Consider the following 57,671-nt stretch of genomic DNA (forward strand, 5'->3'; position numbering starts at 1 on the left):
CTCCATCACTTATCATAGAATGTCTATTTACAGACTTTATTTCACAGACTCATTATTTCTTACTACCATGGTATGAAGAAATTAAAAATAGCGGAGGCTTAGATGCACTTTCTAAACAGACAGGTGATTATTGTATTTTGTACCAGACACTAATTGCCTTATTTACATATTTACCGCTTAAACCATTAGTGACATATAAGGTGATATCGTGCATTTTTGATTATTTATTGGCATTAGCATGTGTTATGGTCATTAGAGAATTAACTGAAAATCGTTTGTATATGATTTGGACTTTCGTACTTGTTGTATGTTCACCTATAGTTATATTTAATTCATCGGCATGGGCACAATGCGATTCGATATATGCAACCTTTTGTGTGTGGACAATATATTTTTGTATAAAAGAAAAGTATTCTTTTATGTTTATCGCATATGGGGTTGCTCTTTCATTAAAATTGCAGGCTATATTTTTGCTCCCATTTATTTTTATAATTTATCTGATAAAGAAACAATTTTCTATTATAAAAATTTTTTATGTACCATTTATGATGATTGTTTTAAGTGGTGTTGGAATTATTTATGGTAGAAAAATTTGGGATGTGTTTTTAATTTTTAAAAATCAGACACAGGCTTATAATTCAAGTCTCACATCTAATTATCCGGGATTATGGGCCATATTCTCTACAGAGATGGCAGATTTAAATATAAAATATTCAACTGCTGCTACAATGATATCAATATGCATAATAGGAATGATTTTTTATTATTTAATGAAAAAAATGTCAAACATTAATAAAGAACAAATTTTACAGTTGGCATTTATTTTTGTATACATAGCAGTACTTACTATGCCGCACATGCATGAGAGATATGGATATTTATATGAGATATTTGCAATTATGCTTGCATTGCTTTATAAGCGTACGATTATTCCATGTATTATATTACAATTAATTACATTTTTTACTTATTCATCATATTTATTCAAGCAGGAACATATGCTTACGGTTTTGGCGGTAATAAATATAGGAATATTCATATATTATTTTTGGATATTTTTTGTTCAAAAAGAAAATGAAAAAACTGAAAACCTATGCAATAACAATTAATAAAAGAGGAACAGGGTATGTAACAGTTAAAAGAAGCATTTACATAATTTGGAAATGCTTCTTTTTAAGTGATATTATGAAATTTTTTTGCGATGCACTATTTTAGTACAGCTGTCTGCCGGAAGTTAAGTTATTTCTTAACAGGCACAAGGTCCATAAGTTCTTCGTCCCATTCATATTCAATTTCTTTAATCATATCTAGGTGCCTCCTTTTTATATATTTATGAAAGATTTAGTTTCTATAAGTATAATACATAAAAATATGCAAAAATAATATAAATATCAAATTTAAATATTATAACAATAGTATACAAAAATAGAAAATATGCTATAATTATATAAAAATAATACAACAATCGGATAAAATAAATATAACAATAGTACACAAAAATTATAACAATCGTACATATATATGTTATATACACTATTTGAAATTTTAGAATATAAAAATAGACTATAGAATTAGTATCTATAAACTATTTAATCTCAAATAAATTGTTTAGAGGTAGGAATTTATGGAAAGAATAAAAAACATTAAACTTAGAACGGACAATTCTGAAATTGTACCATATACCATTGAAAGTATTCCGATATATGCTATGAGAGAAAAACAGTCAAGTTATCCTAATATGTGTGGGATAATGCATTGGCATGATGATATAGAATTTATAAGAGTTGTTTCAGGAAGAATAAATTATTTAGTAAATGATAATGTAATAGAATTGAACGAAGGAGATATTATATTTGTTAACAGCCAGCAAATTCATGGACATAGACATATTAATTATGAGGAATGTGTATTTGATGGAATATTAGTTCCTACAAACGTTTTAGTGTATCCGAAGCAATTGGCAGAAAAATACGTAAATCCATTTTTTTACGACTCTAAGTTTTCGAGTTTTGTATTTAGAAAAGGAGACAGAGGTCATGATGAATTGACAAATACATTTAATACAATGATGTCACGATTGGAAAAAAAGGTGGATGCTTATGAATTTGATATGGTTGCAGGAGCTTACAAATTAATGTCAGCAATAATAAAGAGATTAAATTGTAAAGGTGTAGAGAGAATTGGAGTGTCACCGTGGACAGATACCTTACATAGAATGATTGGCTTTATTCAGTCGAATTATAAAAATACAATTAGTCTGGAAGAAATTGCAGCAGCGGGAAATGTAAGTAGAAGCCAGTGTTGCAAGATATTTAAAGGAATAATGAACAAAAGTCCTAATGATTATCTCACGGAATACAGAATAAATAAAAGTATCGATTTGATTTTAGGAACAGATATGAAAATGACGGAAATTGCTTATGAATGTGGATTTAACGGTTCAAGCTATTTTGCAGAAATTTTTAAAAAAATGATGGGAGAAAGTCCAAGAGAATATAGAAAAAAGAAAAGAAATAAAAATATTTAAAACATAAAAAAGAAATCCAATGTAGCATGGTATCAGATTCTAATTACTGACAAAGAGTGCAATTTTAGAGCGGTACCTGTTAATATATGGATTTCTTTTTTTAGTTAATCTTTTATTTGATATGATGTCGGGGAAAAAGCCATCAACTTTGATACCTTTGGATTGTCCCATGCTACGTATTTCCACAATCAGAGAGAAATATTTAATCAGCCAAGAATGTGTATGATTGTCCCATGCTACGCATTCCTACAATATTACCCAATTATAATATTTTACATTAATTAATGAACATTATTTCTTCTTTTACCTGTCATATCAGAAACAACAAGTTTAAAGACAGTAGTAACTTTCATCATATCTGTATTAAATTTGAAATCTTCTTCGTGATACTGAGCCATAAGAATTTTTAATGCATCAAATTTATCTTCATCCGGTACAAATTCAATGGTTCCGTGTCCAATGACGCTTTCATACCCCATGGTACATGACATTCTTTCTTCATACATTATAAATCTGTGACCACAATCCATTTCAAATGTGGCTCTGTTATCTTGTCTGATTAAATCTAATTTAGTTCCTTCCTTAGCACAATGGAAATATAGTTCGACTTTATCGCCATCAACATGTAATCCAAAATTAAGAGGTACAATATAAGGAAAATCCTTATCATTAAAGGCAAGTCTGCAACAGTCACACTTGCGGATTATTTCGATTATTTCATTAAAATCTGTTATTTCACGGTCTTTTCTTCTCATAAAAATCACTTAAGTCCTTTCATTTGTATAATTAGAAAAAATAAATTGTATATATATTTTATAACATGGTGTGAAAATATAAAACATATATTTAAGTTGCTTTATGCATTTATGATAAATAATAAATCATTAATTTTATATTAAAATATTACGTAAAAGATATAAAAATTGTACAGACAATACTGTATAATAAATATATAAGATGTTGGGGCAAAAGCTACCAACTTTGATGCCTATGGATTGGTTCGTGCTACGAATAGGTATCGTATATAAAAAGTTATTATTAAATTAAACTTGTTTTATTTTATAAAAATTCGTAAGAATGATAATCATAAAAAGAGATTAATAATAAATTTGGAGAAAAACAATGGAAAATCAAAGCATAGATGTTACAAATGAAAATACAGAATATGAACAGGAAGAACTTGAGACTTTATATAATTTAGAAAGACTGCTAGAATCGGGGCAGTTTGAACTTGTATCAGATAAACCTGAGAATGGAAAAATCAGACTGATATACATAATGAATGATGCAGTGGAAAGCTTCATTGTATTTGACAATGCAAGACTAACAGGCACATATGATAGTAAATTTGAAGGTAGTGTTACAGCTTCACTAACCGGAAATGAAAAAGAATATGTTATGGTAGTACATCAGAATGAATCAGTATTTTCAATATTTTTTCAAAAAATGTACATGGAAAATCATTTATACAACTACGGAAAAATCGGACATTTTTGGGTGAAAGGATACGAATATTTAAGAAATATTGAATATAAGATTGCAATAGTGCGGGACAAAAGGGAATATTTAGGAGAAGAGTATTGTAATAATCAAGAATTAAAATTAGCACATTTGTCGGATTTTCCACCTTTAAATTATTGCTGCTATCCGTCAGTGCCACAAAAATATATTGTTCCAAAAGACGATCCATGGACTCCGTCAAATGAAGCAATTCAGGTAATGTATGATATGGCAGAATTGACTAGAGACAGAAAAATGCAAAGGATGCTGAAATTTTATAAAAATCATCCTGAAAAATGTGTCGCAAAAATTATAGCTTCTATGTTACATAGAAATTCTCACAAAGAATTGGTTGATTATTTGGTAAATATATTTGTGAAAGCGTCGGAAAATTATCCTGTGAGAAATTTTGGAAAAGAAAATGAAAAATTAGAAAAATATATAAAGAAAGCAGAACAGTTAAAGGAAGAGTTAAGTAAAGATGGAATTGAGGCATCAGTCATTACTGAAGAACCTTTTGTTGAGGTAAAAGACTCAATAGAATTTAAAGTATATTTGATGATTTGGAAAAAAGGAGTGTTAAATCGAAAGGTCGAATTAAGAAGAATTGTGTAAATAGGTTATTTATTCAAATTTAACAATCAAATAACATTTTTCAGATAAAATTAAGAAAATTTTAACAACAAAATTGCATTCTTTTATTGAAATAAAAACGTTTTCGATATATGATTAGAGTAACAAATTGAAAAGGAGAAGAAAAATGAGAAAGTTATTTAAACAGATTACTGCAGTAGCTATGTCAGCAACAATGATTATTGGTGCAGCAGGAGTTACATCAGCAGCAGTTGCACAGGGAACTAACGTATCACAGAATGAATGGACATCATATTCTCTTCATACAAGAGAAGACAATGGTGAATGGGAAGACAAGTTAATTAAAGATGGTCAGAGTTACATGAACACAGCTAATGCTTACAAGAGTTATGGTGAAAATGCATCTTTAACAGCTAAGACAGCTTCATCATTTACAATGAATGTTGTAAGTACAGGATGGAGTGCTAACTGGAATCCATTCACAGGAAAAGTTACACAGTCTAATCCATGGGGAGTTACAGCAACTCAGATTATGAACGTTGAAAGAGGAAGATATTACAATCTTTCATTCAAGATTAAGAGTACATTATCAAATGAACTTACAAAGACAGTAGAAAGAGCTGATGGTACAGCTTATAATGAAGGAACAGGAAAATATAACTATGTTAAACATGTTCACTTCAAAGTATTTGATAATAATGATAAAGATGGTGCTGCATTAGATTTAACAAATTTAACAGCAACAATTGGTGGCGCAAGTGTTCTTACAACAGGCGATGCTAACATCAACAAAGATTTCTCATCATTTATCGCACTTGATAGCAAGAATACAGCAGATGACGGATGGGTTACAGTAACAGCATCATTTATGATTCCATCACTTAAGTCAGAATACCAGAGTGGAGTTAAAAATCCTACAGTAGGTGTTAAATTTGCATTCGGTGCATTATTAAGAGAATATGAAGATGAAAACAACATGAGTGGTACAATCGAAGTAAAAGATTTCTCTGTTGTAGCTGATATTATGTCACCTTCACAGGTTAAAGTTACAAAAGTAACACCTAAGAAGAAAGCTATGGTTGTAAAGTTTAAGAAATCAAGCGGAGCAAAAAAATATGAAGTTCAGTATTCATTAAAGAAGAACATGAAAGCTGCAAAGGTTAAGACAACAAAGAAGACATCAATCAAAATTAAGAAATTAAAAGCAAAGAAAACATATTATGTAAGAGTAAGAAGTTACTTTGAAAACAATGGCAAGAAGATTTACAGTCCATACTCAGCAAAGAAGAAAGTTACAATTAAATAATTTTACTTAATAAAAAAGAAACGTTGAGCTAAAAAGATTAGTTCAACGTTTTTTTGTATTCATTGCCCAATATGGTGTAATTCGGGGATTAGTATGAATGGGAACCAATATCACCATTTTTGTTATGTACAGTAAATCTCATTTCAACACTTTTATCTTAATTAAACATATAATAAATATTATCAGAAGTATAATATGAGGTTTATGGTGGATAGTAATGTAAATGGACTTATGTTTCAATTAGGAAATATAATGAGAATAGATAATGGGTTTGTTGAAGAATCGGTATGTTTTAATACTGCGGGAGGCTACATTGTAGTTTCATATAATGATACATCAATGGGAAGAAACAATAGGCAGCAGGTCAGATTAAATATAAATAGAAATACAAAAATTATTAACTTTAGAGGACAAAATTTATGTACTTGTTGCATACAGGAAGGTATGTGGATTAATGCAATTTTTTCAGGTGCTATGACAAGAAGTATTCCACCACAGGCAAATGCATTTTTAATTATTGTACAGGGAAGAAGTCAGCAATCGGTTAGCTCAGTAACAATAGACAGAATTGCATCTATAGATTTGGAGAACAGCTCTTTTTATACGGGAAATAGAAATGATATTAATTCACAAACGAGATTTATCGTAAATAATAATACAGTTATAACAGACAGAGAAGGAAACAGAATCAGATTACGAAACTTAAGACCGGGACAATTAGTTAGAATAAATCATGCAAATTTCCAGACGGCAAGCATTCCACCACAGACAATAGCGTTTTCGGTTCAGGTGTTGCAATAGGGAGAAAAATACTGGAACTGAGCAATAAAGTATGATAAAATCGATATAGGTTTTACAAATTGGGATGAGCATAAAAATAATAATTAATGATGGCAGAATCACCCTACATATTGGCAGATATGTAGGGGTTTTTTATGAATGGAAGAATTGAATGATGAAAAAAAATTTTAGGCTTATACATTCTGCATCCAAATAATGTAGGAAGATGCGGACATATCTGTAACGCAAGTTACACAGTATCATCAAAAAGCAGAGGATTGCATATTGGAGAAAAACTAGTAAAAGACTGCATTTTAAAAGCTTACGATAATGGCTATAAAGTGCTTCAGTTTAATGCTGTAGTGGCAACAAATGTACATGCAAGACATTTATACGAACGTGTTGGATTTAAACAATTGGGTATAATACCTAATGGATTCAGATTGAAAAATGGGAAATATGAAGACATATGTCCATATTATATTGAAGTGTAATAATTTTTGAACCATTACTGGCTCCAAGCAGTGGAACATCCTAAAATTAAACTTACCTATTTTACAAATTAAATATTATAAGTAGAAAATGGAGGAAATTATATGTGTACAGCAGCAACATATAAGACAAAAGATTTTTATTTTGGCAGAACACTTGATTACGAATTTTCTTATAATGAGGAAGTTACGATTACACCAAGAAACTATAAATTGAAATTCAGACATGGAATTGAGGCAAAAAATAATTATGCAATTATTGGAATGGCATTTGTTGTAAATGATTATCCTTTATATTATGATGCGATAAATGAAAAAGGATTAGGAATGGCAGGACTCAATTTCGTAGGAAATGCTGTGTACAGTGAAGTAAAATCTGACACTAAAAATGTAGCACAATACGAATTTATACCATGGATACTTAGACAATGTGAATCAGTAAAAGAGGCACGAAAAGTATTAAGTGAAATGAATTTAGTAGGAACTCAGTTTAGCGAGCAATTGCCGGCGGCAAGTCTTCACTGGATTATAGCAGATGCAAATGAAGCAATAACAGTTGAATCAACTGAATCGGGATTACATGTATATGACAATCCGGTAGGGGTATTGACTAATAATCCACCATTTGAACAGCAGATGTTTCAACTTAACAATTACATGCATTTATCATCAAAACAACCGACTAACAGTTTCTCAGATAATTTGCAACTTAATTCATATAGCAGAGGAATGGGTGCAATTGGAATGCCGGGAGATTTGTCTTCAGGGTCAAGATTTGTAAGAGTAGCGTTTACAAAAATGAATTCCAAATCAGGGGAAACGGAAAATGAGAGTGTTAGTCAGTTCTTTCATATTTTAGGTTCAGTTGAACAACAAAGAGGATGTTGTGAAGTAGATGAGGGTAAATACGAAATAACTATTTATACTTCATGCTGCAATGCGACAAAGGGAATTTACTATTACACTACTTATGAAAATAATCAGATTACTGCAGTTGATATGCATAAGGAAAATCTTGAAGGGGAAAGCCTTGTGAGATATCCTTTAATACAGGGACAGCAGATAAAAATGCAGAATTAACAGATGAAGTGTATGTGCCCACGGCCATAGGTTCAGTATAAATTAAAGTAAAAATAAAATTACGGATAATATTTCAAATTGAAAAATTATCCGTAATTTGGTTTACATAATTTAATTGTAGAATTCAAAATAATTAAATTACTAAAATATATTACGGACGAAAATTGATTTAATATTATCCGTAAATCAAGTCCGACTTACACAATCACAAGTCGTCAGACGCATCCACGAGCCTTTATTTCTTCTTATCATACATAAGTGTTTTAATGCCACGCTTAAGTCCATCAACAGTTAAAGGAAACATATCGATGTTTTCGCGAATTACTCTTTCAGATTCCATCCAGTACATATTGTTCAAATCTCCATAGTGATATGAAGGATTTAACCAAATGCTGTGTGGATATTTCTTCTTAAAAAGTTCAATCCATTCCTTACCTGAAAGTCCACCGTTTGGACCACTGTAATTACCGTTTTTATCTTTGAATTCTTCAGGTGCCATACCTGCATCGCCAACAATAATTACTTTATAATCCTTATCATAATTTCTAAATGCCCATGTAGTATCTATCCAGTCACCACTTGCGCATTCAGGTGTTTTATATAATTTAGCATAAATACAATTGTGGAAGTAAAAAGTTTTTACATCCTTAAAATGATTAGCTTTATGCACAGCCTGAAAAAGCTCGTTACACAAAGAACTATAAGGATACATCGAACCACCACTGTCAAATAAAAGCATAAGCTTTACAGTATTTTTTCTTGGCTGTTGAAATTCTAATTTTAAATAACCACCCTGATTACAGGTTGAATTAATTGTTCCGTCGATATCAAGTTCAGTTTTTGGCAAATCAAGTTTTCTTGAATATTGGCGAAGTTCACGGAAAGCAACCTGAAACTGTCGCATTGTAAGTTTTGTATCACGTCTGAAATCTTTATAACGTCTTTCGCCCATAACAGTGAAAGCAGTTTTCATTCCGGCTTCATTTCCTAACTGAATACCACCGGCTACGTGACCTCTTTTACCAAATTCAGAGCCACCGCCCATACCAATCCAGTAAGTTCCACCGTGATGCTCAGTTTTCTGTTCACCAAGTCGTTCCTCAAATTTACGATGAACTTCCTTGGCTTCACGCTCGGTACGCTTGTCTATATATTTGCTTGGGTAAGTTTTCTTGCCCGTTTCAACATCATTGTGCAGCCATGCATCAATTTTACTCATATCAAAAGAATTATCTTTTATATCGTTAAAATATTCCTGAAAGGCAATATCAAATTTGTCATAATCACCTTCGCTTTTAACTAAAATTGTACGGCAAAGATAATAAAAATCAGTAAAATTTGAATGGGCCAAATCTTTATCAAGTGCGTCCATAAGCATAAGCCATTCGGTGGTAGAAATGTTTAATCCGTGATTTTTCAATACATAGAAAAAGTCAGTAAACATAAATTCCCTCCTATAAGCTCATCTGTTTTATTGTTTCTAAATCTTCATCCTTCTTAATTAAAACACCAAGATATGGAAGTGTTTTCTCAATAGAATCAGGGTCAACGCCACCAATCATAAGAGCTCTAATCCAATCTATAAATTCAGATGTGCTAGGTTTCTTTCTAACATCTCTAATACTTCTAATCCAGTAAAATGTTTTCATTGCCTGCTCAAGCAAATGTTCTTCTAAATTTTCAAAATGAGCATTAACAATCTGTCTCATTAAATCTGCATTTGGAAATGAAATATAGTGGAAAATACAACGACGTAAAAATGCGTCAGGAAGTTCCTTTTCAGCATTTGAAGTAATGATAACTATAGGACGGATTTTTGCCTTAACAGTTTCTTTAGTTTCATTAATATAAAATTCCATTTTATCAAGTTCCCAAAGAAGATCGTTAGGAAATTCCAAATCAGCCTTATCTATTTCATCAATTAATAAAATAACCTGCTCCTCTTTTTTGAAGGCTTCTCCAAGTTTTCCAAGTTTGATATATCTGCTGATATCATCCACACCATCTACACCAAACTGGCTGTCATATAATCTTTGAATTGTATCGTAAATATATAAACCGTCCTGAGCTTTAGTTGTAGATTTTATGTTCCAAATTAATAATTCTTTGTCGAGAGCTTTAGCAACTGCCTCAGCAAGCATAGTTTTACCTGTTCCCGGTTCTCCCTTAACTAGCAAAGGCTTTTGAAGCTTTGTTGCAACCTCAACTGCTGCTAATAAATCGTCAGATGCTACATAAGTATCAGTCCCGGTAAATTTTGTTTCTGCTGCCATATTAAAATATCCTTTCCGTAAATAAGTATAATTTCATTTATATTTCAATCTGACAAAATTAACAGAATTACGCTTGTGCAACTTGTCACTCGCAACAGTTCTAAATCTTCAACATGTAGTTTGAATTTCAAACGATGGTTTCATTCAAACTACATATATGTCGATTTGAACCAGCGACGACAAATGCAATTTTGCTAAATTTTGTCAGATTAAAAATGTAATGATATTGACCTTAAATTTTAATTAATTCTTAATAATAAATTTATCGTTTTCAAAAGTTATAGTACCATAATGAAAATATGAATGTCTACAACAATTGAAAAAACTATTTAGGTCGGTTACAATGGTGTGGAAAGAATAAATTTTAGGAGGCATGAAATGGTAAAGCATATTATTTTATGGAAGCTAAAGGAAACATTAACAGAAGAAGAAAAGGTACAGGCTAAGAAAGATATAAAGGAAAATTTAGAAGCATTGGAAGGAAAGATTGACGGATTGTTAAAAATGAATATCCGAATAGAATATTTGCCATCTTCATCTGCTGATATAATGATGGATAGTGAATTTGAAAATGAGGATGCATTGAAGGCATATCAGACAAATCCAAAGCATCAGCATGTCGCAAACACATATGTAAGACCTAATGTTGAAACAAGACTTAGTATGGATTTTTAGACATTGCTATTTTATCAGAAAGGTGGATTATAATTATGAAAAAATTTATTACTTTTACATGGGCGTGTGCAATAGCACTTATTTTGGCAGGAATGTGTGAAATGAGTTCATTTGACAATGGGATTCAGAAGTATTCATATGTAAAAAATGTTAAGGCAGAAACTGTAAAAAATCACGAAAAAAATCAGAGCATAATTTTAAATGCTCCGACAGTTAAAGTAAAGAATAAAACTGAAAAACAAGTTAAGATTAAATGGAATCGTGTAAAAAAAGCGAATAGTTACAAAGTATACAGAGCTACAACAAAGGGTGGAACTTATAGTCTTCTTACATCAACAACTACCAGAAATTACGTGGATACAAATACAGTAGGCGGTCAAAAATACTACTATAAAGTGCAGGCTATAAGAACAGTTGCCGGAAGCATGGGAGAAAGCAGTCTTTCAAAGGCTAAATATGTAAAGGCTGCAACTAAAGATTTAAGTATTGTAGTTGCAGGAGAATGCTATGTTGAAGGAATTGAACTTTGGGCAAAGAATCAGTATCCAAAGGGAACACATTTTATAAGTAGTGTAGGTGTAAGTAGTTCAGGATTTATAAATTCAAAGAAATTTAAAGTTAATGGAAAAAGTGCTACAGGTATAGAAAAAGTTGCATCATATAATCCTGACAGAGTATATTTTTTAATAGGAATGAATGAATCAGGTACTGACAATACAACTCCTACAATCAACAATTTTAAAACAATGATAAATAAACTTAAAAAGAAAAATAAAAATGTACAGATAGTCCTTCTTCCAATAGCACCAACGGGCAAAAGAAGTACTGCAAATGTGCCAAAGAAATCACAGCGTTTGAAATTTAATAAAGCGTACTCAGATTTGGCAGCAGCAACAGATAATGTATATTATTATGATTACACAGGTTTGTTTGATGATGGAAAAGGATATTTGAAATCATCATGTGATGGCGGTGACGGATGCCATTGGACATCAACAGCAACAATTAATTTTTCAAAGAGCCTGATGGATTGGTCAAAGAATAATTTATAGAAAATATAAAATTTATTATGCCGGGAAATATTTGAAATCATTACATATTGGATAGGTTTTAGATTAATGTTCCCGGCATAAATAATATTAAGTTAATCAAAGGAGTCACAATAATGGGTGGAAGTCATATAGCAATACCTACAATTTTGAAAGTCGGAAAAGGAACATTAGAAAATCTTGGTACTTATATTAAATCGAGTGGAATGTCTAATGCCGTAATATATTTTGGAAATGATTTAATAGACATGTTTGGTGAAACAGTAATGAAGTCACTTAAAGATGCAGGAGTCAATGTGCTTGGCTACAGAGAAATGGATTCAATTAAAATAGAAGAATTGATAGGGATTGCATTTGACATTGATTCTAAAGCACAGGTTGTAGTAGGTATTGGTGGTGGTAAAGTTATTGACGGTGCAAAATATGCCGCATATCTTAGAAAATTACCATTTATAAGCGTGCCTACTTCAGCATCCAGTGATGGCTTTTCAAGTGCTAGTGCATCACTTCTTGTTAATGGAAGACGTACATCGGTTCCGGCAAGAATGGCATATGGAATTGTTGCCGACACACAGATAATAAAAAGTGCTCCTGAAAAATTTATTTATTCAGGAATTGGAGATATGGTATCAAAAATTACGGCACTTTATGACTGGGTGTATGAAGACCAAAAAGGTTATACAGAGTTAAATGATTTTGCAATGATGATTGCAAAAAAGGCTGTAAATAGTTTTGTAAGAACACCGTTTGAAAGTATTAAAGATGATTTGTTCTTAAAAGAGTTGTTAGACTCGCTTGCAATGAGTGGAATCGCAAATGAAATTGCAGGAGGAAGTGCACCTACAAGTGGAAGTGAACATTTGATTTCACATGCTCTTGATAAAATGCTTCCTGTACCACAATTACACGGAGTCCAGGTTGGCATTGCAACTTATCTAATGAGCGTTGTTCAGAATCACAGATATAAGAGAGTAAATACAATATTTACCGATACGGGATTTTGGAATTTTGTTAAGAAATTAGACTTGGATATCAAAGACTATGAAAAGGCAATAGATATGGCACCTTCAATAAAGCCTCACAGACATACTTATTTACATGAAAAAGAATATAGAGATTTGGCAAAGAAGGTATTATATGAAGATGAAAGATTGAAAAAGGTATTTCATATTTAAAGAAATTTTTATAGTAAACGTGAATTTGTATAGACAAATTCACGAAAACTGTAAACAAATTGTAAATCGCATTGTATATATCAAAAAAAGCGATATACTATAAATATAGTAAATATATTTAGCAAAGCAGGTGAAAACCTGTGACGCAAAGCTATAGGGCCTTTAAAATGGCAGCCAGTTGCACTTTATTAGTCTTGGTGTGCTGTGCCCAAGACTTTTTTTGTACAACAGTCTAGCTTTATTCGTAAAAAGCAAAGTATATTGAACATCTTATTCTAAAGGAGGAAAAATGAATAAAGAGTTGTTAACACAAGCGGGAATTGATGTTAACGATGGAATAAGAAGATTTAATGACAAGGAGGATTTGTATGAAAGATTTTTGTTTACATTCCCAAAGGATGTAAACTACGACATAATGTGTGAAGCAATTAGCAAAGGAGACGCAGAACAGGCTTTTCAGGCAGCGAATGCATTGAAGGGGATTACAGGTAACTTAAGTTTAAACCAGTTGTATAATCATATTATTCCATTAGTCGATTCTCTAAAGAAAAGAAGAATGGAGAAGGTAAATGAACTTCTTGAGGTGGTTTCAGTGGATTATGACAAAGTTATTAAAGCGTTATCTACTAATGATAAAAAATAAAAAGTGGACAGGTCATCTTATCTTTATATTTTTTATTGAACAAAGAAATCCGGCAGACGGTTAAGTGCTGCCGGATTTCTTTGCTTTTATATATTTATTTAGTTGAAATGATTTATTCAAATTACAAAATTTTATAATTAAATAATAGTAATCTGTCATTAAATTTCATTACAGAAATAATATTTTAGTGATGGAATAAACGGATTCCTGTAAAGCTCATTACCATATTATGTCTGTTACAAGCATCGATAACATCTTGATCACGAATTGAACCACCAGGCTGTGCAACATATTTAACACCGCTCTTAGCAGCTCTTTCGATATTGTCATCGAATGGGAAGAATGCATCAGAACCAAGTGTAATATCTGAAGCCTGAGCTAACCATGCCTGTTTTTCTTCTTTTGTAAATACAGGTGGTTTTTCTGTGAAGATACTTTCCCATTTACCATCTGCAAGAACATCCATATAATCTTCACCAATGTAAAGGTCGATTGCATTATCTCTGTTAGCACGTTTCATACCTTCAATAAATGGAAGGTTAAGTACCTGTGGTGCCTGACGAAGTAACCAGTTATCAGCCTTCTGTCCGGCTAATCTTACACAGTGAATTCTTGACTGCTGTCCTGCACCTACACCGATTGCCTGACCGTTTTTAACAAAACATACTGAGTTAGACTGAGTATATTTTAATGTAATCATAGCAATTGCCATGTCAATTTTAGCGTTTTCAGGAAGGTCTTTGTTTTCAGTAACAATATTGTCAAAGAAATGTTCATCAATATTTAAATCGTTACGTCCCTGTTCAAATGTAACACCAAATACTTCTTTATGTTCGATTGGAGCAGGTTCATAATTAGGGTCAATCTGAATAATTGCGTAACTTCCTTTTTTCTTTCCTTTTAACATTTCTAAAGCTTCAGGTTCATAACCCGGAGCGATAATTCCATCTGAGAATTCTCTCTTAATGATTGCTGCTGTAGAAACATCACAAACATCAGAAAGAGCAATGAAGTCACCATATGAAGACATTCTGTCAGCACCTCTGGCTCTTGCATAAGCGCTGGCAAGTGGTGATAATTCTCCTAAATCATCAACCCAGTAAATCTTTGATTCGATTTCACTTAAAGGAAGACCAACAGCAGCTCCGGCAGGTGATACATGCTTAAAAGAAGTAGCAGCAGGAAGTCCTGTAGCTTTCTTTAATTCTCTAACTAACTGCCAACCATTGAAAGCATCAAGGAAATTGATGTATCCCGGTTTTCCGTTAAGAACTTCGATAGGAAGTTCACCTTCATTCATAAATATTCTTGATGGCTTCTGATTTGGATTACAACCATATTTTAATTCTAATTCTTTCATTATAAATCTCCAATCTTTAAATTATTTATTCTTGTTAATAATCTTAGTTTCGTATTTCCCTGTTTCAATATCGATATATCTTACAAATAAAGAAACTTTGTTATCTTTATTTAAACTGTTCCAAAGCATATCTGTGAATTCGTTCATATCATCTTTAATTGAAACAAGCTTTGGTTCACCTTCAAAACTTGGAAGCGGATTTCCATCATGCATATATGTATGAATAAAGTGACCTTCTCCATTTACAGGATTTTCATATGTAAATGTGTATCTGTTACATGCATCCGGGTTACCGTTATTGCTCTTTAAAATAGACATTGCATAATTATAAGAACCATTTTCAACCTGCATAACTCCTGAAATTCTAGGTGTATAGTTAGGACCGTCCGGTTCAAATTCTCTTGTTCTTAATGACTGCTCAAATGTCTGACCTTTATCCATTAATTCGTAAACAGTATCTGTCTGGTCACCATTTGTAACGATAGTTTTGTTACCAAGAACACGAACAGGAGCATAGATAATAAGACTTGGGTCTACTAATTTAGAAGGGTCAAATGCCTGAGTACGGATTCCTTCGCCATCTTCGACAAAAACTCTGTTTCTGCTGTTTTCGCTTCTTCCCATGATGAAATAAGCTGTTACTGCGTATTTGCCATTAGGAGTTTTACCGATTACGATTCCTCTTCCAGGGTACGCATTTTCTTTTAATTCATTTTCAAGTGATAACATCTGCATAGTGTTTCTCCTTTATAAAAAATTTTTTCTTTGGTTTCCAAATATAGAAAGGTAAGCAAGGTGCCTTATAAGACATAGCCTACGCAAATCCTGCCAAATGGGTATAAAAAAACCACCTGGGAAACCTAAATGGTTGCCCAGGCGGTCGGCTTCGATACATCACCATACTCCCTGTGAGTGCTCTCACTTATCCGCCAGTCGTATGGAATCTAAAACTAGAATAAACCATTTGAAAAATAATTTCAACACCTTTAGAAAGAAAATTGAAACAAAATCGATTAGAATATGTGATATAATGAGCGGGGAGAGCGAAAAGCTACTTGTAGCTTTACAGCGAACGGCAAATGGCGATAATGATAGACACGGAAGCAGCAAAGCTACGAATCATGATATAATGAAAAATACAAATAAAGATAAAGATTAACGGAGAAGGTAAATATAATGAATATTAATATTGCAATATGCGATGACAATAAAATATTTATTGATAATATGAAGACAAAAATCATAAAAATATCAAAGAATATGAAATACAATACTGAGATATTTATTTATACGGATGGTAATATTTTGCTAAATGAAATCTGTGAAGAAAAAGAAAGCATAGATGTTCTAATGTTAGACATCGATATGCCTCATATATCAGGGTTACAGATTGCGAATGAAATTAGAAAAAGAAAATTAAACATTACTCTAATATTTGTATCGGCACATGATGAGATGGTGTTTGATGCCATACAATATCAACCATTTAGATATATGAGAAAGACACGGTTAGATGAGGAACTGCCTCAGGTATTAGAAGATGTTTTTGAACTTTTAAAGGATAAAGATGATAAATATACAATAATTAAAACAGATGAAGGAAATAAAAAAATAAAAAATTCTGAAATAATGCATATAGAAGTGGATAAAAGAAAATTAAAAATATGCATGTATGATGGAAGAGTAATGTATATTGGAAAAAGTTTAAAAAATTTTTTAGAGGAACTGGATGATAATAACTTCATTCAAATCTATAGTGGATGTGCAGTAAATATTAAATATGTAAGTGAGTTTTCTAAAGTTGAAATCACACTGGATAATAACGAAAAACTGCCGGTTAGCAGAACGAGGATGAGTGATGTTAAAAAGACATTATTAAAGTATTGGAGAGAGAAAGTATGATAGCTTTTTATTGGGTAGTAGAGTATTTGGGGAGTTTTATTGACACATTAATGTGTTGTATATTTTGTGGAATATTTATAGGCGAAAAAAATGATGAATACAGAAAGAAAATATTTTTGTATTCTTTGATATGGGCAGCGATAATAACAGGTTTAAATACCATAAAGACGGTTTCATTTATTTTATCATTTTCTTTTATGATTATGTATATTATCATTCAATGGGTTATATACAGACAAAAACAGAAGTTCGCCATATTATTGGTATTTTTATATGGTGTAATCATAACAGCAGTAGAGTTTGTAGTTGTATATGTAACCTTATTCCTGACAAATCAATCTTCTATTGAAGATAAAAGTCCTACAAGATATGTATGTATGGTAATTAGCAAAGTACTTTTAGTTCTGGTAATAATGATTATTGATAAAATTGTTAGCAAAAGAAGGATTATTTCAGGAAAATATGCAGCAATTATAGGATGTGTTGCATTCTTTATTTTCGCGTCAAATTTTTCAATTATATATTTAGGATTAAAACAGCAGGATTCAAATGTTGCATTAATAAGCACTATATTTTTTGTGGCAGATATGATATTGGGAGTACTTCTTTTGTATTTCATACTTAAACTGGCCGACAGTTATGAAAAACAGAAAAACATAGAATTAGTTGAAATGCAAAATAGAATGCTTAGCAAATCACTTGAAGACACAGAGAGAGCATTTGATTTGTGGAGAGAAAGTATTCATAATTATAAAAATAATATTATTACATTGGCACAGCTTGTTGAAGAGGAAAGTACAGCGGAGATAAAAAAATATTTAAATAATGAAATACAACAACTAGGAATAAAGACACATTACGCAATGACAGGAAATAAAGTTATTGATGCTGTTTTAGCAACAAAGAAAAACTCGGCAGAGCATAAGGAAATTAATTTTTATGCAAATGGAAATATACCTGATAAGTGTGTTATTGATGATATTGATTTTACAAATATAATTGGAAATCTCCTAGATAATGCAATTGAAGCTGCTGAAAAAGTCGAAAATGGAAACGTAAGTATTGTAATAAAACCACAGAAGAAATTTATAATAATAAAAGTAAAAAATTCTTATGATGGAAATAAAAATAATGAATTACAAACAACTAAGAAAGATAAAGAATACCACGGAATTGGTTTGAAAAGTATAAAGCGTATAGTAGAAAAATATCAGGGCGAATTTGAACTTGAGTTTAAAGAAAAAGAGGTTGAAGCTACAGCGTTATTACTAAATGTATAGCCAAAACTATTTTTATATTCGACAAAATTCGACATCACATAATATATAAAACTACAAAAAATTGCCTTCCCCCTGGCAAAAAATGACAAGTTACGCAAAAAATGATACAAGTTACGCAAAAAAATGTTTTGAAGCATTTTTTTTGGTAAAATGATTTTGATATCTTATTGACAAAAGTCACTTTATAGCAGGAGTTTATATGGAGAAGAAATTTTTAGATAATAACTGCAAAGATGTAGAGCTCATTAATACCATTGATAAAATTAAAAAGATTTTAGATCAAAATGGGATTGATGTTGATGAAAAAACGGTGGAAAATGTAAGAGGGGTTTTCTCTACTAGATTGAATTTGAGTGAAATAGGGTTAGGAACAAACGGTAAAGGAACATCTATCGAAATGTCTAGAGCAAGTGCGTATGGTGAGCTTATGGAAAGATTACAAAATTTTGCTCTTTATAAATTTATGTATCCTATTAGAGAAAGCGATGATTATAACGAGTTTATATATTATTGCGATGAAGAAAAAGTAAGTTTGGATGAATTTGAACATCAATTCAAAGAAATTTATAACGATTTAACGCTAGATATAGAAAATATTATCCCACTTATGAGTACAAGGGAGAGGAAAGAGAATTGTTTTTATTCTACAAAGTATATTGAAATAAAAACAAATAAAGAAAAATATATACCAGGTGTAGTGGCAGAATATATGTATGCAACAAATGGAATGGCTGCTGGAAATACGCTTGAAGAGGGAGTGGTGCAAGGACTAGCGGAGATATTTGAAAGATATGCTAATAGAAGTGTATTGGATAATCATATAGTTGCCCCATTAATTCCTGATGACAAGATAGTTATGACACCTAGAACAAAGGCTGTAATTGATGCTATAAAAGAGAAAAATAAAGAGATTAAAATTGAATTTAGAGATTGTTCTTTAGGAATTGGCCTGCCAGTAGTTCAAATGAATTGGATTGATGAGAGATATGGTAAATATTTTGTGAAGTTTGGATGTCATCCTACTCTTGAAATAGCAATAGAGAGAACACTTACAGAATTGTTTCAAGGAAGAAGTTTTTTGATGTCACCGATTTGGCTACAAGATTTTAAATTTGAAGAGGTTTCAGATGGAGGATATGACCATAATTTTGAAAAAATACTGAGATCGGGAGATGGAGTATATCCATATAGTATTTTTGGTGAAAATTTTAGTTACCAATATAGTAATTGTTTTATTGAAACAAAATTTGATTCGAATAAAGAATTGTTAGCATTTATGATGAAAATAGTAGAAAAAAATAAGTGGAATGTTTTATATAAAAATTTATCGTTTATGGGATTTCCAGCAGTACATATAATTGTTCCAAATGTTTCAGAAGTGGAAGAGTTAAGTAAAGAATATTCGGATAGACTTGTTTGGTACAGGGAGTGTAGAAGTAAGATAAAAAGAGTGAATGAATGTAGCGAAGATGAAATAAGAGATATTATTAAATTCTTTTCAGAAATGCACTATTCGATTAAGGATAATATAAGCTATCTATACTCTTTGCCGGTTGAGCATGATGCTGAGATAAACCAAGTTAATGTTGAGTATTTTAAATATATTCTTTTAGCAAAAATAAATGAAAATGAATTAGCGCTAAAGGCATTAGACAATTATATATTAGCAAATAGACAACAAAATACGAAAAAAACAACAGTTGCAAAATGTGAGAAAGAGTTATTTTATGCTACTAAAATAAAAAAAATTCCGATTGATACTGTAGAGATTATATTGAAAAAAATATACGGAGAGGAAACTTTTTTAGAATGTAGAGAGAGAGTTAATGGTAAGAAGCTATTATTAGACAGGATATCTTATCCATGTGAAAAAAAAGATTGTCAATCATGTAGTATTGTTGAAAAGTGTAGAATGAGTAAAATAAATAATTTTCATAAAAAAATGGTTAGACTTTGTATGGAAGGATGGAGTAAAACAAGTGGAAAAATTACTGAATAAAATAATAATTGGAAATGAATATGTTGAATTTGAGCATAAAGGGAAATATGTAATTATTGCAGTAGAATCAGGAAATAGTGTTGTTTTAGAAAAAGAAGAGTTCGAGCTTTTTAAGCAAATATGTACGCTAGCCAATAATAGAGAAAAATTAACAGATGTTGCATCTGAAGATGGTAAATATAAAAAGACAATATTAAAGTTGATTGAACGTGGAATTATATGGATAAAGGAATTAAATAGTGCAAAGGAATATGAGATAAGAAGATTTTCAGCTTATTGGGGAATAACACAAAAATGCAATTTCCATTGTTTGTATTGCTACGCAAATGCGGGAGAAATCGATGTGAATTCTCAAAAAGAAGAAGGTTTAAGTTTGGAAGAGTGTTTCCGTGTCGTTGATGAAGTTAAAAAAATAGGATTTTTTGAGCTGGTGTTGACGGGAGGAGAACCTCTATTAAATAAAAATGTATTTGAAATAGCGAAATACGCAAAAAGTAAGGGGTTAATGGTTGGATTGCTTACAAATGGTTCGCTTGTAAAAAATGAAAATATTGAAGAGTTCAAAATATTTGATTATGTTAAGATAAGTTTGGATAGTTATGATTCAGAAGCAAACGATAAACTTAGAGGAAAAGGCAGTTTTGATAGAATAACAGAAGGAATTAGATTGTTGCGTGATAACGGAATAAATGTGACTATAGGCTCTGTACTTACAAAGTATAACTGTGATAGTGTTGATAGGACTATAGAGTATGTAAATAAAGAATTCGGTGTGACGGATCATCAAATAATTAATCATATACCTCTGGGTAGAGGGGCAGAAGATGGCTTGGGGTGTGATTTTGATGAATTGAAAGAATATGACCGTAAAATTTTGGATGCAAAAATGAGATTGTATGAAAATAAGTTCTTTTCAATGATTCAGGATGGTTTCTTGATTGATGGAAGAAAAGTTAGTTGTGGAATGGGAAAGTCTGAAATCTTTATAGATGCAAAGGGGAATGTATATCCTTGTAGAATGACATATTCGGATGAGTATTATTTAGGAAATGTTATTTCGGAAGATTTGGAAGTCGTATTATCTCGAGTTGATGATAAAGTTGCTGATTTACATGTCGATAGCCTTGAGGACTGCAAAGATTGTTCATTCAGGTATTTGTGTGGAGGTGGTTGCAGAATGTATCATGCGGGATATTCTAATTCAATTTATAAGAATAGTCAGGAAGTATGTGAGACATTGAAGGCACAGTGTAAAAATTTAGTATTGCTTAAAAACAATATTAATCCCATTGAATAGATATTTGTTTTTTGGTATTAATGCATCAAACTATCAATATTTGATAAGGAGGTGATAGTCAGTGAATTACGTAGCACCAATGATGGAAGAAGTAGAATTTACAGCTAGTGCAGATTGTGCATGTATGTGTTCAACAACATCAGGCTCGGGTTCAGGCTCTTGCTAATAATGTAATTATAAAATATATGTAAGGACAAATATGTAATTTTGATGCTGATACCAATTATTAACATATATTTAGAAGAAGTTATTTTTATATTTAATAAAAACAACTTCTTCTGTTAATAAAAGTAATGATTTTAATGAGAAATTCATGTTAGAAATAGAAAAGATTATGATTATAGGAGTTATTAAAATATGGAAAATCAAGTGAAGTTAAGTTCAAGTATAATAATTGATTGTGATGAAGAAACTAATAAAAAATATTTGATGAATATAGAGAATGGAAGCATATATAATTTGAATGATGTTGCATTTTTTATTGTTGATTCAATAAAGAATGAAAAGACTGTAGATGAATGTATTGAGGAATTAATTACATTGACAAATAACCAGGTGCCAAGAGAACAAATTATTGAAGATACCAATAAATACATAGATGAGTTGTTACTTGCAGGGATAGTTTATGAGTAAAAATGATATTAATAGTGTTCCAGTTGCTGTATTAAAGAAGTATGTTCAAATGCATAGTGTCAAATTTTGTATAAGTGGAAAATCTATGGAGCCTACCTTTCTTGAAGGCGATGAAGTATACGTCGAACACACAGAAACAATCAATGTGGGAGATATTATTTGTTTTCATAATCAAAAAAAATATGTGATTCATAGAGTGGTTTGTAATCAAAATGGTTTGATTTTGACAAAGGGAGATAATAACAACTATATAGATGCGTATAATCCTAATATTGAAATTGTAGGCTGCGTGAAAAAAAAAGAAAAAAAGATTGATAAGCCTCATATCATTTTTGTGTTTTGGGACAAAGAGGAATTTATTTCATGTAAGCACATTGGCGATAAATTAGGTGTAGAAATGATATATGGGGAAGAAATTTGTTCAGAAGGCTGTAATATAGCTATTTCTCCGTATTCAACAACAATCCTTAATAGAGAAATGATTAATAAATCAAAAGTTTATATTCACATTGGAATGCGAATAGCAGATTTTTGTCAAGAAGGATTTGTTTTAGATTCAAATTTTGATGAAGTAGCAAGAGGCGGAAGTTATCAATCGATGATAACATTAAGTAATGAAGAAAAGTTCGTTATTTTGACAAATCAAGTCAATTTATTAATAGAGGAGAGTTAACAAATGAGAGCAGATGAGGCAAGAAAAATAATATTATTATGTATAGAAATAATAACGGGTTTTGATTATTTATGGGAAGAGATAGATGGAAAGTCTTTTACGGAGATAGGTATGAGTTCTTTAGAAAGTGTTATGACATTAGTAGAGATAGAAAATAGAGTTGATTATGAGTTTGAAGATAGTTTATATTCAATCAACGAAATTGAAAAAATACTAACTGAAAAAGGGTGGAAATATGAAGGAATTAAATAATTGTTATATGTCCATTGTTGGAGTTGGCGATTCATATTATGCATTTGATGAGAATACTTATGAAATTCAAAAATTGAATGATAAATCTAAGGAAATATTTGAATATCTGATAGAAAACAGAGAATGGCCAAAAGATAATATGTCAGGTAGAGAACTCATTCAAATAGCAATGAGCATAAAAAAAGGAAATTTTTTTTCAGAAAATAAGAAAAAATATATTAATGGTCAGAATATAGAATCCTTTGTTGTGTCATTTCCGATTCAACATAAATGCAATTTAAGATGTAAATATTGTTTTGCACATGGTGGAGATGTATACGAAGGAACAAATAGGGAAATGCAAATACAAGTTATTGACAAATTTGTTGAGCGAATCAAAGAGAAAAACACAGTAAAAAAAATACGATTAGAATTTGTTAGCGGCGGGGAAAATTTTATAGATAAGAAAAAATATATAGAAATAGTTGATCATTTTAAAATGAGTATGGAAAAGAATGACATTGAGTTGAATATATTTACAGAAAGTAATGGAACATTATTAGATAGTGAAATTATTGATTATTTAGATAAGAATAATATTAGTTTAGGAATAAGTATTGATGGACCTAAGGGCATACATGATGAGATGAGATGTTATGTTGATGGTAGGGGGAGTTATAATACAATTATAGATAATTTAAATAAGTGCTATAGTAAAAGTAAAAAAAATATTTGGGTATTATCAGTGGTGACAAGCAATACAAAATCGTTGGCAGAGATTATTGAACATAACATGCTTTTAGGTGTAGATAGTATGGAATTGAGAATAGTTAGAGGCAGTGAAGAAAATGATTTTTGCCTATCTGAAAAAAATCTGCAACATTTTGTAGGACTTTATGAGGAACTTGTTAATTATTTTAAAGAAAAACCCGAAAGGATAAAAAATATATATAATAATTATGATTCTTTTGGTAAGATTCTTATGAGGTTAATAACTAAAAATAAGATAGTATATAGATGTCAGGCTGGAAAAAATAAATTTAGTATAACTGCGGATGGGGATATTTACCCTTGTGATAGCTTTGTTGGCATGAAAGGGATGAAAATAGGAAATGTTTATTACGATGAAGTAAATGAAGAGGTACTTCAGTATTTTAAAAAGAATACTGTATGGGATCATAAAAAATGTAATGCATGTAAATATAAGTACTTATGTGGGGGTGAATGTTATTATAATCGAATAATAACAAATTGTTCACATGGGCAGAATGAACTATATTGTAAATTGCAAAAGAAGTTGATTGAATTTGCTATTGATTTAACATATTACTTAAAAAATCAATGCAAAGAAGAATATTTATTGCTAGAAAAAATCGGAAAGATTCGAAATAGCCAAGAAATAAGGTGAGATTGTAAATTTCAAATTATTTCTGTGATACAATTTGGGCTACTGTTGAAATAGTGATTCTAGAAAGAAGAATAAAGGATAATGTCAAATGATCTATGAAAAAATGAGTCAAAGAAAAAGGCTCAAAATTGAACTTTAAAAATGTAAAAATATAAGTTATAGCGTGAGAACGCCACACTTGACAATATAAAAAGAAATGCTGCAGAGGTCGGTTACCGAAGGCGAAGATGACAAGAACAGTTAGAGCCTTCGGCTTGTTGCATATTTAGTATTGTTTGCTAAACAAGATAGATTACCAGTTGCCACTTGCCTGGCAAGTTGTCGGCATTTTTCAATTCGTAAACTTAGTTTAAAACGTTATAGTTATTATGTTGATGAGGTCTAAGGAAGTTGTAGTAGGCAACCCAAAGAGCAAGAGCGTACTTAAACCGTCGATGTTATCTAAACCTTTCTATACGTATGTTTGTGTTTAGCGATTCAATTATACCTTTTTTTGGGGGGATCACTTGGAAATATAGAAAAATATAAAGAAAATAAGGGGTGTCATTTGACACTACCTAATAAAGTAGGAGAGTGAATAGATGAAAAGATGCGAAATAGATAAAGAACGATTAGTGTATTATGATGAAATGCATTATTTTTGCTTGAAAAACTGTTTTAATAATTGTCTTATTTTGAATGGTGTTGAAGATAGTCTTTTAAGAATAAGGACTGGATTGGAATTTAAAATTAGGATAAATTATGATAAAACAAATTTTAATGTATTAAAACATACATTACTACTTCCTTTTTTTGACATGAATCAAGTTACATGCGGAATGGGTGATGATTCAGAAGAGATTTTTAATGATAATATAAGCAAAATACCAATAATAGTATTGGTAGATGTATATTATCTTCCGTATAGAAAAGAATATCATAAATATCATGCAAGTCACGCAGTTTTACTTGTCGGGTATGATGAAAGTATGGATTTTGTCGAAATCATTGACTGGTACGGACCATATTTTTACATAGGTGAAATACCATATGATGAATATTTAAACGCAAGGAATTCAGATAATCCTAATGATGTTAATCCGTTCAGTGGATTTAAGATAAACAATTATTGGTATAAAATAGGTGTGGAATGTAAAATTGATATCAAAAAAAATTTGATTGAAAATTTAAATGGATTACGAGGAGATAGAAAGTTAATAACAAATAATTCAGTAGTGGGAAAAGAAGCTGTTAATACAATAACTACAATTATGCAAAAAAAAATAGAGGTAGAAGATATTGAAATTAAGAGATTCTGTGGTACTTTGCATAATGAACTGTATATATTGTCAAGAGCTACAGAACTAAGTATTTTATATTATACAGAGATAAAAAAGAAGAATTCAAATATGATAGATGATAGGATTATACTTTTTGTTAAAAATATAAATGAATCATTCAAAAAGATGAATTATTGGTTGTTGAAAGGAAGTATCAAAAATAGTAGAGATTATCTGAAAAAGGTACTTACAAAATGGATTGAGTTTGAAAAAGAATATAATGCTATAGAGCAAGTGATTAATGATAATATCATTAATCTAGAGACTTGTTACTAAATATTTAAACGATTTATAGATAGAGTGTTAATAGGATAACTATTGGGAATAAAGAGAGATATTATTATGTTTGATGAATATAAAAAAGAGATGACAAGAAATTCGGCTAAACTCATTATAATTACGACAATTACATCGTTATTGATAGCTGTAACAAGTTTTATTGGTCCTTTATTAATTAAAGATTTTGTTGAATCATATCCAAAAGACAGGCAAATATTAAAACCGTTGCTTGTAATACTGTTGACGTATGTTGTATGTTATTTGTTTAAATTATTGTTAAGTTCCTTAAAAGGGAAAATGTCAATTAATTTTAAAACTAGAGAAACATGCCAGTTAATCTTGATGATGTTTAAAATGAGGTATGAAAAACTAATACAATTGGAGCCAACATATCTAGTTGAGAAAATTAATACTAGTGTGAATACTTTTTATCAATTATATTCTGATTCAATAGCTTCGTATATAGTTTCAATATTTACTATTATTGGATGCTTATGTTTTATGTTATGCATAAATGTTTGGATTGCAGTTATATTAATTGTCATCATTCCGCTAAATATCGCAGGATATAAACTTTTAAATAAAAGACTTCAAAAAATGTGCATTAGACTCCAAAATGTATGTGCAAAAAATTTTGCGGATATTCTTTCAATTACGTCAGCGGTTGATTATATAAAGCAGAGTCCAAATTACGAATTAATAATTAATTTTATTAAGAAAAAAACAAAAATAATACATAGTGAGAATGCTAATGTTGGTGTATATGCAGGGCTAATTAGTCTAACTTTGGGAGATATCATTAATATGATAAATAATTTATTGTACATATATGTTACAGTGTTAATGGTAAATGCCAAAATCAATTTAGCTGATTACATATTTATTACTATGGTTATTTCTATGTTTTTCCCAGCATTAAATAATATTGTTGGTGCAGGTATTAATTTGAGAGATATTAAAGGAGTTTATGAATTTGTTGAAAATGAGTTAATAAATAATATTGAAGAATCGGGTGAAGAAAGATGCGAAATGATTGAAAATGTATCCTTTGACATTCATGACATAGGGTATAACGATAAATTGTTGATTAAAAATGGACATTTTGATGTTAAACGTGGTGATATAGTTATGATCCAAGGAGAGTCAGGGAGTGGCAAAACAACGATAATGAAGGGGTTGGTTAAGCTGTTACATATAGATGGCATTTCCTTGAATGGAAAGGAATTGTCTGAGTATGACAATAATTCTGTAAGGGCTAAAATAGCCTTTTTTTCTCAAAATGTACCAATTATTACAGGAACAATAAAAGAGAATATTCTGTTGGGACAAAATGAAAAAAAATTAGATATAAACAAGTTAAAAAATAAACTGTTTATGAAGAAATTTTTTGATGAAAAAGAAGGATTAGATCACATAATATTAGAAAATGGAAGTAATTTATCTGGGGGAGACAAGCAGAAAATTGCGTTGGCTAGGTTGTATTTAGAACAACCAGATGTGATTATACTTGACGAAATAACGAGTTCAATTGATAAAGAATCTTCAGATGTTATTTTTGAAGATATTATCAATTCATTTAAGGAAAGTATTATTTTTGTTATAGCACATGATGATACAGTAAAAAAATATTGCAATCGTTTTATAAAAATTTTAAACAAAGAATGTATAGAGGTAGAATAATAAGGATATATGTTTATGGTAGTACATGAAAAATCAAAACTGATATATAAAAATAATATATTTGAAGCTAAAGATATACAGGATTATATCGATAATATAAAAAGCATTTTACTGACTAAAGATAATATTTTTGATAATGTGATAGCAATTGAAAGTGAAAAAAATCCAGAACTGATTTTTGCAATTTTTGCTCTGATGGATTTGAAAATTCCGTTTACTATAATTAATAGAAGTGTCCCAAAACAACGAAGAGAGTATATGAGAAAGAAAGCTGGGGTAAGTTATACGATAGTTACTGATCCGTATTATGGAACTAGTGATTCAAAAATTATAAAGCTAGATATAAATAGCATTAATAACAGTACAGGTTCAACAGGAAGAAATACAGTTAATTGTAATTATTGGAGTACAATAGCATATATTCTATTCACATCTGGAACGACGGGTTTTCCAAAAGGTGTGGAAGTAACTAGGGAAGGACTAGCAAATTTCATAGATTCAATTCCAAAGATAATTGAAGGATTAAATAATGGGAAAATAGCTTCGTTTACCAATAATATGTTTGACATTTTTTTTCTTGAATCAATTATGGCATTGTCTATTGGCATGGAAGTATATCTTCCGGACGAAACAATAAACAGAAATCCTGCGAAGTATGTGGAATTCTTGATTGCCAATGAGATAGATACACTACAGATTACTCCTTCTATGGTAAATATGTTAGAGATGTATGACTCAAGAATGGATTGGCTGAAAAATATTAAAATATTAATGATTGGAGGAGAGCCATTTCCAGAAAAAATTTTGACGAAATTGAGTAGTTTAAAAAATATTAGAATATACAATATGTATGGCCCTACGGAAACAACTATATGGTCTACAGTAGCAGAATTGACGGGTAAAGAAAAGGTGAATATTGGAAAACCAATAGCGAATACAGAAGTGAGTATACGTCATGATGATGGTAGCTTATCAAAAGCAGGCGAGATAGGGGAAATATGTATATCCGGGGTAGGTTTGGCTCGAGGATATGTTAATGATATTCCACTTACTCAAAGATTCTTTAAGAACAAAAACGGAAGTAGATATTATTGTACAGGTGATTTAGGTAAGTTAAATGATGATGGGTATCTAGAATATATTGGTCGTATTGATAACCAAGTTAAAATAAACGGATTTAGAATAGAACTTGAAGAAATTGAAAGTGTTATACTAAAGTATGATGGAATAAATGATGTTTGTGTATCGGTGAAAAAGACAGAAAGAAGTGAAAGTCTAGTCGCCTTTGTTGTAAAGTATGGAGTAGTAGATTTAGATAAATTAAAAGAATTTATGCGAAGATACTTACCTGAATATATGATACCATCTCAAATTGTGATTATAAGGGAAATGAAGTACACGCCTAATGGGAAAAAAGATAGGAAGTCCTTAATTGAAGGAATGGAGGACTTATTTGACACCCAAAATAATAGGGAGATGAAATGTGATAATAGATTGGAAAACTATATTGTTAATAAATTAGAATTTTATTTACAAGGAAAGTTTAATATGGCAGATACTTTTGAAAATATTGGTATAGATTCATTGGAATATGTTTCTTTAATTACAGAAATAGAAGATGAATTTGAGTGTGAAATACCAGATGATATGTTAGAGATAACTTTCTTTATTTCAGTTCAGGAAATGATTAATCAATTTCAGAAAATGTTTGGTCAATAATAGTTACTGAAATTGAAATTTTATAAAATTTTTTTGTTTTGAAACTTTTTTGTGGATAATATAGATAATTAGTTTTGGGAAAATGAGGATTTAGTATATGATAAATAATGATACAAATTTGTATGAGTATATTATAAAAAGATATGATGATGTTGATATAAAATCATTAGAAATAGGAATACCAATAATAAAGACATATCATAATTTAGCATTTCCGATGTCAATAATATGTTTCCAAGATGTTGTTAAAGGATGGTTTTTTTCAAATTTTATAAACGTATACGCATATTATAATGAGGAAGTTCATGATTTCAAAATTAACTATGATGTGCAGTACTATGAAGATGAAGTTTATTATTTACATAGAGAGAATATACAAATTAATACTATGGACAAATTGTCAAACAACATAATTGAAAAAATCATATTATTGATTGATTCAGAAAAGTATATTTGTCTATTTATAGATGAATATTATATAAATAATACTTTATCCACTGAAATATGTCATAACGAACATGAGTTATTAATATATGGTTATGATAAATGTAATAAAATACTTAAGTGTTTATTTTATGGAAACGACTTACATCTTAAAACTAGAGAGGTGACATTTGAAGAATTTGAGAAAGCATATTATTCAAAGTTTTTGAACAGAAAATTACCGATATTGTGCTATTCTTATTATGAACGAAATGCGTGGTTTCGCCCAGATTATTCAATCGATCCAAAATATATAAAACATTTACTAGTAAGTTACATTAATTCTATTAATTTTTTATATGATAGAAGGCATGTTAATCCTCTGAACTGTAGTCAGTTCAATAGTTATGGTATAAATGTATATGATAGTTTATGTAAATATTGTCGCAGAAAATGGGAGTTAAATGAAGAAATTGATTTGAGACAATTATATTTTATATATGAGAATAAAGTGATAATGAAAAAAAGATTATTATATATGTATAAAAACAGCTTACTACGTAGTGAAGAATGCATTCATCAATTTGAAAATGTGGTGAAAAATGCTAAGAAAATATTAAATATTGTTATAAAGTATAATTTGAATAGAAAAAAATATGAAAATGATTATGATAGAATAAATAATATAATTAACCAAATAAAAGAAATGAAAAAAAATGAAACTGATATAATAAACAATGTTATTAATAGTATTGTGTTGAATTGAATGTAATAGTGACGTAAGTAAGCGTCTCACACACTACTTAATCTTATATGATAAAATATCAAATAATTAAAAATCGCAGGGCTGCATATCTTTTCAATATGCAACTCTGCGATTTTTTGTTATATGCAGTCATTCCGTTATTATCCTCAAACTATCCTTTAGAATGGCTCACTCACGCTTAATTGCTAATGGAAAAGAACATAATATTACTGACGGATTACGAAATTTGTGGAGAAGGGAATACGAAAAATATAAAGATATTTTTCAAGAAGAAGTAATGAAATGACTATAAATAATTTTGTTTTGGATATAAAAAATCAAAGCGTAAGTTGGATATATGAAGGAAAAACAATAAAGGAAACTTTTGTAAATGCATATTTTGCATCTGTTGATAAGCAGAATAATTATGTGTATGTTGAATCTGGAAATAATTATTCTCAGGAACAAATTTATCATCTTTCATTTGATGGAAAACATATATTTGAAGTTGACAAATTGAAAAATACAATTAGCTGGTTGTATCAAAATAAATCAATCAAAATCAATTGTAAAAATATTGCAGATGCTCAAATTTATAAGGGGCAAATTGTGATAATAATAAGTGAGACATCAAATAATGTTGGAAAAAAACTACAAGGTTATGCTTTAGATGGAACACTTTTGTTTGAAAAAAAACCTCCTAAAGGATACAGTTTTGTGAATTTATCATCTTTTAGAAATCAGCCATCTGTAGTATGCGATGGAGGAAAAATAGATATTGATGTATATGGAAGAAATAAATGGCATTTTTCTATTGACATCAAAACGGGAGATATGATTAAAGAAAATTTTGCATATTAATTATTTTTCTGAATAATAAACAGTGAAGACAAGGTGGACAAACTCAAAGAATATGTAAAAAGATTCTGGTATAGAGAACATAGACAAGCCTTTTGGCATAATACGCACAACTTAAGCACTAACTGTTATTATGGATATTGGAGCTTTGAAGCAGGGGCTATAGCTAAAATACTTAAATTAGATGATTATGAATTAAAAGATATGAAATACTATCCATACGATTTGGTACATTACAAATAGGAAAAAGATTATTATTGGTGAGGAAAATGAGTAATTATAATGAAAGAATTAGAAAAATAATAGATAGTAGAGTTAATGAACTTCGAATTGTATCAGAAGAAATGGTTGAAAATTTTGCTAAAAAAAATGCAATCAAACTCTGTGATGATTATCGTTATTTTTTGCTGAATTATGGTAACAGTTATGTTAAGGAAGGTTATTATTTAAATATCAATAGTAATAATAAGTTATTAAAATATGAAATTGATTCTTTTTTTGGATTGAAAAAAGACGCTAATAATATAGAGGAACAAATCAGTTTTTATCAAACGATAATACCTGAAAACTTATTTCCGATAGCGGGAATTGCTGGTGGAGACTTAATTTGTCTGGATAAAGAAGTAGGCAATGTGTATATGTGGTTCCATGATAAAGAGAATCAAGTGTTATTATGTGCTAATGATTTTAAAGAATTGATAAGTAAATTTGAAGAAAATAATATTTGCGATGACAAAAAAGTTAAAAGAGTAACAATAAATGATAAGCTGGACTTAAAAATGAGGGAAATGGCAAAGAAATATAGGTAGGAAATGGTGCTATTGCATTAACGGAGGGAAATTGTACTATTCTTCCACTTAATCCTAAAGAAGAATATAAAGTTGATGGAAAAAAAGTTGATGAGTGGAAGATGGTATTAGTAAGCACAACGTTAGATAAAATAATAGGAGAAGTTGATTATTATGCTGCTATTAAAAAAATCAAGGCGGATGCATGCAAAAAGGGAAAGTCTATAATCGTAGATGGATTGTCTCTGGAAAAAATGATGGAACTTGCAAAATAATATAAAAACAATAATTCACCTAATTATATTGGTTGAGGTAAAGTATAAAAATGATAAAGTGACCAATGATGTATATGTGTATAAAGTGAATTATAAAGATTCAATTATAGACTATACATTATATTAGGAGAAAAGGTTAAAATACTTTAGAATACTGAATAATAGAGTAATTGGAGAAGGATATGAAAAAATTAAAAAAGGACTTATTATTGGTTTAATCCTTATAATTCTCGTAATAAGTGGGATGTTTCATTTTATTAGAATTAAAGAAATAACAAGATTTGAATGTAATCACATAATAAATAAACCCACATTTAGGTGTTGGACAAAAGAATCATTAATCAATTGGAGTAAAGATGCAGAAAAAAAGGGCATGTTCGATGTGAGTGAGTTGAAAAATGATTTGAAAGATATAGATGATAATCAAAGATTGATTGTATCGGTTGGACGGGAAATAAGTTTTTTTACAGAATAAGACCATTTAAACTAGTTAAAGTAAAGTATAAAAATGATAAAGTGACCAATTATGTATATGTGTATAAGGTGAACTACAAAGGTTCAATTATAGATTATACGGTATACTAGGAGTAAAAGAATGACCAAAATAGCTACTCTTTTACTAATTAACCATAGCAATAATGATGATATTGCAGGAGTAAGGGGAAAATAAATGTTAATAGCAAAATATGGTAATGGCTCTATTGAGCAAATAGAAGAATTTGAAATCAGAAATAAAATTTTATTGGAAGAGAACTATAAAAATTTTTTGCTTAAATATAACGGAGGGGATACTCCTAAGACAATTTTAATAAAGGGAAAAAGAAAAGAAATAGTTAGATGTTTATATGGAATTAACACTAAAAATAGCATAGAGGAACATATGAAAAATTTTGAAAGTAAAAGTTGTATGCCAATAGGAGAAGATACGTGGGGCAATTATTATGCTATTGGAGTTAAGGAAGATAATAAGGGGCAAATATTCTTCTGTGATCATGAGAAAGGCTATAAAGATATGAAAATTGCCGATTCAATAATAGAGTTTTTTTCAATGTGCAAAAGTGAAAAAATAGGTCATGTACGAACGATAGAGGAGCGGAAAAAAGCAGTAATAGCGGCAGAAAATTGGAGCAAAATCACTGAAAAAACAATTGAAGGATGGCAGAAAGAAATAGACAAATATGCCAATATAAACCAAGAAGAAGTACTGATATAGTAAGTTTAACTTAAATATATATGGAATGCATGATATCAGGGAGAAGAAGTAAACTACTAAATTATTAAAACAGTATTGGAGTAAAATATGAGAGATAAAATAATGCCTAAACAATATTTTGATAAATATATTGATAAACGAACTGAAATGCTATTGAAATACAATGCAGCATTTGAAAAAGGTGAGGTTAAAGAAGAAAGAGTAAAACCTGTAAAATATGCAATGAGCTTAATTGAAGAGTATATGTTGATTGCGAGATATTCGCGTGGGGATAACATTTGTGAAATAAAAGAAATGTACGAGAATATTTTTGAGAAATGGATATATGTATTTGAACCGGATAATTACAATCGGGCATTGAGAATGCTCTCGATAGGAATATGTCTTGAAACAGAAAAGAAGAATATAATAAGAGTTTACAATCTCCTTCAAAAAAGCAAAAAGGAGGATTGGTTACTTGAATTTTTGGCATGTACTTACATAGGTGAAGAATTTGATAATAATATAAAATTGTTATTCAAAAAAGAATATGAGAAGTTTAAAGATTTCATTGAAAATTCAAGAAATCCATCGGATTTAAAGCAAATATTAAAGAAAGGTTGGTATAATTCGCGGAGAGAAAACTATGATTCACATAATAGAAGCGATTATACATATTGCGGATATTGGAGTTTTGAGGCTGGTGCTATTGTAAAATTATTAGGTATTGATGACACTATATTAAAAGATATGAAATACTATCCATACGATTTGGTACATTACAAATAGGAAAATCTATAATGAGAAGATTGGTAAAGAAATAATTAATTTAATAATCAAAATAGGGGGAATACCAAGATGAAAAATGGAATTTAGAAGATGAAGATGATATAATGTGAGAAAATAAATTTGATATACAAAGCGGAATTGGTGTATTATAGAGGAGATATATAAATTCTAATAACAAAGGATTAGTGACGGAGGTATTATTGTGAAACTTAAGTTAGTAAAAGCAACAAATAAATATCGTAATAAAATCGTAGATATGTTGGATGAGTGGAATAATACTGGCGAAGAAATTATACCTTGTGTAATTGGTCGTTTAGATTATAGTGATTTTGATTACTATTGTAACAATCTGGAAGTAAAAGACACGAGTGAGGGCTTAGTTCCTGATTCTACGTTTTTTTGCTTAGATGAAGAACGAAACATTGTTGTAGGTGCTGTAAATATTAGACATTATTTAAACGAAGAGTTGTTATTAAATGGTGGACACATAGGAGATGGTGTTCGTCCATCAGAGAGAAGAAAAGGGATTGCAACAAAAATGATATCGTTGGCTTTGGACGAGTGTAGAAAGCTAGGAATAAATAAAGTTCTGATGGTTTGTGATAAAGGAAATATCGGTTCGGCTAAAAGTATTGAAAACAATGGAGGAATACTAGAAAACGAAGTTGTAGTTGATGGTGTTATGGAACAAAGATTTTGGATTGATTTGAATAAAATGTAAGTTGTAGAATTAGTGTAAAAGAGGCTATAGACTTTGCAAAAGAATGTATCATGTCAAAACAAAATATACCCAGAAACCATATCATTAGAAGACGGATTGAGAGATAGTGTTAAATGGTATTTGGAACATAGTACAGAGGTTAATAAGAAACCTTATTTTAAATATATAGATAAAAATTTGTAGAGATAAAGAAATTTGAAAAAGGATTATGGTGAAAAAATGAAAAATTACACGTATATTTCTTTAAGAGAAAAGCCAGAACTAAAAAATTGTGCAGCCGAATGGTTTCACAGTAAATGGGGAGTTCCAACAGAAGCTTATCTTGAATGTATGGAAGCTTATCTGAATAAGAAAACAGAATATGGTTGGTATATTTGCTTGGATGAAAATAAAATTGTAGGTGGGCTGGGAGTAATCGAGAACGATTTCCATGCTCGAAAAGATCTCACTCCGAATGTTTGTGCAGTCTACACAGAAGAGGAATATAGATGTCAGGGCATCTCAGGACATCTGCTTAATATGGTTGTAGAAGATTTAAAATCAAAAAACATAACACCTGTCTATTTGATTACAGACCATACCAGTTTCTATGAAAGATACGGTTGGGAATTTTTGTGCATGGTACAGGGAGATGGAGAACCCAATATGACCAGAATGTATATCCACCAATAGCTTTCAGTTTATCATACAAATGCTTTTGTGTTGCACGCAGTCATTTATAATTTCAACGTTGAAAAAGATGCCTATTTGTCTGAAAAGTTAACTATTGAGAGTAAAAAGTTGTCTTTTCAAAATATAAAGTTTGCTATTGAGAGTCAGAATTATAATGAACCAACGAAAAAACATATTAAAAATATATGAAGAAATTGAAACTAATCAGATATTTGGTGCTCCTGAGATAGAGAGTATTGAAATGTTCAACTTCAACGGCTAGGAATGTTATGAAAAAATTAAAAGAAATAGGTTTTGTTAAAGAAGTTAAAGGAAAAGGAAAGTATACTTTTATTTCTGATTTTAATTATGTGAAAATGAAAGTCGCAAAATTAAATTAGATGTAACATTAGTAAAGAGGAGACATATGAAAAAACAGAAGGAATATAGCTTTTTAAATAATTTTATTTATGCCCTGAATATTGAGAGAAAGAGTAACTTAAGACTGCTGGCAATTACATTAATTAAGCCTATAGGAGACATAGTGGGTACTTTGTTAAATTCATATGCTCCTAAATATGTGCTGTCATTTATTGAGGATGATTTGCCATTTAACACAATAATTATGTATACAGTAATTATTTGCTTAATAATGATGATTTTAGATGTTATCAGCACTACATGTTACAACAGTTTCGAGTTTGAATATCGAAAGACAGAAGGCTATGTTGAAAAGAAGAGAATGGACAAGTTATTTCATACTGACTTTAAAAACATGGAATCACCGGATTTTCTTGATTGTGCCCAAAGAGCAAAAACAGCATTGAACAGAGGCAAGGGATTTCATGGAGTTTTATACCAAAGTAGAAATTTTATTGCCCAGGGAACATTAATGATTTTGTCAGCGGCATTAATAGGAATCCAAAATATATTAATGATGATAATTTTCATTGTAATATCTTTTGGAATAGTAAAGATTTCATCTTTCTTTACAAAAAGAGATAAGATCAAGTTTTCAGATGCAATGGCACCAACATGGCGTAAAATGAATTACTTAGAGTCAACTACAAAGAATTTTGATTTTGCAAAAGATATCAGACTTTTTAATATGTCAAATGCATTTTTCAATCAGTTATCAGGTGTAAATGAAACATACAAAGAATTAAACAGGAAACATCACAACAGAATGGTTTTGTGGGAAGTAAGCCTTGGATCAGTATTGATTGTTCAGAAGATTCTTATGTACACATGGCTTGTTTACAATGTTGTTACAGGTGCGTATCAGATATCGGATTTTGTTCTTTATGTTGGACTTGTATCTACATTCCATGCGTCAGTAGGATATGTTAACTGGATTTATTCAGATATGAGAACTAATAGTCTTATGATTAATGATTACAGAAACTTTGTTGACTGGAAGGAAGACAGGGAAACAGCAGATGAAAAAGATGGTCACATTACAGAAATAAATCTTGATAAGTTTGAATTTAGATTTGAAAATGTAAGCTTTAAGTATCCGGGACACGATAATTATGTCTTAAAGAATGTTAATCTAACCATTAAGAATGGAGCGAAACTTGCGGTAGTTGGCGTTAACGGTGCCGGAAAAACTACTTTCATAAAACTTATGATGAAGTTGTACGAACCAAGTGAAGGAAGAATCCTTTTAAATGATGTTGACATAAAAGAATACAACAGGGAAGAATATTTTAAACTGTTTTCACCTGTATTCCAAAATGTGGAATGTTTTGCAATGCCAATCTATCAGAATATTTCATTTGCAGAGGAAGACAAAACTGATATGAATAAGATAAATGAGGTGCTGGAGCAAAGTGGTTTAAGTGAAAAAATCAATTCATACGAAAAGGGCATACATACTAATTTATTAAAAATTTTTGATAAAGAAGGAATTGATTTGTCAGGAGGGGAAAAACAGCGACTTGCCATGGCAAGGGCTTTGTATAAAGATGGAAAAGTTGTTATTTTGGACGAACCTACAGCAGCACTTGATGCGTTGGCAGAGGACAGAATGTATCGTGAATTTGAAAATATGATTTATGGAAAAACAGCAGTTTTTATTTCACACAGACTTGGAAGTACAAGGTTCTGCGACAAGATTGCAATGTTTGAAGATGGAACAATTGTTGAGGAAGGAACTCACGAAGAACTAATGGCTAAGAATGGAAAATATGCTTATATGTTTGGCATTCAGTCACAATATTATGATGAAAAACAAAAAAACAGCGATAATGTGGAAGATGCTGATTTAGAAATCAATGAAGGTGTAGAAGCATTAAAAGTTGAAATGGAGGGAGGACAGTAGTATGAAAAATAATAAAGATAATATCCGTTGCTTTAAGTTTTTTGGAAAATTTGCGTGGCAGAATGACAAGAAATATTATGCTTTTCTTATTTTAAACATAATTGTAAATTCACTGTCTCCCTTTGTAACAATTCTTGGAACCCAGTATCTTATTGATGAAATTGCAGATGAATCTAAGAGAAATATGTTTTGGATTGTGTTTTGGGTAGCTTTTATTTGTATTGGAAGTTTTATTTGTTCAAACCTTAAGAAGTGGACAGGAGAAAACATATCAAGAATTGGCGAAAAGTTTGACAGAATATTTAAAACCAATTTATGTATGAACTGCATTAAAATGAAGTTTAAAAATACAGAGGACACAGATGTTTTAGATATTATTAAAAATGCGGAAAGAGCATTAAATGAAACAGGACAGGTTAATGGTCTTATTACAGCACTGGCAAACATTATCACTAAGTTCTTTGTAGCACTTGGAGTTGTGGTTCTTGTTTGTACAAGAATTCCTTGGTTAATGATTCCTGTAATTATTTCTTTTGCGGTAAACTCTTATACCACATCGAAAGTAAACAAGGGCAGACGTAAGTTCTTCAAAGAAATGAGCAATGTGGAAAGAGGCAGTACATATTTTAATACTGAATTGCAGGAAAGCAGATATGCAAAGGACATTCGTCTTTATGACGCGTCAGAAATATTTGAAAAGAAATATGACGGCTATGTGGACAGAATATATGATACAAGTAAAAAATATTTCATGGGATTCTTGAAATATTGGAATGTAAATAATATATTTTATTCTGTAAGTGATATGACCATTTATATATTGCTGGTGGTAAATATTTTTAACAAAACCATTTCCATTGGCGAGTTTTCAAGTTTATTTCAGGCTACAGGCGAGTTTGCAAGTGCAATTAGAAACATAGTTAATTCATATCTTGAAATGAATTATACATCTTCAGTTTTAAAGTTCTATATTGATTTTGTTGAAAGTGTAGCTGTTGAAGACAATGAATTTGATAGTTCAGCAGCGGAAAACGGATTGTCAGACAATATAACTTTAGAAGAAACAGAAGATATTTTGGCAAACTTTGATAAGTGTGAAATTGAATTTAAGGATGTAAGTTTTAAATATCCAAACACAGAAAAGTATATTCTTAAAAACGTGTCTGCAACAATTAAGGCAGGAGAACATGTTGCCATTGTAGGACAAAATGGTGCCGGAAAGACAACCTTCATAAAGTTACTATGTCATTTATACGATAATTACGAAGGAAAAATATTAATAAATGGCAGGGAAGCCGGAGAGTACAGCTTTAGGGAATATATAAGATTGTTGTCTGTAGTATTTCAGGATTTCAGACTTTTTGCCTTTACAATTAAGGAAAACGTAACAGTTTTTGAGGATAAAAAAGTTGATTTAGATGAAATATACAAGATTGCAGGAATTGAGGATTGGATTAACAGCCTTGAAGAAAAAGATTCCACACATATTTATAAAATGTTTGTGGAAAACGGTGTTGAACCATCAGGCGGTCAGGCTCAGAAACTTGCTATTGCAAGAGCATTGTATAAGAATGCACCTATAGTTGTTCTTGACGAACCTACGGCAGCACTTGATCCTATTTCTGAATACGAAGTTTACAAGAACTTTGACAAACTGGTTCATGGGAAAACAGCAATTTACATTTCTCACAGACTATCATCATGCAGATTCTGCGATAGAATAATAGTCTTGGAGAATGGTTTAGTAGTTGAAGAGGGAAGCCATGAGGAATTAATGGAAAACGAAAAAGGTTTATACTTTAATATGTACAATGTTCAAGCACGACACTATAGTTAATAATTTAGACCATTTGAAGGAACAGAGGTAAAGTATAAAAATAACAAAGTGACCAATTATGTATATGTGTATAAAGCAAACTACAAAGGTTCAATTATAGACTATATGGTATATTAAGAGTAAAAGAGTGACCGAAATAGTCACTCTTTTACTAATTAACTATACAAAAGAATTGCATTATGTAAATAATAATGCTATCATAAAGACGATTTAAATTTCATATCAGTATATGGTTCGGCAGAATTATATTCGTGTCGATTAATAGGGAATTCGGTTAGAACCCGAAGCAGTCACCACTACTGTAATGCAGACAAGAAAGCAATATGCCACTGGGAAACTGGGAAGGCGCTTTCGAGGATGAAGCTGAGTCAGGAGACCTGCCATATATGCGGTTTAAATATATTTTCCGGGTGAGGAGGATGTGTTTTTTTTGTTGCCATTTTTTAAAGAGAAAAATTAGGAGAGGCTATGGTGAAAAATAATAAACGGATTATTAATAGAATAATAGTTATACTTACTGCCATGGCTTTAATCATAGGAACGTGGGGTATTCGGTATCACAAGGGGGATACACCGGTAAACCCAATGAATAATGAGGCAAAGGCATCTAAAGTGTATGAAAATGATGGCTTGCAGGTAGATGAATTTAATGATTATTCTAATTTGCAAAATTCAGATAACGAAGATAATCAAGAAAATAATGACAGTAATGACAACAGCAAAGAGACTAATAATGAAACAGATGGAAATGGCAATGAAAATATAAGTCTTAAAAGCACTTCTAACAAATCAGGAAATGGAAAAGAATCCGCAGATGAAGGAAAATCCAATAAAAGTAAAGGTAAATCTTTTGTGGATAAAGTAAATCAAAAAACAGAAACCCTATATTTTACAACTTCAATTATAGATGGAGAAACAATTTCTACATATGAATATGCATTTACGATTACACATTTAGTTGAAAGTCTTACGGTAGAACAACAGTTAGTGTATGTGAATGATGAGCAGATAAATAATTTTGATGGCAGAGTTATTCTTAAGGAAGGAACCAATACTATAGAAATAGTGGTTAATTACAGAAGAGATGACGGTCGTGAAATTATTGCAAAGAAAAAATATACGGTAAATGTAGATACAGGCAATTTGTTTATATCAACAGATTTGAAGGACCAGACTGTAAACAATCCGTTTTTCAAATTTAATTTGCAGGCAAAAATGGGTGAAAATGATGCAGATGTAAAGGTATCGTTAAATGGTAAAAATATAACGGGAAAAGATGGCAAATATTCTGTAATTTTAAAAAAAGGAAAAAACACAATAGTCGCAAAAGCTGAATATGATAAATATTCGATTACAAAAAAGTATGAAATAACTCTTGAATATGAGGATGGTTTTGGAATTGAAACCGATTTGGAAAATAAAACAGTTAATGCAGAAAATATTGAATTTCAGGCAGTTATAAGAAATGGAACAGATAAGGCGAAATTATCTGTAATTGTTAATGGAAACATAATTACAGGAAATGAAGGAGCATATACTTCCGGTTTAAAAATTGGTAATAACACCATTAGACTTAAGGCAACAGATTCAGGAAATGTATCCTTGAATAAAACCTTTACAATTAAATATGTTCCGTTGGCTACAAAAGATACTGAACCGGTTATTTCATATATAAATGTCACTGATGGAATGGAGGTTAAGGGCGAGAGTTTTACCTTATACATTGGGGCAATGGACTATAAGAAAAATAAAATTTATTATGACGGAATTGAAGTTAAATTAAATGGAAAGAAAATTCAGTACAGATGGTCTGCTAATTATGTTGGATATTTGCTTAATTTGCAAAATGGAGACAATAGCCTTGAAGTTAAGATAACAGACAGCGATGGAAGGTATAAGGAATATAGTTACAAATTAAAATGTACATATATAGATGAAGGAACCGTTATTGGTACGGCAACAGTAAGCATCGATGCGAAGGTTATTCATTTAGGAGTCCTATTAAGACCTAAAACAGTAGATATTTATTATGGAGATAACGCAGCAGATATATTTGAACGTGCTATAGAGAAAAGCGGATTCTCATATACAAACAGCGGAACAGTGGATAAAGGATTTTATCTTGAAACTATATCGAGACCGGGAATTTTAAGAGGCTGGATGATTGATGAGAAATTAAAAGATGAAATCATTGAGGATGGACTTCAGTTTAATATAGACCCTTCAACCGGAGAGTACATATATGACATGGATAGCTTAGGACAACTTGATTTCTGTCAGGGTTCAGGTTGGGCGTATAGTGTTAATGATGAATATAAAGAATACGGAATGTCGGAATATAAGCCAAAAGATGGTGATGATATAAAGATTAGATACACTTTGGCATATGGAAAGGATATTGGAGGATATAATCCGTCAAGCGGTTCTTATGGTATCAAAGATAAATATAGTGTTACATATTAAACGACTAGGCTTTCAAAAGAAAGGTATTAAAGATGAATAAAAAAATAGAAGATATTGTTTCAGAAGTTAAAAAGGTTGTAATAGGTAAAGATGAAATCATAGAAAAAGTATTAATGGCGATATTAGCCGGAGGACATATTTTATTAGAAGATGTGCCGGGAGTAGGAAAAACTACATTGGCATTAACTTTTAGTAAAGTATTAGGACTTGATTATAAGAGAATGCAGTTTACACCCGATAGTGTTCCATCAGATATAACAGGATTTTCGGTATATAACAAAAATAGTGGCGAATTTCAATATATGGAAGGGTGTGCAATGACAAATCTATTGCTTGCAGATGAAATTAACAGAGCTTCAAGCAAAACCCAATCTGCGTTACTTGAAGTAATGGAAGAAGGAAAGATAACAGTAGATGGAGTTACAAGAACAGTGGAAAAACCATTTGTTGTAATTGCAACTCAAAATCCTACAGGATGGATTGGAACACAAAGTCTTCCAAATTCTCAGTTAGACAGATTTATGATTAGACTTAATATGGGATATCCGGATATGAATAATCTGATAGAAATTATGAAAGACAGACATCATGAGAATCCGTTAGACAAAGTAAAGCATGTTATTAATAAAAATGAATTAATAAATTTGCAGGAATTGGCGGGAAATATTTATGTGTCAGATGAAATTTATGAATATATAAGTAAGCTTGTAGAAAAAACGAGAGAACATGAACTCATAAAATTAGGAATCAGTCCTAGAGGAGCATTGGCAATTTGCAAAATGGCGAAGGCAAAAGCGATGCTTGGTGGAAGAGATTATGTAGTGCCACAGGATGTTCAATATATTTTTAAAGACGTATGCAGCCACCGTATAATCGTGGAATCAAGGTCAATGATTAATGAAGTAAACACTGACGAAATAATGAAAGAAATAATAGAAAGTGTAGAAAATGAATAGAAAGAGCTTAGGATTTTTTTTACTGCTGTTATTATTTCTGATATCAGCAGTAGTGTGGCGGCAGAAATTATTTTTAATAATTCCTATAATTATGATTTTGACAGGAATACTTACATTTGCCTATGCAAAATTAGCAACTACGAATTTAAATGCAGAACTTAAATTCACAAATGTAGTGGATAAGGGCAAAAATGTTACAGGAAAAATAATAGTAAACAATAAATACCCTGTTCCATTAAATGAGATGGTTCTTAATTTTGAAATAAAGAACATACTTACAAGCGAGACAAAGAAAGTTAAAGAGAATTTGTTCCTTGGTATAACAAAGAAAAGTGAAATGCCACTTGAACTTGAATCTAAATATTGTGGATGCATAAAGGTAGAACTGAAAAATATCGAGATATTTGATATTTGGGGAATAGCGTCTATTAAGAAAAATTTTAATGAAAGTCAGCAGGTATATGTTATGCCGTATACCATTACACAAGATATTGAACTTGGAAATTCAAATGCAAAGGAAGCGTCAGATACATGGCAATTCATGGAGAATGTAGCAGGAGTTTCAGGAGAGGTATTTGATATTAAGGAATATCAGATTGGAGATAACATTAAAAATATCCATTGGAAATTAACAGGTAAATATGAAAATCCAATGGTTAAAAAAATGGCTAAAGAGGCAGAAGATTCAATCATATTAATTTTTGACAACCGATTTGAAAATTCCAAATATGAAATGGCGGATGCTTTAGCAGAAATGTTCATATCATTAAGTAGGAATCTTTTTAACGAAAATATTCCTCATACTATAGGATGGTGGCAGGAAGATAAAGAAAAATATATTTCATATAACATAAGAAGTGAACAGGATTTAGTAAGCAGATTACCTAAAGTATTAGCAGCAGGAAAATGCTTAAACAAGACATCAGAATATGAGAATTATATAGCAAAAATGTCATTTGAAAAAGCACATACGGTTATAGTGGCAGAAACAAAATCTGATGTACATAATATAGCGGCAAAAGGCGTTACGTGGCTTACTGTAGATGATGAATTAAATTCGCACATAAAACAAAGAAGGGCAATTAAAATATGAAAAATCAAAATACTGTTGATTTAAGAAAACTGAATAAAGAAGATAAAAAATCAACAGATATTTTGATGGCTTTGATTATGGAATTAATTGTTCTGGTTGGAATAACAGGATTTGTATTTAAAGTGACAGAGTTTAGGATAACGGCATTTGGATTAAATATGAAAGTTATTTTAAATGATATTTCTGATTTAATCGGAAAAAAATATGGAATGATTACTCAAAAGTACATATTAAATCCTGACTTTAAAATGGATTTGCTTTTAATAGGACTATTAGCTTTAATTGCAATTGTTTTATATATTGCAATTAAATATGAAAATCAGGCAGTATTTGCAATTGGAATAATAGTCACAGTAGTTATTCAGGGAATGTTTGGTGGTAAAAAAAGTTGCCTTATGGCAGCAGTTTTAATATTTGCAAATATAATTTGCCTAAATAAAAAAAGATTAAGCAGTGCATTTGAACAAAATAATAAAAGCAAAGTATTAATAGTCTTTTCAATGCTTGTTATTAGCATTTTATGTGTTCCAATATCATATGAGACTAATACAGATAAGATGTTGGAAAACTTAAACCAAAATATAAATCATAAAACAGATGATTTGAGATATTTAGAGAAAAATAAGATTGCATTGAAAGTAAAAATGTCAAAGCCACAGTCTTATTATTTGAAAGGCTTAGTGGCAGGAGATTTTTCGCAAAACGGTTGGAATGAAACAGATAAAAAGAAAATGTACAAGTATGCAGATTTATTCTTCTGGTTACATAAAGAAAATTTTTATGGGCAGACACAATTGTTTAATGCAAAAAGCGAGGGCAATAGTGAAATTGATATAAACAAGATGACTATTAATGTTTTAGGGGCATCTTCTAAATACATTTATTCACCATATGAATATGTTTCAGATAATGATGGGTTAACAGATAAAGATGAAATAGGAGATGAAAAGCTTCTGTCAAAAGGCTTATATGGCACAAGAAAATATGAACTTGATGTGTCAGATAACATAGTGACTAATTATTCAGATATTGTGGAAAATCTTAAAAATAATGGAGATAAGCCGACAAAGTATTTAAAAAACGAAAATTACTATAATGAATTTGTATATAAAACATATTTGGATTTGACAGTAAAGCAAAAGGAAATACTTGGTACATATTTGAAAAAAGATAATGATAATCATGATTCATACAGTTACGCGAAATCAGAGATACTAAATTATTTAAATAAAAATATTAAATATAGTAAAAAGTTTCAGGGGATAAATGATTATGGAAATTTTTTAAATGAATTTATGGAAGTTAGCAAATCAGGAAATGATAAAGATTATGCTACGGCAACAGTTTTAATGTTCAGATACTTTGGAATACCGGCAAGGTATGTTGAAGGATATCTTATTACGCAGGATGATGTGAAAGATGCTGATGATAACAGCACTATTAACATACCTAAGAATAATTTTCATTGTTGGGCAGAATATTATCAGGATGGTGTTGGATGGATTCCATTTGAAACTATTAAATCATATATGGATTTGATGGGAACGAATGACAGCTTTACATCGGGCTTGGAGAATGAAACAAATGATAACAGGCAGATTAGTCAGGAAATAGACAGAGATAATTATAATGGTGAAGAACCTGAAAAAGAAAAAAAGGATGATAATGATAAAAATGAATCTGAATTAAATTACCTGATATGGATTATTTGCAGTTTATTAGTAATTGCAATTATTACGGCTGTTATCTATGAAATAAGATTATATTTTATCAGAAAAAATATAAAACAGGATAACAACAATGCCAATACAAATAAGGCAATAATGAATTTATTTTCATATCTTATGAATGCATACTTTATCATTGATAAAACTAATAGATTTAAGAATTTAGAAAAATATGAAGAATTTCTAAAGGCTTATGAGAGTGAGTGTGAAGCAGGATATTTGGAAATGATGACATTATATCAAAAGGCAAGATATAGCAACAAGACTTGTACTAAGGAGCAGGTAAATCAAATGAAATATTACTGTGAAAATGTTAGAAAAGATATTTTCCTGAAACTTAGCAAATGGCAGAAATTTAAATGGAAATTTGTTTATAAATATGGAAGCCTTAAATAATGTTTAAATGCAAAATAAGAGAAATATAAGATAGTAGCAAATAGTTTATGAAAAAACATATAAAGTAAAATGAGTGAGAACGAAATGAAAAAAAGAATTTATGGATGGATTTTAAGTTTAATAATTGTAATAACCACATGTTTTGCTAATTGTGGAAGTCTAATTACTGTATATGGAGAAACAGAAGAGAAAGGTACCGTTACAGTTTATTTTACATTGAGTGAAGATGGAAAATTTGTAACGGGAAATGATGATAATGAAACTGTTTTGTGCCATATTCCTGTGACTATAAGTTATTTTGACTTAGCTGAATATGGTATGGAGGATTACTACAGATATGAAGCAGATTCATTTGAAGAAGGTGGAAGATACAATAGTGATAAAATTGTAGAAAGACCGACATTACTTCATCTTTTCATTAAAATGCTTGAAAAGTATTATCTTGGAAAAGGAGAAAAATTTGTAGTAAATGACAGATTACAGGATGCAATGAGTATTTCCGGTTCTGCAACAAGTTTATATATGACAAGATTTTGGGGACATGATGAAAACTTAATGTATTATGTTAATCACGAATATCCGCTTCAGGCAGCAGGATGGGGGTCAACATCTGACTATATTTTACTTGAAGATGGAATGGAAATCGATGTGGCAATGTTTTCTGATTGGGATTTCTATCACACGGGTGCATTTTCATTTTTTACAAGTGAAAGCACAAAGTGTACAAATCCCGGAATTTTTGACATACATACAAATGAAAACATAACTTTGACAATGAGGGGAACTGCAACAAATGCAGCAAATGATGGTAATTCATCTTTCGTAGGTGAAGCGATGCCCGGTGAAAAAGTAGTGTACTGTAATGCTTTGCAGGCGGTGTCGGATTATAACAATGATAATTGGAAAGAATTAAGTCAGGAAACTGACGATAATGGACAGATAACATTAACATTTGACAAACCCGGAACTTATTATGTTTCATCAACATCAACTTATGAAAATTATAAATTGAGTTCAGGAAATGCATGCGTTGCACCACCAATTGCAGTAATCAATGTTTCCGGAGAAAACGTATCAGAAGAAACAACAGAAAATCATCCCGGAGAATATGACGGCAGATTAATAAAAAACATTGAAATAAGTAATGGCATTTCAGATAATTCGAAATCTTATAAGTTTGATGCACCATTTGATGCAAATACAAAAGAATATACAATTACGGTTCCCGATTATGAAGATTCAGTATGCGTAAAGGTGGGATTAGAAGAAAGTGTACCTGATGGAACAGAAATTAAAGCTAACTATACGGATACAAATGGTGAAAGCAAAGAAATAATTATCAGTGGAAATGATGAACTGGGAAAGAAACTGGGAAAAATCATTGAAAAAGGAACTGTTGATAATAAATTTGTATTAACAGCAGCTTATAGCAAAGTTGTAGAAAAATACACATTCAATATAAAAAGACAGACAACATTAAAAGGTATTACATTTGCAAATGAAAAAACAGGCAGAAATATTTCCATACAACCTGAATTCAACAGGGATACTTACGAATATGAAATAAGCATTCCGAAAAATTTGGAAAAGATAGAAACACAGATAGTTCCATATGATGAAAATTACAACATATATGTAAATGACGAACCTGTTGATGGAAACAGTAAGATTGATATTAGCACAGAAATAGATGGAATAAAGATTAGTGCTAAAAAAGATGAGTGCAGTTATTCGACTTACATAATTAAAATTGCAAAAACAAATCTTGCTAATACAGATTTTAAATTAACGAACGGAAGTATTATTCAGATAAAAAATAGTGATGGAGAAATTATAGCAGGTAAAAATGTTGTTGATACGCAGTTTACGGCAGAAAACTTGCTTGAAGGTGAAAAATATACTTATGTCGTTACTAAATACGGATATAAATCTGTAAGTGGAAGCTTTGTTGCAGGAGCAAATACTAATATAGATGCAACACTAAAAGAAGCTGATGTTAATAATGCAATAAATAAAGGAATTACTTCTATATGGAGTAATTTCAGAGGCAATGATGAAAATAATGGTGTGACAAAAGCATTAACACCTACTGACTATACAAATTCTATGCTTTATTGGGCAGAAAAAGTTGGTACGGGATTTGGAAGCGGGGCACCAAGTTCGCCGATTCTTGTTGGAGATGATTTGGTATATACTACAGCGACATCGATTGTAAAGGTAGATACCATAACAGGAAAAGTAATTAAAAGTGGAAACATGATAAGAACCTCAGCTTTTAATATTACACCTCCAACATATGCAGACGGAATGATATTTGTTGCACTTGCAAGTGGAGCAATACAGGCATTTAATGCAGAAACATTAGAATCCTTATGGGTTTATGAAGACCCATTATATGGTCAGCCAAATTCACCGATTACCTATCACAACGGATATATTTATACAGGATTTTGGAATGGTGAGACAGGAAATGCAAATTATGTTTGTTTGTCAGTTACAGATGAAGATGTAAATGACAAAACAGAAAAAAAGACAGCGAGCTGGACATATACATCAAAAGGTGGATTTTACTGGGCAGGAAGTTATGTATGTGACAAATATCTTGTAGTAGGAACAGATGATGGAGCGAAAGCGGACGAAGAAGGTAAAGGTTCATTGATAGTTCTTGATTCGTTAACAGGCAATCTTATATCAAAATATGATGATGTAAGAGGCGATATTAGATGTAGTGTTAGTTTTGATAAAGAAACAGAAAGATTTTATTTCACATCAAAAGGTGGAGATTTCTGTTCAGCAAAAATTGATTCAGATGGAACAATTGAAGAAGTGAAAAAACTTGATATGGGAAGTTCAAGCACTTCAACTCCTGTTATTTGCAATAAAAGGGCTTATGTTGGAGTTAAAGGAAAAGAACAGTTCGGAGTTAATTCAGGACATCATATTGCAGTTGTAAATCTGGATGATATGAGTGTTGCATATAACTTAAGCACAAGAGGCTATCCTCAGACAAGTGGTCTTGCAACGACAGGATATGAGTCAGAAGAAGGATATACATATGTATACTTTATAGATAATTATGAGCCGGGAAAAATAAGAGTACTTAAAGATAAACCGGGACAGACCAAAGCAATAATTACAAGAGATAGTGAGTACGAGGATGAAAATGATTATAACGTTTTGTTTTCACCAAAAGGTGCTCAGGCAAATTATGCAATCTGCAGTTTGATTTCGGATGATTATGGAACAATGTATTTTAAAAACGACTCAGCATACATGATGGCACTTGGAAGCAAAATAACAAAAATACAGGTAACAAAACAGCCGGATAAACTTGAATATAAAGCAGGCGAAAAATTTGAACCTAGCGGAATGGAAGTTACAGCTTTTTATTCAAATGGAAAAACAAGAAATGTTACTAAATATGTAACTGTTGATGATAGAGCACTGACGTCAGTGATGTCTGATGTGGAAGTTTCATTTAATTATGTACTTTATAATGATGAACTTTCTACTTACGGCAAATTTGATCCATTAATAGACACTGTAAACATTACCGTTACAGACAAAGAAGGTGAAGAAAAAGCAGCAGATGTCGTAAATAAAATAAACGGTATAGGTGATGTTATAACTCTTGATTCAAAGCAGGCAATAATTGATGCAAGAAATGCATATGACCAGCTTGATAGTTCACTTGAAAAATTTGTAACTAACTACCAAAAGTTAATTGATGCTGAAAATGTATTCAGAAGAATTGCAAAAGAATATTTGGATTCAAATTCACTTGGATTTACCGGAAACAATAAAGGATTCCAGAAAATAAATTTAAGTTGGAATAACTTAAGTTATGCAGACGGATACCTGCTTTATAAGTTAGATAATAAAACAGGGGAATATAAGGAAATTGCAAACTTTAAAGAAACAGGATACGAAGATACACAGGCAATAGTTGGTAGTACATATCAATATAAAATTATTCCTTTTATCAGAATTTCAAATAAGACAGATGGGGTAATTTTAGGAAATGAATCCATTGTACAGACAAAATCAGAACTTGAAAAAGCAAACGGACTTAAGGTAAAAAAACAGGGCAAAAAATACTTAAAAATAAAATGGAACAGAAATAAAAACTTTAGTGGATATGTTGTATACAGAAAAGAAGGAAAGAGTAAAAAATTCAAAATAATAAAAACAATAACTTCGAATAAGAAGACAACATATATAGACAGAAAAGTAAAAAGAAACAAAAAGTATTATTACAAAATCAGAGGTTTCAGAACAGTAGACAAAAAGAAGATATACGGAAAATATTCAGCCGTAAAATCTATAAAACGTTAAATTATACATAAGTAGCCATAACTGCAGATTACACGTGCATGGAATTTGCAGCTATGGCGAAGATGTATAAAAGTATAACTTTTGGTTTAAATTGTGAAATTTGCCATAGTTAATGAAATAAAAATTACCATTACTGATACAAAGTTATTTATTTATCGTTGCTAATATTTGTGACTTTTTGATGGAACATAATTATATGTAGCAAACGATAGGAAGTTTTTCGCAATTTTGCGAGCATAGTGTAAATAAAAAAGTAATGTTTGAGCTATCAGGTAAGTTTTACTTTCACTAATTATGGCAAGTCTCACAGCAAAAATATGGGACTAAAAAAACAAAGGAGAGAAGAGATGAAACAAGTGGGAAAGAAAATGCTTGCATTTTTATTGGCAATAACAATGATTGCCGGTATGACACTTAATGATGTCACAATTGCAAGAGCAGAAGAAAAAGCACCATGCATTACATTAAGCGATGGTGTAAAGGAAGAAGTGAATGAGACAACTTATATCTATAATGGATATAAGCCATATTTAGGGGACAAATTCACTGACAGCGAAAAACATGGAATGGTTTATTATGAAAGCAGAAGTGTTTACGATGAAGAAAGCAAAACATGGTCAGAACCTTCAAAATATGAAGAAATCACTATCGGCTTTGCAAGCAGTCTTCCGGAATATGCAGTAACAGAAAGCACTCCGGGAAAATATAAGTATAGCTGGAAAGCATATTGTAAAACAACAGGCTTACTTTCAGAAGCAACTTATACAGTTTATTTAACTGTACAGGACCCTGAAGAAACAACATATGACATGACATTTTATGTTGGAAGAGATAATGAAGGGGCAAATAAGAATCCTGAAATAAAATTGTATAAGACATTAGGACAGAATGAAGAAACAGGTTACGATGAATTTGATGAATCAGAAGAAATTAAACTTGAAGGTGGAAATCTTGATTCAAGTGGACAATATAGAGTATACACAGCTTCATTAAATGGTGGAACATATTCATACAGAGCATTTGGATATGATGAAAGTACACAAGAGTATACAAATCCATTAGGCGGTATGTGCGTTAACGTTCCAATGTCATCTAATGTAACTCAGTCAGGATATGATTCAAAATCAGTATATATCAGATGTACAAATGTAAGTTCAAGAACAAAGTATGACGGAAATAATTATTTAACAGCGGACCAGTATACTACAGAAGTTGTTTGCCCTTATTATAGTTGTACAGCTACACCTGGTGCACCATATGTAAATGCAGGCATTACATACTATCCATATATGCTTGTAGCTCAGGGAAATGCATGCCTTTACAATTATTTTGCATATCCAAATAAAGACATAGCAGAAGAATATGATCTTACTTATGGATATGGAATTAACGGTACAGTACAAAAAGGTTATTCAACATTTTCATGGTCACCTTCAGTTGTTTCAAGAATTACATCAGCTATTACAGTACCTGATGAAGCGAAAGCACAGGTATATTTCCAGATGAACAACTTTAGGGATAAAGAAATTGAAAGTTATAAGCAAAAAACTAATTCAGATGGAACAGTAACATGGTATTTCTATGTTCCAAAGTCAAATGGAAATTATTCATATCGTGTATCTAAAGATGGATATGTAACTAAGGCAGGATATATGAGCCTTGGAAGCGAACAATCAGCAACATTTTCAGTTGATTTGGATAGAAAAGATGTTACAAGTCATGATTTCAGTGGCTTAGACAGCAGAGTATTAACAAGAGATGAAGCAAACTTAATTATGAATGTAAGTGATAAGAATGTTAAGAACATTGACGTTGATGAAACATTCAGACTCAGAGCTTACAGAGTATGGGAAATTATTAATAGTGATGCAGGAAATATAATGATTGAACCTGATTTTAATTATGAAATTTTATCAGGTGCAGATAATATTGATATAGAAGAAGTAGAAGATAATAGAACTAACGGAAAAGGAAACTGGTTAGATATTAAAGGTGTTAAAGCAGGAACAGCCGTAATTGCAGTTACCTATAATGCTATAGATGTTGATGGTACATCAAGCGGAGGATTTTACCCTGCAATATCTCCAAAGAGAACAGGTATAGCAATAATCCATGTCGGAAATGAAAAATCAGACATTTCTGATATAGGAGTAAAAAATGTAAATGGAAAAGACTGGTGCTGGAATTATGACACATTCTTCTTTAATGGAAAAGAAGGAAGTATGAACATTGCACCATATGCTTCAAGTGGAATTGATAAAGTTGAAGTTATTCCGGTAAAAACAACAGATGACTTACATAGTAGTTTTGAAGATGGAATAGCAGTTGAATCAAATGAAAATGGAACATATGATGTAAACCTTAAAGAAGGAAATAACATTATAAAAGTTACATCAAAGAATGGTTCTGTAGGATATCAGGTTGTAAGAGCTGCTAAAGTTCAGATGAATTATGAAAACATGTCAAATCCCGGAGAAGAAATTATGCCTGGAGATAAGGTTAAAATAACATTTGATGGGCTGTACAGATCAATTCCAAAGGTTTCAGGTATTTTCAATCCTGTAGTATTACAGATAATAGGAAATACATCGGATGGTACTAAGTTAACAGGTCAGATTTCACAGTATCAGGTTGCTGACAGTGGATCATTGGAAGTTACAATACCTTCTAATTTGACATTTGAAGATGGACAGGAACAGACAGATTATACAATTTCAAATGGATACATAAATTTACAGTCAATGTATAGTTATGCAGATGCATGGAAATATATGTATACACTAACAGATGCAGGTATTGGAACAAACTTTAACGCAGTAATTGTTACAGGACAGCATTCAACAATTTCAGATTTCTCTATTCCTGTAAATAGAAAAGTAACTTATGGAGTTAATGTTAATGTAACAGATGAACAGGGAAATGAAATTAAAGGCTATGACTTATCTGTAGTAAATAAAAATACAAACGAAACAGTTGAAGATTTCAGTGCACTTGGATATGCAAGATACAGCTATAGTGTTAAGGCAAATGGATATGTAGCAAAATATGGAACATTTACTTTAGGTTCAAAGACAGAGGTAAGTGATGGAAAAACAACAATAACTATTGTGTTAAAGAAAGCTGATGAAAATGCATGGGATGGAAAAACATTCACAGAACCACAGATGGATGAAGAAGGTACATATTTAATTGGAACAGGTTCAGAACTTGCATGGTTTGCTAACGAAGTAAATTCATCAACAGCAAAGACAACATCAGCATTAAATGCAAAATTAACAAAGGATATTGATCTTGCCGGATACAATTTCCCACAGATTAGTTATTATAATTCAAGTTCAGCTTATGTATATTATGGTGGAACATTTGATGGTGACAATCATAAAATATATAATTTAAGAATTGATAAAACAGCTATAAATGCATCAACAGTTTATGGTGGATTATTTGCATATACAAATGGTGCAAAATTAAACAATCTTACAGTAGAAGGTGATGTTGTAATTACAGCTCCATCTACAATGAGTGTAACAAAAGCAAATACAGGTGGTATTGTAGGATACGCTTCAAATACAGAAATTAATAATGTAACAGCAGATGTAAATGTTGAAATTAAAGACTACGTAAAAGGAAACTGGAGTTACATTGGTGGTATTTGTGGATATACAAAAGGAACAGTAATTAAAAACTCAAAGAACAAAGGAACTATTTCAGGAAACAGATACACAGGTGGTATTGTAGGCACTACAAATGGCACTGTTGAAAACTGTGTAAACGAAGGAAATGTTGTTTCAACAGCAGGTTATGCAGGCGGAATCTCAAGTGAAATTACAACAAGTGCAACGATTACAAACTGTATTAATACAGCAAATATTGAAAGCAAAACAGGTTTAATGATTGGTGGAATTGTTGGCTATGCAAATGGTTCTGCAGATTCATCAGTAAATAACTGTATCTCTCTTGGAACAGTTTCAAGTGCTGCAACAGGTGATACATTAGGCTCAATAATAGGATCGTTAACAAGAGGAAAAGTAACAAACTGTTACGGTGTTTCAAAAGATAAAGTTGTATGCGGTAAAGTAAATGCTACATATGCAACAGTAACAGATAGCTATGCATCAGATGATTGCAATGAAGTACTTTACAAATATGCAACAGGAAAAGAGTTAAATGATTGTAGCGAAGATGCTAAAAATGAAATTGTAGAAATTACTTCTAAGTATGCACAGTTACTTATGGATAACAGTAAGACTACAGAAGAAAAAATAAATGCAATTTCAGATATTTCTAATGAAAACTTTGATAAGTGCATATTAGAAAATGAAAATGTAAATGTTACGGTAAATGCTCAGGATAATAACAAATTTATCGTAGCTTCAAAGACAGTAGAAGTTAATGGATATTTAGCTGAAAGATATGGCTATACAGATGCAGTAAAAGATGGAGTATCAGCTCTCGATGTTCTCGTTGCAGCACATGAATATGTATACGGAGATAAATTCACAACTTCAACAGCAAAAGATTACATTGATTTTAGTACAAGCCAGTATGGTACATTTGTTTCAAAGGCATTTGGAAAAGATGCTTCAACATTTATGTATTCAATTAATGGAAAATATCCACATAATGATGAATTAGTAAATGGATATTACACAGGATATACAGTAGACCAGGCTAAAACAGCAGACAATGATGTAGTTGATTTCTATTTCCTTCAGGATGCAGGATATTCAGATGATTTATCAACAATTAAGCTTGATACAGACAGCACAACAACAGATAAAACATTTAATGTATCAGTAAGTGGATATAATTATGCATGGTATGGTGCATGTGAACAGTCAGTTATTGATGCAAATACACATGCTGTTAAAGGTGCAAAGATTGGAATTGTTGATGTTAAAACAGGTGAAATTACACCAATCGATGGAGCAGTTACTGACGAAAATGGTAATGCAACAGTAAACATTGATAAGGCAGGAAAATATATTGTTACAGCATATGTTGATGATAAAGACAACACTCCAATATTAATGCAGCAGGCAACAATTAATGTAGAGTGGGCAAAACCATTAGAAGTAAAAGGTGTTGCAATTGCAAAACAGAATAAAAATGAAGTATCAGTTATGTGGCAGCAGAGCTTAGAACAGATAAGATTAGGACAGATTTACAATGTATATGTTGATGGAGAGTTATACAACAAATATCCTGCAGCAACAACTGTAACATATACATTTGACAAAACAGGAAAGCATACAATTAAGATTACTTCAGAACTTAATGGATTTGAAACCGATGGTTATACAGTTGAAGTTGAAATTGAAGAGGAAACAACAACTGAAATAACAACAGAAGCAGTTAAAGAAAGCATAACAAAAGATTTAACAACAGAAAGCACAACTGCAAAAGACACAACAAATGTTTCTACTACTGCAAATCAGACAACAACAGAAAATGTAACTACAACAACTAAAGCTACAACAAAGGCAGTTAAGACAGTAAAAATTAAAAAGACAGTAAAGAAAAAATCAGCTAAGAAAGTAGCAATTAAGTTAAGAAAAGTTAAGAAAGCAAAAGGCTATGAAGTTTTAGTTGCTAGAAATAACAAATTTGCCGGAAAGAAAGTTATTAAGATAACTTCTAAGAAGGTTAATGTAGTTGTAAGAAAACTTAAACCAAATAAAACTTATTATGTTAAAGCAAGAGCATATGAAGTTGTTAATGGTAAAAAAGTATATGGCAATTGGAGCAAAGTAAAGAAGATTAAAAACAAAAAATAAAAAAATAAACCAATAAAATCGTTTTATATTTTTGACCCTGTAATCATAAAATGATATAATAAAAATATTAATTAGTTCGGATTAAAATTTAATATAAAGGGGATGATTTTATGATTATAACATTTCTTGGAGCAGACCATGAGGTTACAGGAAGTTGCCACTATTTACAGGTTGGGGATAAAAAAGCTATTGTAGATTGTGGTATGGAACAGGGAAAGGATATTTATGTAAATCAGGAGTTGCCCGTGGCAGCAGGAGATATAGATTACATATTTTTAACTCATGCCCACATTGACCATTCAGGATTAATTCCGCTTATGGTAAAGAGAGGCTTTAAGGGACAGGTATTTGCAACGAAAGCAACTTGCGAATTATGTAACATAATGCTTCGTGATAGTGCACATATCCAGGAATTTGAAGCTGAATGGAAAAGCAGAAAGGCAAAGAGA

The 57,671-nt window shown here is 30.8% G+C and carries 45 protein-coding genes, 1 pseudogene and 3 riboswitches (1 of these 49 running past the window's edge); of the genes and pseudogenes, 41 read left to right on the forward strand and 5 right to left on the reverse strand.

Annotated features, from left to right (window positions below; genetic code table 11):
* A partial coding sequence (locus DWW96_RS13975; protein WP_158562661.1) for a hypothetical protein occupies window positions 1-1,109 on the forward strand: 1,109 nt, incomplete at its 5' end.
* A gap of 515 nt (window positions 1,110-1,624) precedes the next feature.
* The gene (locus tag DWW96_RS07110; protein ID WP_022088533.1) at window positions 1,625-2,527 is read left to right on the forward strand and encodes an AraC family transcriptional regulator; all 903 of its coding nucleotides are present in this window, start codon (window positions 1,625-1,627) and stop codon (window positions 2,525-2,527) included.
* A gap of 281 nt (window positions 2,528-2,808) precedes the next feature.
* On the opposite strand, the gene DWW96_RS07115 is transcribed toward DWW96_RS07110, so the two are convergent.
* On the reverse strand, window positions 2,809-3,282 hold the full coding sequence (locus DWW96_RS07115) for a pyridoxamine 5'-phosphate oxidase family protein (protein ID WP_117909949.1): 474 nt from the start codon (window positions 3,280-3,282) through the stop codon (window positions 2,809-2,811).
* 367 nt (window positions 3,283-3,649) lie between these two features.
* On the opposite strand from DWW96_RS07115, the gene DWW96_RS07120 reads away from it, so the two are divergent.
* The 5 genes and pseudogenes from DWW96_RS07120 (at window position 3,650) to bsh (ending at window position 8,278) form a co-directional block, all read left to right on the forward strand.
* Entirely contained in the window at window positions 3,650-4,642 is a 993-nt protein-coding gene (locus DWW96_RS07120; protein WP_117909950.1) for a DUF3878 family protein, read from the forward strand.
* Window positions 4,643-4,787: 145 nt separating this feature from the next.
* The gene (locus DWW96_RS07125; protein ID WP_117909951.1) at window positions 4,788-5,927 is read left to right on the forward strand and encodes a hypothetical protein; all 1,140 of its coding nucleotides are present in this window, start codon (window positions 4,788-4,790) and stop codon (window positions 5,925-5,927) included.
* A gap of 204 nt (window positions 5,928-6,131) precedes the next feature.
* A complete protein-coding gene (locus DWW96_RS07130) occupies window positions 6,132-6,728 on the forward strand; it encodes a hypothetical protein (RefSeq protein ID WP_347496337.1) in 597 nt (198 codons plus the stop codon).
* 161 nt (window positions 6,729-6,889) lie between these two features.
* A pseudogene (locus DWW96_RS07135) lies at window positions 6,890-7,201 on the forward strand (GNAT family N-acetyltransferase); the annotation flags it as partial.
* A 102-nt stretch (window positions 7,202-7,303) separates the two neighbouring features.
* The gene (gene bsh, locus DWW96_RS07140) at window positions 7,304-8,278 is read left to right on the forward strand and encodes a choloylglycine hydrolase (protein WP_117909953.1); all 975 of its coding nucleotides are present in this window, start codon (window positions 7,304-7,306) and stop codon (window positions 8,276-8,278) included.
* 235 nt (window positions 8,279-8,513) lie between these two features.
* Here the strand turns inward: bsh and DWW96_RS07145 are convergent, their stop codons facing one another.
* Both DWW96_RS07145 and DWW96_RS07150 read right to left on the reverse strand, forming a co-directional pair.
* Window positions 8,514-9,722 carry a VWA domain-containing protein gene (locus DWW96_RS07145; RefSeq protein ID WP_199522680.1) on the reverse strand — a complete coding sequence of 403 codons (1,209 nt, stop codon included), beginning with the start codon at window positions 9,720-9,722 and terminating at the stop codon, window positions 8,514-8,516.
* Between the two features lie 10 nt (window positions 9,723-9,732).
* Window positions 9,733-10,551 carry a MoxR family ATPase gene (locus DWW96_RS07150; RefSeq protein WP_022088541.1) on the reverse strand — a complete coding sequence of 273 codons (819 nt, stop codon included), beginning with the start codon at window positions 10,549-10,551 and terminating at the stop codon, window positions 9,733-9,735.
* Window positions 10,552-10,929: 378 nt separating this feature from the next.
* Between DWW96_RS07150 and DWW96_RS07155 the strand changes: the two genes are divergently transcribed.
* The 4 genes from DWW96_RS07155 to DWW96_RS07170 all read left to right on the forward strand — a co-directional run bounded on the left by DWW96_RS07155 (window position 10,930) and on the right by DWW96_RS07170 (window position 14,093).
* A complete protein-coding gene (locus tag DWW96_RS07155) occupies window positions 10,930-11,226 on the forward strand; it encodes a Dabb family protein (protein WP_117909954.1) in 297 nt (98 codons plus the stop codon).
* Window positions 11,227-11,261: 35 nt separating this feature from the next.
* Window positions 11,262-12,278: an SGNH/GDSL hydrolase family protein gene (locus DWW96_RS07160; protein WP_117909955.1), complete on the forward strand. Its 1,017-nt coding sequence runs from the start codon at window positions 11,262-11,264 to the stop codon at window positions 12,276-12,278.
* Between the two features lie 113 nt (window positions 12,279-12,391).
* On the forward strand, window positions 12,392-13,450 hold the full coding sequence (locus tag DWW96_RS07165; protein WP_117909956.1) for an iron-containing alcohol dehydrogenase family protein: 1,059 nt from the start codon (window positions 12,392-12,394) through the stop codon (window positions 13,448-13,450).
* Between the two features lie 110 nt (window positions 13,451-13,560).
* Window positions 13,561-13,636: riboswitch (cyclic di-GMP riboswitch) on the forward strand.
* A 103-nt stretch (window positions 13,637-13,739) separates the two neighbouring features.
* On the forward strand, window positions 13,740-14,093 hold the full coding sequence (locus DWW96_RS07170) for a hypothetical protein (protein ID WP_022088545.1): 354 nt from the start codon (window positions 13,740-13,742) through the stop codon (window positions 14,091-14,093).
* Window positions 14,094-14,277: 184 nt separating this feature from the next.
* On the opposite strand, the gene DWW96_RS07175 is transcribed toward DWW96_RS07170, so the two are convergent.
* Both DWW96_RS07175 and DWW96_RS07180 read right to left on the reverse strand, forming a co-directional pair.
* Window positions 14,278-15,453 carry a phosphoribosylaminoimidazolecarboxamide formyltransferase gene (locus DWW96_RS07175; protein WP_117909957.1) on the reverse strand — a complete coding sequence of 392 codons (1,176 nt, stop codon included), beginning with the start codon at window positions 15,451-15,453 and terminating at the stop codon, window positions 14,278-14,280.
* 21 nt (window positions 15,454-15,474) lie between these two features.
* Entirely contained in the window at window positions 15,475-16,188 is a 714-nt protein-coding gene (locus tag DWW96_RS07180; protein ID WP_117909958.1) for an IMP cyclohydrolase, read from the reverse strand.
* A 128-nt stretch (window positions 16,189-16,316) separates the two neighbouring features.
* A riboswitch (ZMP/ZTP riboswitch) is annotated at window positions 16,317-16,400 on the reverse strand.
* Window positions 16,401-16,483: 83 nt separating this feature from the next.
* Between DWW96_RS07180 and DWW96_RS14535 the strand changes: the two genes are divergently transcribed.
* The 30 genes from DWW96_RS14535 to DWW96_RS07345 all read left to right on the forward strand — a co-directional run.
* Complete coding sequence (locus DWW96_RS14535; protein ID WP_278286573.1) at window positions 16,484-16,612, forward strand: hypothetical protein; 129 nt, start codon at window positions 16,484-16,486, stop codon at window positions 16,610-16,612.
* A gap of 17 nt (window positions 16,613-16,629) precedes the next feature.
* Window positions 16,630-17,355 (forward strand): LytTR family DNA-binding domain-containing protein, encoded by a 726-nt coding sequence (locus tag DWW96_RS07190; RefSeq protein WP_022088548.1) that lies wholly within the window; start codon window positions 16,630-16,632, stop codon window positions 17,353-17,355.
* The gene (locus tag DWW96_RS07195; protein ID WP_117909960.1) at window positions 17,352-18,635 is read left to right on the forward strand and encodes a sensor histidine kinase; all 1,284 of its coding nucleotides are present in this window, start codon (window positions 17,352-17,354) and stop codon (window positions 18,633-18,635) included. Before DWW96_RS07190 ends, DWW96_RS07195 begins: the two co-directional genes overlap by 4 nt.
* A 199-nt stretch (window positions 18,636-18,834) precedes the next feature.
* Window positions 18,835-20,634, forward strand: coding sequence for a YcaO-like family protein (locus tag DWW96_RS07200; RefSeq protein ID WP_117909961.1), 1,800 nt, complete (start codon window positions 18,835-18,837; stop codon window positions 20,632-20,634).
* Window positions 20,615-21,931 carry a radical SAM protein gene (locus DWW96_RS07205; protein WP_117909962.1) on the forward strand — a complete coding sequence of 439 codons (1,317 nt, stop codon included), beginning with the start codon at window positions 20,615-20,617 and terminating at the stop codon, window positions 21,929-21,931. Before DWW96_RS07200 ends, DWW96_RS07205 begins: the two co-directional genes overlap by 20 nt.
* Before the next feature lie 357 nt (window positions 21,932-22,288).
* On the forward strand, window positions 22,289-22,564 hold the full coding sequence (locus DWW96_RS07210; RefSeq protein WP_117909963.1) for a PqqD family protein: 276 nt from the start codon (window positions 22,289-22,291) through the stop codon (window positions 22,562-22,564).
* The gene (locus DWW96_RS07215) at window positions 22,557-23,237 is read left to right on the forward strand and encodes a signal peptidase I (RefSeq protein WP_117909964.1); all 681 of its coding nucleotides are present in this window, start codon (window positions 22,557-22,559) and stop codon (window positions 23,235-23,237) included. Before DWW96_RS07210 ends, DWW96_RS07215 begins: the two co-directional genes overlap by 8 nt.
* A 3-nt stretch (window positions 23,238-23,240) precedes the next feature.
* Complete coding sequence (locus DWW96_RS07220; protein WP_117909965.1) at window positions 23,241-23,489, forward strand: hypothetical protein; 249 nt, start codon at window positions 23,241-23,243, stop codon at window positions 23,487-23,489.
* Complete coding sequence (locus DWW96_RS07225; protein WP_117909966.1) at window positions 23,473-24,876, forward strand: radical SAM protein; 1,404 nt, start codon at window positions 23,473-23,475, stop codon at window positions 24,874-24,876. The genes DWW96_RS07220 and DWW96_RS07225 overlap by 17 nt, the downstream gene beginning before the upstream one ends.
* Window positions 24,877-25,457: 581 nt before the next feature.
* Window positions 25,458-26,471, forward strand: a complete 1,014-nt coding sequence (locus DWW96_RS07235) for a BtrH N-terminal domain-containing protein (protein WP_117909967.1) — start codon at window positions 25,458-25,460, stop codon at window positions 26,469-26,471.
* Between the two features lie 66 nt (window positions 26,472-26,537).
* On the forward strand, window positions 26,538-28,154 hold the full coding sequence (locus tag DWW96_RS07240; protein WP_117909968.1) for an ABC transporter ATP-binding protein: 1,617 nt from the start codon (window positions 26,538-26,540) through the stop codon (window positions 28,152-28,154).
* A 15-nt stretch (window positions 28,155-28,169) separates the two neighbouring features.
* Window positions 28,170-29,873 (forward strand): AMP-binding protein, encoded by a 1,704-nt coding sequence (locus DWW96_RS07245; protein ID WP_158562662.1) that lies wholly within the window; start codon window positions 28,170-28,172, stop codon window positions 29,871-29,873.
* A 97-nt stretch (window positions 29,874-29,970) separates the two neighbouring features.
* Window positions 29,971-31,062: a hypothetical protein gene (locus tag DWW96_RS07250; RefSeq protein ID WP_117909970.1), complete on the forward strand. Its 1,092-nt coding sequence runs from the start codon at window positions 29,971-29,973 to the stop codon at window positions 31,060-31,062.
* Window positions 31,063-31,344: 282 nt separating this feature from the next.
* Entirely contained in the window at window positions 31,345-31,902 is a 558-nt protein-coding gene (locus tag DWW96_RS07255) for a hypothetical protein (RefSeq protein WP_117909971.1), read from the forward strand.
* 33 nt (window positions 31,903-31,935) lie between these two features.
* Window positions 31,936-32,142: a PoNe immunity protein domain-containing protein gene (locus tag DWW96_RS07260; RefSeq protein WP_199522681.1), complete on the forward strand. Its 207-nt coding sequence runs from the start codon at window positions 31,936-31,938 to the stop codon at window positions 32,140-32,142.
* Window positions 32,143-32,168: 26 nt separating this feature from the next.
* A complete protein-coding gene (locus DWW96_RS07265) occupies window positions 32,169-32,708 on the forward strand; it encodes an SMI1/KNR4 family protein (protein ID WP_117909973.1) in 540 nt (179 codons plus the stop codon).
* A gap of 101 nt (window positions 32,709-32,809) precedes the next feature.
* Window positions 32,810-32,962 carry a hypothetical protein gene (locus tag DWW96_RS13980; protein WP_158562663.1) on the forward strand — a complete coding sequence of 51 codons (153 nt, stop codon included), beginning with the start codon at window positions 32,810-32,812 and terminating at the stop codon, window positions 32,960-32,962.
* Between the two features lie 670 nt (window positions 32,963-33,632).
* Complete coding sequence (locus tag DWW96_RS07275) at window positions 33,633-34,175, forward strand: SMI1/KNR4 family protein (RefSeq protein ID WP_022089252.1); 543 nt, start codon at window positions 33,633-33,635, stop codon at window positions 34,173-34,175.
* 87 nt (window positions 34,176-34,262) lie between these two features.
* Window positions 34,263-34,943 (forward strand): PoNe immunity protein domain-containing protein, encoded by a 681-nt coding sequence (locus DWW96_RS07280; protein ID WP_117909975.1) that lies wholly within the window; start codon window positions 34,263-34,265, stop codon window positions 34,941-34,943.
* A gap of 202 nt (window positions 34,944-35,145) precedes the next feature.
* Window positions 35,146-35,664, forward strand: a complete 519-nt coding sequence (locus DWW96_RS07285) for a GNAT family N-acetyltransferase (protein ID WP_117909976.1) — start codon at window positions 35,146-35,148, stop codon at window positions 35,662-35,664.
* 219 nt (window positions 35,665-35,883) lie between these two features.
* Window positions 35,884-36,336, forward strand: a complete 453-nt coding sequence (locus DWW96_RS07295; RefSeq protein ID WP_022087961.1) for a GNAT family N-acetyltransferase — start codon at window positions 35,884-35,886, stop codon at window positions 36,334-36,336.
* A 406-nt stretch (window positions 36,337-36,742) separates the two neighbouring features.
* A complete protein-coding gene (locus DWW96_RS07305) occupies window positions 36,743-38,638 on the forward strand; it encodes an ABC transporter ATP-binding protein (RefSeq protein ID WP_117909977.1) in 1,896 nt (631 codons plus the stop codon).
* Window position 38,639: 1 nt separating this feature from the next.
* On the forward strand, window positions 38,640-40,475 hold the full coding sequence (locus DWW96_RS07310) for an ABC transporter ATP-binding protein (protein ID WP_117909978.1): 1,836 nt from the start codon (window positions 38,640-38,642) through the stop codon (window positions 40,473-40,475).
* Window positions 40,476-40,688: 213 nt separating this feature from the next.
* Window positions 40,689-40,875: riboswitch (cobalamin riboswitch) on the forward strand.
* A gap of 68 nt (window positions 40,876-40,943) precedes the next feature.
* The gene (locus DWW96_RS07315; protein ID WP_117909979.1) at window positions 40,944-42,938 is read left to right on the forward strand and encodes a DUF4430 domain-containing protein; all 1,995 of its coding nucleotides are present in this window, start codon (window positions 40,944-40,946) and stop codon (window positions 42,936-42,938) included.
* Between the two features lie 32 nt (window positions 42,939-42,970).
* The gene (locus tag DWW96_RS07320) at window positions 42,971-43,894 is read left to right on the forward strand and encodes a MoxR family ATPase (protein ID WP_022087965.1); all 924 of its coding nucleotides are present in this window, start codon (window positions 42,971-42,973) and stop codon (window positions 43,892-43,894) included.
* Window positions 43,887-44,987 carry a DUF58 domain-containing protein gene (locus DWW96_RS07325; RefSeq protein ID WP_117909980.1) on the forward strand — a complete coding sequence of 367 codons (1,101 nt, stop codon included), beginning with the start codon at window positions 43,887-43,889 and terminating at the stop codon, window positions 44,985-44,987. Before DWW96_RS07320 ends, DWW96_RS07325 begins: the two co-directional genes overlap by 8 nt.
* The gene (locus tag DWW96_RS07330; protein ID WP_117909981.1) at window positions 44,984-47,110 is read left to right on the forward strand and encodes a transglutaminase-like domain-containing protein; all 2,127 of its coding nucleotides are present in this window, start codon (window positions 44,984-44,986) and stop codon (window positions 47,108-47,110) included. Before DWW96_RS07325 ends, DWW96_RS07330 begins: the two co-directional genes overlap by 4 nt.
* A gap of 69 nt (window positions 47,111-47,179) precedes the next feature.
* Window positions 47,180-51,445 carry a cadherin-like beta sandwich domain-containing protein gene (locus tag DWW96_RS07335; protein ID WP_117909982.1) on the forward strand — a complete coding sequence of 1,422 codons (4,266 nt, stop codon included), beginning with the start codon at window positions 47,180-47,182 and terminating at the stop codon, window positions 51,443-51,445.
* Between the two features lie 347 nt (window positions 51,446-51,792).
* The gene (locus DWW96_RS07340) at window positions 51,793-57,222 is read left to right on the forward strand and encodes a hypothetical protein (protein ID WP_117909983.1); all 5,430 of its coding nucleotides are present in this window, start codon (window positions 51,793-51,795) and stop codon (window positions 57,220-57,222) included.
* Window positions 57,223-57,332: 110 nt separating this feature from the next.
* Window positions 57,333-57,671, forward strand: the start of a protein-coding gene (locus tag DWW96_RS07345) for an MBL fold metallo-hydrolase (protein ID WP_117909984.1). Its footprint extends 1,263 nt past the window's final position; only the first 339 of its 1,602 coding nucleotides appear in the window; it begins with the start codon at window positions 57,333-57,335; the stop codon falls past the right edge of the window.

This window comes from Eubacterium sp. AF17-7 (assembly GCF_003461285.1).
Classification (GTDB): domain Bacteria; phylum Bacillota; class Clostridia; order Lachnospirales; family Lachnospiraceae; genus Eubacterium_U; species Eubacterium_U album.

Coding starts and splice junctions, on each gene's coding strand:
- DWW96_RS07130 (WP_347496337.1), top strand. CDS start 6,132: ATGGTGGATAGTAATGTAAATGGACTTATGTTTCAATTAGGAAATATA.
- DWW96_RS07145 (WP_199522680.1), bottom strand. CDS start 9,722: ATGTTTACTGACTTTTTCTATGTATTGAAAAATCACGGATTAAACATT.
- DWW96_RS07155 (WP_117909954.1), top strand. CDS start 10,930: ATGGTAAAGCATATTATTTTATGGAAGCTAAAGGAAACATTAACAGAA.
- DWW96_RS07110 (WP_022088533.1), top strand. CDS start 1,625: ATGGAAAGAATAAAAAACATTAAACTTAGAACGGACAATTCTGAAATT.
- DWW96_RS07215 (WP_117909964.1), top strand. CDS start 22,557: ATGAGTAAAAATGATATTAATAGTGTTCCAGTTGCTGTATTAAAGAAG.
- DWW96_RS07275 (WP_022089252.1), top strand. CDS start 33,633: ATGTTAATAGCAAAATATGGTAATGGCTCTATTGAGCAAATAGAAGAA.
- DWW96_RS07245 (WP_158562662.1), top strand. CDS start 28,170: ATGGTAGTACATGAAAAATCAAAACTGATATATAAAAATAATATATTT.
- DWW96_RS07170 (WP_022088545.1), top strand. CDS start 13,740: ATGAATAAAGAGTTGTTAACACAAGCGGGAATTGATGTTAACGATGGA.
- DWW96_RS07325 (WP_117909980.1), top strand. CDS start 43,887: ATGAATAGAAAGAGCTTAGGATTTTTTTTACTGCTGTTATTATTTCTG.
- DWW96_RS07120 (WP_117909950.1), top strand. CDS start 3,650: ATGGAAAATCAAAGCATAGATGTTACAAATGAAAATACAGAATATGAA.
- DWW96_RS07235 (WP_117909967.1), top strand. CDS start 25,458: ATGAAAAGATGCGAAATAGATAAAGAACGATTAGTGTATTATGATGAA.
- DWW96_RS07240 (WP_117909968.1), top strand. CDS start 26,538: ATGTTTGATGAATATAAAAAAGAGATGACAAGAAATTCGGCTAAACTC.
- DWW96_RS07125 (WP_117909951.1), top strand. CDS start 4,788: ATGAGAAAGTTATTTAAACAGATTACTGCAGTAGCTATGTCAGCAACA.
- DWW96_RS07255 (WP_117909971.1), top strand. CDS start 31,345: ATGACTATAAATAATTTTGTTTTGGATATAAAAAATCAAAGCGTAAGT.
- DWW96_RS07305 (WP_117909977.1), top strand. CDS start 36,743: ATGAAAAAACAGAAGGAATATAGCTTTTTAAATAATTTTATTTATGCC.
- DWW96_RS07195 (WP_117909960.1), top strand. CDS start 17,352: ATGATAGCTTTTTATTGGGTAGTAGAGTATTTGGGGAGTTTTATTGAC.
- DWW96_RS07115 (WP_117909949.1), bottom strand. CDS start 3,282: ATGAGAAGAAAAGACCGTGAAATAACAGATTTTAATGAAATAATCGAA.
- DWW96_RS07265 (WP_117909973.1), top strand. CDS start 32,169: ATGAGTAATTATAATGAAAGAATTAGAAAAATAATAGATAGTAGAGTT.
- DWW96_RS07295 (WP_022087961.1), top strand. CDS start 35,884: ATGAAAAATTACACGTATATTTCTTTAAGAGAAAAGCCAGAACTAAAA.
- DWW96_RS13980 (WP_158562663.1), top strand. CDS start 32,810: ATGGTATTAGTAAGCACAACGTTAGATAAAATAATAGGAGAAGTTGAT.
- DWW96_RS07320 (WP_022087965.1), top strand. CDS start 42,971: ATGAATAAAAAAATAGAAGATATTGTTTCAGAAGTTAAAAAGGTTGTA.
- DWW96_RS07180 (WP_117909958.1), bottom strand. CDS start 16,188: ATGCAGATGTTATCACTTGAAAATGAATTAAAAGAAAATGCGTACCCT.
- DWW96_RS14535 (WP_278286573.1), top strand. CDS start 16,484: ATGAGCGGGGAGAGCGAAAAGCTACTTGTAGCTTTACAGCGAACGGCA.
- DWW96_RS07340 (WP_117909983.1), top strand. CDS start 51,793: ATGAAACAAGTGGGAAAGAAAATGCTTGCATTTTTATTGGCAATAACA.
- DWW96_RS07150 (WP_022088541.1), bottom strand. CDS start 10,551: ATGGCAGCAGAAACAAAATTTACCGGGACTGATACTTATGTAGCATCT.
- DWW96_RS07225 (WP_117909966.1), top strand. CDS start 23,473: ATGAAGGAATTAAATAATTGTTATATGTCCATTGTTGGAGTTGGCGAT.
- DWW96_RS07280 (WP_117909975.1), top strand. CDS start 34,263: ATGAGAGATAAAATAATGCCTAAACAATATTTTGATAAATATATTGAT.
- DWW96_RS07250 (WP_117909970.1), top strand. CDS start 29,971: ATGATAAATAATGATACAAATTTGTATGAGTATATTATAAAAAGATAT.
- DWW96_RS07330 (WP_117909981.1), top strand. CDS start 44,984: ATGAAAAATCAAAATACTGTTGATTTAAGAAAACTGAATAAAGAAGAT.
- DWW96_RS07190 (WP_022088548.1), top strand. CDS start 16,630: ATGAATATTAATATTGCAATATGCGATGACAATAAAATATTTATTGAT.
- DWW96_RS07210 (WP_117909963.1), top strand. CDS start 22,289: ATGGAAAATCAAGTGAAGTTAAGTTCAAGTATAATAATTGATTGTGAT.
- DWW96_RS07335 (WP_117909982.1), top strand. CDS start 47,180: ATGAGTGAGAACGAAATGAAAAAAAGAATTTATGGATGGATTTTAAGT.
- DWW96_RS07310 (WP_117909978.1), top strand. CDS start 38,640: ATGAAAAATAATAAAGATAATATCCGTTGCTTTAAGTTTTTTGGAAAA.
- DWW96_RS07160 (WP_117909955.1), top strand. CDS start 11,262: ATGAAAAAATTTATTACTTTTACATGGGCGTGTGCAATAGCACTTATT.
- DWW96_RS07200 (WP_117909961.1), top strand. CDS start 18,835: ATGGAGAAGAAATTTTTAGATAATAACTGCAAAGATGTAGAGCTCATT.
- DWW96_RS07220 (WP_117909965.1), top strand. CDS start 23,241: ATGAGAGCAGATGAGGCAAGAAAAATAATATTATTATGTATAGAAATA.
- DWW96_RS07165 (WP_117909956.1), top strand. CDS start 12,392: ATGGGTGGAAGTCATATAGCAATACCTACAATTTTGAAAGTCGGAAAA.
- bsh (WP_117909953.1), top strand. CDS start 7,304: ATGTGTACAGCAGCAACATATAAGACAAAAGATTTTTATTTTGGCAGA.
- DWW96_RS07315 (WP_117909979.1), top strand. CDS start 40,944: ATGGTGAAAAATAATAAACGGATTATTAATAGAATAATAGTTATACTT.
- DWW96_RS07175 (WP_117909957.1), bottom strand. CDS start 15,453: ATGAAAGAATTAGAATTAAAATATGGTTGTAATCCAAATCAGAAGCCA.